At 36.2% G+C, this 57,671-nt stretch carries 57 protein-coding genes and 1 other RNA gene (2 of these 58 only partly in view); 32 read left to right on the top strand and 26 right to left on the bottom strand.

Annotation, left to right across the window (positions count from 1 at the left end; genetic code table 11):
• Together ACZZZK_RS01075 and ACZZZK_RS01070 are read right to left on the bottom strand one after the other, a co-directional pair.
• Positions 1 to 246 carry the start of a hypothetical protein gene (locus ACZZZK_RS01075; RefSeq protein ID WP_463482441.1) on the bottom strand. It extends 519 nt beyond the left edge of the window, so 246 of the gene's 765 nt are visible here — the first part of the coding sequence; its start codon is at positions 244 to 246; its stop codon lies off the left edge, out of view.
• Positions 247 to 262: 16 nt separating this feature from the next.
• Positions 263 to 1,615 (bottom strand): PhoH family protein, encoded by a 1,353-nt coding sequence (locus tag ACZZZK_RS01070; RefSeq protein ID WP_463482440.1) that lies wholly within the window; start codon positions 1,613 to 1,615, stop codon positions 263 to 265.
• 737 nt (positions 1,616 to 2,352) lie between these two features.
• On the opposite strand from ACZZZK_RS01070, the gene ACZZZK_RS01065 reads away from it, so the two are divergent.
• A complete protein-coding gene (locus ACZZZK_RS01065) occupies positions 2,353 to 4,527 on the top strand; it encodes an FUSC family protein (RefSeq protein WP_463482439.1) in 2,175 nt (724 codons plus the stop codon).
• On the opposite strand, the gene ACZZZK_RS01060 is transcribed toward ACZZZK_RS01065, so the two are convergent.
• The 3 genes from ACZZZK_RS01060 to ACZZZK_RS01050 are packed head-to-tail and all read right to left on the bottom strand — an operon-like array spanning position 4,524 to position 8,374.
• Complete coding sequence (locus tag ACZZZK_RS01060) at positions 4,524 to 4,967, bottom strand: hypothetical protein (protein ID WP_463482438.1); 444 nt, start codon at positions 4,965 to 4,967, stop codon at positions 4,524 to 4,526. The genes ACZZZK_RS01065 and ACZZZK_RS01060 overlap by 4 nt on opposite strands.
• Positions 4,968 to 5,963 (bottom strand): PorP/SprF family type IX secretion system membrane protein, encoded by a 996-nt coding sequence (locus ACZZZK_RS01055; RefSeq protein ID WP_463482437.1) that lies wholly within the window; start codon positions 5,961 to 5,963, stop codon positions 4,968 to 4,970. It abuts the gene before it with no gap.
• Positions 5,963 to 8,374: a T9SS type B sorting domain-containing protein gene (locus ACZZZK_RS01050; protein WP_463482436.1), complete on the bottom strand. Its 2,412-nt coding sequence runs from the start codon at positions 8,372 to 8,374 to the stop codon at positions 5,963 to 5,965. Before ACZZZK_RS01050 ends, ACZZZK_RS01055 begins: the two co-directional genes overlap by 1 nt.
• A gap of 382 nt (positions 8,375 to 8,756) precedes the next feature.
• On the opposite strand from ACZZZK_RS01050, the gene ACZZZK_RS01045 reads away from it, so the two are divergent.
• A complete protein-coding gene (locus tag ACZZZK_RS01045; protein ID WP_265798837.1) occupies positions 8,757 to 9,167 on the top strand; it encodes an organic hydroperoxide resistance protein in 411 nt (136 codons plus the stop codon).
• Between the two features lie 63 nt (positions 9,168 to 9,230).
• On the opposite strand, the gene mgtE is transcribed toward ACZZZK_RS01045, so the two are convergent.
• The 3 genes from mgtE to ACZZZK_RS01030 all read right to left on the bottom strand — a co-directional run bounded on the left by mgtE (position 9,231) and on the right by ACZZZK_RS01030 (position 12,383).
• Positions 9,231 to 10,583 (bottom strand): magnesium transporter, encoded by a 1,353-nt coding sequence (mgtE, locus tag ACZZZK_RS01040; RefSeq protein ID WP_265798836.1) that lies wholly within the window; start codon positions 10,581 to 10,583, stop codon positions 9,231 to 9,233.
• A gap of 65 nt (positions 10,584 to 10,648) precedes the next feature.
• On the bottom strand, positions 10,649 to 11,770 hold the full coding sequence (corA, locus tag ACZZZK_RS01035) for a magnesium/cobalt transporter CorA (protein WP_463482435.1): 1,122 nt from the start codon (positions 11,768 to 11,770) through the stop codon (positions 10,649 to 10,651).
• Between the two features lies 1 nt (position 11,771).
• On the bottom strand, positions 11,772 to 12,383 hold the full coding sequence (locus ACZZZK_RS01030; protein ID WP_463482434.1) for a WbqC family protein: 612 nt from the start codon (positions 12,381 to 12,383) through the stop codon (positions 11,772 to 11,774).
• Between the two features lie 38 nt (positions 12,384 to 12,421).
• Here ACZZZK_RS01030 and ACZZZK_RS01025 point away from each other — a divergent pair, with 38 nt between their 5' ends.
• Together ACZZZK_RS01025 and ACZZZK_RS01020 are read left to right on the top strand one after the other, a co-directional pair.
• Positions 12,422 to 13,294, top strand: coding sequence for a lysophospholipid acyltransferase family protein (locus ACZZZK_RS01025; protein WP_463482433.1), 873 nt, complete (start codon positions 12,422 to 12,424; stop codon positions 13,292 to 13,294).
• A 4-nt stretch (positions 13,295 to 13,298) separates the two neighbouring features.
• Positions 13,299 to 14,312 (top strand): glycosyltransferase family 2 protein, encoded by a 1,014-nt coding sequence (locus ACZZZK_RS01020; protein WP_463482432.1) that lies wholly within the window; start codon positions 13,299 to 13,301, stop codon positions 14,310 to 14,312.
• Positions 14,313 to 14,372: 60 nt separating this feature from the next.
• On the opposite strand, the gene aroQ is transcribed toward ACZZZK_RS01020, so the two are convergent.
• Positions 14,373 to 14,792 (bottom strand): type II 3-dehydroquinate dehydratase, encoded by a 420-nt coding sequence (gene aroQ, locus ACZZZK_RS01015; protein ID WP_463482431.1) that lies wholly within the window; start codon positions 14,790 to 14,792, stop codon positions 14,373 to 14,375.
• 60 nt (positions 14,793 to 14,852) lie between these two features.
• Here aroQ and xerD point away from each other — a divergent pair, with 60 nt between their 5' ends.
• Positions 14,853 to 15,752, top strand: coding sequence for a site-specific tyrosine recombinase XerD (gene xerD / locus ACZZZK_RS01010; protein WP_463482430.1), 900 nt, complete (start codon positions 14,853 to 14,855; stop codon positions 15,750 to 15,752).
• 4 nt (positions 15,753 to 15,756) lie between these two features.
• Here xerD and prmC read toward each other — a convergent pair whose 3' ends face one another.
• Positions 15,757 to 16,611 carry a peptide chain release factor N(5)-glutamine methyltransferase gene (gene prmC, locus ACZZZK_RS01005; RefSeq protein WP_463482429.1) on the bottom strand — a complete coding sequence of 285 codons (855 nt, stop codon included), beginning with the start codon at positions 16,609 to 16,611 and terminating at the stop codon, positions 15,757 to 15,759.
• A gap of 80 nt (positions 16,612 to 16,691) precedes the next feature.
• Here prmC and ribD point away from each other — a divergent pair, with 80 nt between their 5' ends.
• From ribD to ACZZZK_RS00985, 4 genes are read left to right on the top strand one after another with little or no spacing between them, the layout of a single operon-like run.
• The gene (gene ribD / locus ACZZZK_RS01000) at positions 16,692 to 17,744 is read left to right on the top strand and encodes a bifunctional diaminohydroxyphosphoribosylaminopyrimidine deaminase/5-amino-6-(5-phosphoribosylamino)uracil reductase RibD (RefSeq protein WP_463482428.1); all 1,053 of its coding nucleotides are present in this window, start codon (positions 16,692 to 16,694) and stop codon (positions 17,742 to 17,744) included.
• Positions 17,745 to 18,611, top strand: coding sequence for an EamA family transporter (locus ACZZZK_RS00995; RefSeq protein ID WP_463482427.1), 867 nt, complete (start codon positions 17,745 to 17,747; stop codon positions 18,609 to 18,611).
• The gene (locus ACZZZK_RS00990) at positions 18,598 to 19,212 is read left to right on the top strand and encodes an IMPACT family protein (protein ID WP_463482426.1); all 615 of its coding nucleotides are present in this window, start codon (positions 18,598 to 18,600) and stop codon (positions 19,210 to 19,212) included. The genes ACZZZK_RS00995 and ACZZZK_RS00990 overlap by 14 nt, the downstream gene beginning before the upstream one ends.
• Positions 19,213 to 19,247: 35 nt before the next feature.
• Entirely contained in the window at positions 19,248 to 20,108 is an 861-nt protein-coding gene (locus ACZZZK_RS00985; RefSeq protein WP_463482425.1) for a nucleoside phosphorylase, read from the top strand.
• Positions 20,109 to 20,184: 76 nt separating this feature from the next.
• On the opposite strand, the gene ACZZZK_RS00980 is transcribed toward ACZZZK_RS00985, so the two are convergent.
• A complete protein-coding gene (locus ACZZZK_RS00980; RefSeq protein ID WP_463482424.1) occupies positions 20,185 to 20,580 on the bottom strand; it encodes a DUF1398 domain-containing protein in 396 nt (131 codons plus the stop codon).
• 3 nt (positions 20,581 to 20,583) lie between these two features.
• Positions 20,584 to 21,630 (bottom strand): aldose epimerase family protein, encoded by a 1,047-nt coding sequence (locus tag ACZZZK_RS00975; RefSeq protein ID WP_463482423.1) that lies wholly within the window; start codon positions 21,628 to 21,630, stop codon positions 20,584 to 20,586.
• A 73-nt stretch (positions 21,631 to 21,703) separates the two neighbouring features.
• On the opposite strand from ACZZZK_RS00975, the gene ACZZZK_RS00970 reads away from it, so the two are divergent.
• The 3 genes from ACZZZK_RS00970 to ACZZZK_RS00960 all read left to right on the top strand — a co-directional run bounded on the left by ACZZZK_RS00970 (position 21,704) and on the right by ACZZZK_RS00960 (position 24,983).
• A complete protein-coding gene (locus ACZZZK_RS00970) occupies positions 21,704 to 22,855 on the top strand; it encodes a galactokinase (protein WP_463482422.1) in 1,152 nt (383 codons plus the stop codon).
• A gap of 62 nt (positions 22,856 to 22,917) precedes the next feature.
• Positions 22,918 to 23,448: an RNA methyltransferase gene (locus ACZZZK_RS00965; RefSeq protein ID WP_463482421.1), complete on the top strand. Its 531-nt coding sequence runs from the start codon at positions 22,918 to 22,920 to the stop codon at positions 23,446 to 23,448.
• Positions 23,449 to 23,702: 254 nt separating this feature from the next.
• Positions 23,703 to 24,983: an OmpA family protein gene (locus tag ACZZZK_RS00960; RefSeq protein ID WP_463482420.1), complete on the top strand. Its 1,281-nt coding sequence runs from the start codon at positions 23,703 to 23,705 to the stop codon at positions 24,981 to 24,983.
• A 134-nt stretch (positions 24,984 to 25,117) separates the two neighbouring features.
• Here ACZZZK_RS00960 and ACZZZK_RS00955 read toward each other — a convergent pair whose 3' ends face one another.
• Positions 25,118 to 26,416 carry a DEAD/DEAH box helicase gene (locus ACZZZK_RS00955; protein ID WP_463482419.1) on the bottom strand — a complete coding sequence of 433 codons (1,299 nt, stop codon included), beginning with the start codon at positions 26,414 to 26,416 and terminating at the stop codon, positions 25,118 to 25,120.
• A 337-nt stretch (positions 26,417 to 26,753) separates the two neighbouring features.
• Here ACZZZK_RS00955 and ACZZZK_RS00950 point away from each other — a divergent pair, with 337 nt between their 5' ends.
• Positions 26,754 to 26,915, top strand: a complete 162-nt coding sequence (locus ACZZZK_RS00950) for a hypothetical protein (protein ID WP_463482418.1) — start codon at positions 26,754 to 26,756, stop codon at positions 26,913 to 26,915.
• Positions 26,916 to 27,161: 246 nt separating this feature from the next.
• On the opposite strand, the gene ACZZZK_RS00945 is transcribed toward ACZZZK_RS00950, so the two are convergent.
• Positions 27,162 to 27,524, bottom strand: a complete 363-nt coding sequence (locus ACZZZK_RS00945) for a dihydroneopterin aldolase (protein WP_463482417.1) — start codon at positions 27,522 to 27,524, stop codon at positions 27,162 to 27,164.
• Between the two features lie 117 nt (positions 27,525 to 27,641).
• Here ACZZZK_RS00945 and ACZZZK_RS00940 point away from each other — a divergent pair, with 117 nt between their 5' ends.
• The 4 genes from ACZZZK_RS00940 to ACZZZK_RS00925 are packed head-to-tail and all read left to right on the top strand — an operon-like array spanning position 27,642 to position 30,351.
• A complete protein-coding gene (locus tag ACZZZK_RS00940) occupies positions 27,642 to 28,832 on the top strand; it encodes an acyl-CoA dehydrogenase family protein (RefSeq protein ID WP_463482416.1) in 1,191 nt (396 codons plus the stop codon).
• 22 nt (positions 28,833 to 28,854) lie between these two features.
• On the top strand, positions 28,855 to 29,235 hold the full coding sequence (locus ACZZZK_RS00935; RefSeq protein WP_463482415.1) for an SRPBCC domain-containing protein: 381 nt from the start codon (positions 28,855 to 28,857) through the stop codon (positions 29,233 to 29,235).
• A 50-nt stretch (positions 29,236 to 29,285) separates the two neighbouring features.
• On the top strand, positions 29,286 to 30,089 hold the full coding sequence (locus tag ACZZZK_RS00930) for a hypothetical protein (RefSeq protein ID WP_463482414.1): 804 nt from the start codon (positions 29,286 to 29,288) through the stop codon (positions 30,087 to 30,089).
• Between the two features lie 49 nt (positions 30,090 to 30,138).
• Complete coding sequence (locus tag ACZZZK_RS00925) at positions 30,139 to 30,351, top strand: hypothetical protein (protein ID WP_056848975.1); 213 nt, start codon at positions 30,139 to 30,141, stop codon at positions 30,349 to 30,351.
• An 82-nt stretch (positions 30,352 to 30,433) separates the two neighbouring features.
• On the opposite strand, the gene lysA is transcribed toward ACZZZK_RS00925, so the two are convergent.
• Positions 30,434 to 31,588, bottom strand: coding sequence for a diaminopimelate decarboxylase (gene lysA, locus ACZZZK_RS00920; protein WP_463482413.1), 1,155 nt, complete (start codon positions 31,586 to 31,588; stop codon positions 30,434 to 30,436).
• A 318-nt stretch (positions 31,589 to 31,906) separates the two neighbouring features.
• The gene (locus ACZZZK_RS00915; protein ID WP_463482412.1) at positions 31,907 to 33,220 is read right to left on the bottom strand and encodes an aspartate kinase; all 1,314 of its coding nucleotides are present in this window, start codon (positions 33,218 to 33,220) and stop codon (positions 31,907 to 31,909) included.
• Positions 33,221 to 33,469: 249 nt separating this feature from the next.
• Here ACZZZK_RS00915 and ACZZZK_RS00910 point away from each other — a divergent pair, with 249 nt between their 5' ends.
• From ACZZZK_RS00910 to ACZZZK_RS00865, 10 genes are all read left to right on the top strand, one after another.
• A complete protein-coding gene (locus tag ACZZZK_RS00910; protein WP_463482411.1) occupies positions 33,470 to 35,206 on the top strand; it encodes a phospho-sugar mutase in 1,737 nt (578 codons plus the stop codon).
• 250 nt (positions 35,207 to 35,456) lie between these two features.
• On the top strand, positions 35,457 to 35,828 hold the full coding sequence (locus ACZZZK_RS00905; protein WP_463482410.1) for a hypothetical protein: 372 nt from the start codon (positions 35,457 to 35,459) through the stop codon (positions 35,826 to 35,828).
• Between the two features lie 198 nt (positions 35,829 to 36,026).
• Positions 36,027 to 36,797, top strand: a complete 771-nt coding sequence (locus ACZZZK_RS00900; RefSeq protein WP_463482409.1) for an MbnP family protein — start codon at positions 36,027 to 36,029, stop codon at positions 36,795 to 36,797.
• A 28-nt stretch (positions 36,798 to 36,825) separates the two neighbouring features.
• Positions 36,826 to 37,836 (top strand): cytochrome-c peroxidase, encoded by a 1,011-nt coding sequence (locus tag ACZZZK_RS00895; RefSeq protein WP_463482408.1) that lies wholly within the window; start codon positions 36,826 to 36,828, stop codon positions 37,834 to 37,836.
• Positions 37,826 to 38,776 (top strand): transporter family protein, encoded by a 951-nt coding sequence (locus ACZZZK_RS00890; RefSeq protein ID WP_463482407.1) that lies wholly within the window; start codon positions 37,826 to 37,828, stop codon positions 38,774 to 38,776. Before ACZZZK_RS00895 ends, ACZZZK_RS00890 begins: the two co-directional genes overlap by 11 nt.
• 9 nt (positions 38,777 to 38,785) lie before the next feature.
• The gene (locus tag ACZZZK_RS00885) at positions 38,786 to 39,241 is read left to right on the top strand and encodes a hypothetical protein (RefSeq protein WP_463482406.1); all 456 of its coding nucleotides are present in this window, start codon (positions 38,786 to 38,788) and stop codon (positions 39,239 to 39,241) included.
• 135 nt (positions 39,242 to 39,376) lie between these two features.
• On the top strand, positions 39,377 to 40,027 hold the full coding sequence (locus ACZZZK_RS00880; RefSeq protein ID WP_463482405.1) for an SCO family protein: 651 nt from the start codon (positions 39,377 to 39,379) through the stop codon (positions 40,025 to 40,027).
• A gap of 93 nt (positions 40,028 to 40,120) precedes the next feature.
• Positions 40,121 to 40,543: a c-type cytochrome gene (locus ACZZZK_RS00875; protein WP_463482404.1), complete on the top strand. Its 423-nt coding sequence runs from the start codon at positions 40,121 to 40,123 to the stop codon at positions 40,541 to 40,543.
• Between the two features lie 47 nt (positions 40,544 to 40,590).
• Positions 40,591 to 40,968, top strand: an RNA gene (rnpB, locus tag ACZZZK_RS00870) — RNase P RNA component class A.
• Between the two features lie 441 nt (positions 40,969 to 41,409).
• Entirely contained in the window at positions 41,410 to 42,813 is a 1,404-nt protein-coding gene (locus ACZZZK_RS00865; RefSeq protein ID WP_265798802.1) for a sigma-54-dependent transcriptional regulator, read from the top strand.
• A 58-nt stretch (positions 42,814 to 42,871) separates the two neighbouring features.
• On the opposite strand, the gene ACZZZK_RS00860 is transcribed toward ACZZZK_RS00865, so the two are convergent.
• The 7 genes from ACZZZK_RS00860 to gatB all read right to left on the bottom strand — a co-directional run bounded on the left by ACZZZK_RS00860 (position 42,872) and on the right by gatB (position 49,575).
• Positions 42,872 to 44,662 carry a chloride channel protein gene (locus ACZZZK_RS00860; RefSeq protein ID WP_463482403.1) on the bottom strand — a complete coding sequence of 597 codons (1,791 nt, stop codon included), beginning with the start codon at positions 44,660 to 44,662 and terminating at the stop codon, positions 42,872 to 42,874.
• Between the two features lie 26 nt (positions 44,663 to 44,688).
• A complete protein-coding gene (locus ACZZZK_RS00855; protein ID WP_056848962.1) occupies positions 44,689 to 45,411 on the bottom strand; it encodes an RluA family pseudouridine synthase in 723 nt (240 codons plus the stop codon).
• A 72-nt stretch (positions 45,412 to 45,483) separates the two neighbouring features.
• Entirely contained in the window at positions 45,484 to 45,852 is a 369-nt protein-coding gene (locus tag ACZZZK_RS00850; protein WP_463482402.1) for a PIN domain-containing protein, read from the bottom strand.
• On the bottom strand, positions 45,846 to 46,076 hold the full coding sequence (locus tag ACZZZK_RS00845; protein WP_463482401.1) for a hypothetical protein: 231 nt from the start codon (positions 46,074 to 46,076) through the stop codon (positions 45,846 to 45,848). The genes ACZZZK_RS00850 and ACZZZK_RS00845 overlap by 7 nt, the downstream gene beginning before the upstream one ends.
• A gap of 136 nt (positions 46,077 to 46,212) precedes the next feature.
• Positions 46,213 to 46,902 carry a response regulator transcription factor gene (locus ACZZZK_RS00840; RefSeq protein WP_029274338.1) on the bottom strand — a complete coding sequence of 230 codons (690 nt, stop codon included), beginning with the start codon at positions 46,900 to 46,902 and terminating at the stop codon, positions 46,213 to 46,215.
• Positions 46,903 to 47,005: 103 nt separating this feature from the next.
• Entirely contained in the window at positions 47,006 to 48,118 is a 1,113-nt protein-coding gene (locus ACZZZK_RS00835) for a redoxin domain-containing protein (RefSeq protein ID WP_463482400.1), read from the bottom strand.
• The gene (gene gatB / locus ACZZZK_RS00830; protein ID WP_463482399.1) at positions 48,118 to 49,575 is read right to left on the bottom strand and encodes an Asp-tRNA(Asn)/Glu-tRNA(Gln) amidotransferase subunit GatB; all 1,458 of its coding nucleotides are present in this window, start codon (positions 49,573 to 49,575) and stop codon (positions 48,118 to 48,120) included. The genes ACZZZK_RS00835 and gatB overlap by 1 nt, the downstream gene beginning before the upstream one ends.
• Before the next feature lie 144 nt (positions 49,576 to 49,719).
• Between gatB and ACZZZK_RS00825 the strand changes: the two genes are divergently transcribed.
• From ACZZZK_RS00825 to ACZZZK_RS00815, 3 genes are all read left to right on the top strand, one after another.
• Positions 49,720 to 50,310, top strand: coding sequence for a hypothetical protein (locus tag ACZZZK_RS00825; RefSeq protein WP_463482398.1), 591 nt, complete (start codon positions 49,720 to 49,722; stop codon positions 50,308 to 50,310).
• Between the two features lie 98 nt (positions 50,311 to 50,408).
• Positions 50,409 to 50,918 (top strand): hypothetical protein, encoded by a 510-nt coding sequence (locus ACZZZK_RS00820; RefSeq protein WP_463482397.1) that lies wholly within the window; start codon positions 50,409 to 50,411, stop codon positions 50,916 to 50,918.
• Between the two features lie 153 nt (positions 50,919 to 51,071).
• Positions 51,072 to 51,536, top strand: coding sequence for a hypothetical protein (locus ACZZZK_RS00815; protein WP_463482396.1), 465 nt, complete (start codon positions 51,072 to 51,074; stop codon positions 51,534 to 51,536).
• Between the two features lie 33 nt (positions 51,537 to 51,569).
• Here the strand turns inward: ACZZZK_RS00815 and ACZZZK_RS00810 are convergent, their stop codons facing one another.
• The 3 genes from ACZZZK_RS00810 to ACZZZK_RS00800 form a co-directional block, all read right to left on the bottom strand.
• A complete protein-coding gene (locus ACZZZK_RS00810) occupies positions 51,570 to 52,169 on the bottom strand; it encodes a hypothetical protein (RefSeq protein ID WP_463482395.1) in 600 nt (199 codons plus the stop codon).
• A gap of 147 nt (positions 52,170 to 52,316) precedes the next feature.
• Complete coding sequence (locus ACZZZK_RS00805) at positions 52,317 to 54,182, bottom strand: M1 family metallopeptidase (RefSeq protein ID WP_463482394.1); 1,866 nt, start codon at positions 54,180 to 54,182, stop codon at positions 52,317 to 52,319.
• 27 nt (positions 54,183 to 54,209) lie between these two features.
• Positions 54,210 to 55,163 (bottom strand): exonuclease domain-containing protein, encoded by a 954-nt coding sequence (locus ACZZZK_RS00800; protein WP_463482393.1) that lies wholly within the window; start codon positions 55,161 to 55,163, stop codon positions 54,210 to 54,212.
• Positions 55,164 to 55,344: 181 nt separating this feature from the next.
• Here ACZZZK_RS00800 and ACZZZK_RS00795 point away from each other — a divergent pair, with 181 nt between their 5' ends.
• A complete protein-coding gene (locus ACZZZK_RS00795) occupies positions 55,345 to 57,318 on the top strand; it encodes a DUF3857 domain-containing protein (RefSeq protein WP_463482392.1) in 1,974 nt (657 codons plus the stop codon).
• Between the two features lies 1 nt (position 57,319).
• On the top strand, positions 57,320 to 57,671 hold the 5' end (the start) of the coding sequence (locus ACZZZK_RS00790; protein ID WP_463482391.1) for a DUF3857 domain-containing protein. Its footprint extends 1,556 nt past the window's final position; the window shows 352 of its 1,908 coding nt (coding positions 1–352); its start codon is at positions 57,320 to 57,322; its stop codon lies beyond the right edge, outside the window.

Genomic DNA, 57,671 nt, shown 5'->3' with positions numbered 1-57,671 from the left:
ACTAACAAACTGGAAAATACCATCTGAGATCAAGATATGCACTTTCTCTTGATCTAAAACAGTTGGGGAGAAAAAGGATATTAGGATTAATAGAATAATCACAGAGTGAAAAAATAGCGGGTAATAGTTCTGAATTGGATTATTTTCTATTCCAGGATTTTCGGGGATAGTTAGTTTATTAGAATCACTATCAAGGTATCTATTTAACCACTGGATACCAAAAAAGAGAACGAAGATGGAGAACATTGTTGTTTTAGTTAAGTTAGAGTAACACGTTTGCTAAGTTTGCCAATTCACTGCGTTCGCCCTTTTGTAGCGTAATATGCGCATAAAGAGGATGGTTTTTTGCATTCTCGATGAGGTAGGATAATCCATTACTTTCTGAGTCCAGGTAAGGCGTGTCTATTTGATAGATATCGCCTGTAAAGACGATTTTTGTATTTTCGCCAGCTCTCGAAATAATGGTTTTAACTTCATGAGGCGTTAAGTTCTGGGCCTCATCAATAATGAAGAAGATTTTGGTTAGCGTTCTCCCTCTAATAAACGCTAGTGGTGCTATGGCAATCTTCTCTGTCGTGATCAGTTCATCAATTTTCGCCGACATTTTATCATCGCCAACAAACTGATCTTTAATAAAGCGTAGGTTGTCCCAAATTGGGGCCATGAACGGGTCTGTTTTCGATTTTGCATCTCCAGGTAAAAAGCCAATATCTTTATTACTAAGAGATACAATGGGTCGGGTAATATAAATTTGTCTAAAATCTCTGCGCTGCTCAAGTGCACTGGCAAGCGCTAAAAGTGTTTTTCCTGTGCCGGCATTCCCCTGGATGCTAACGAGCTTAATATTTTCATCTAATAAAGCGTGAATGGCAAATGCCTGTTCGATGTTTTTGGGCTTTATTTTAAAAATCGGATCTGTAGAAACTAAAGAAATGGTTTGATTATTATGGTTAAAAAAAACGTTGGCGGTTTTTCTTTTATTTTTTAAAACGAAGAAATGATTTCCTTCTTTAGCTGGCAGGCCAATATTTGCTGATCCTAAGATTTTATCTTTTTTTACGGATTCAATTATTGATTCATCGAAGTTAAGAAGCTCTGTTTTACCAGCATAAAGCTCATCTACATTCTTGATTTTACCTGTTTCGTAGTCCTCAGCAAATAAATCAAGAGCTTTTGCTTTTAAACGTAAGCAGATATCTTTCGAAACCAATACTACTTTTTTCTCCGGATTTTCTTCGCGTAAGCTTAAAGCAGCATTCAAGATTTTATGGTCGGTTTTACCTTTTCCAAAAATTTCCTCGGCATTTACTTTTAGCGGCTGTTCGTTTAATATTACTTTGAACTTGCCTGCGTTTTGCGCCTTCAGTGCCACCCAATCGCTAATCAGTTTTTCCTTGGATGTTTGATCGATCAATCGGATAAAACTTCGGGCTTCGAAATTTCTAGTATCGTTACCACTTTTAAAATTATCGAGTTCTTCTAAAACTTGGATAGGAATAGCCACGTCGTGTTCGTGAAAGTTATTGATTGCATCATGATCATATAAAATGACTGATGTATCTAAAACAAAAATCTTTTTCTTGGGGTCAGAAGTTAATTTACCTTTTGTGGCCATTTGGTAAATTTACTGTTTTAGCAAATAATAGCCGAAAGATTGATCATTCTTTTTAAATGATTTTAAAAATGAAGCCAAATAAAAACGGGGTCCTTCTTCTTTCGATTCAGTTCCCCGTTTTAACCTTAAAATCAACCGTAGTTGTGTTTAAAGCATCTAATTCTTGTTACTCTGATTTTTCCGTTTTCGCTAGGTTTTGCAACTTTTACGATTCGTGAAAATTTATTTCCAACTATTCTGTCCGTAAACTTCTTAGTTTTCAATAAGCTCTGTTTGGGCCTGTGCAATTTTCATAATAGCGATCTTTCGATGGAGGCTATTCTATATTCATACTCAGTTTAACCCTTTCTGAAATTAATTGTTTTCCCTGTAAACGTATCCGAAACAATTCCCTTTTCAGTTCCTTATCTCTTTTGGATTGTTTTCTCAGAATTCAAAGTACTTCGTATTTGATATCATCTAATTTAGCAGGAAAACACATTCTTGTCAAGAGAAATCTGAAATAAATTATCAACAAAATTATCAACGTGATATAGCTGTTTATCAACATGTTTAGCTAAATAAATTGGCGATTTTACCTATAATAACGACGATTAGAAGATTTATGAACATTTATAAAAATCTAGTTTATCAACACTAGGCAAATATTTGAGAACCAGCGGGCTAAGTAAATTCTGCTTAATAATTAATTTTTTTGTAAAAACTTAATTTTACAGGCAACAAAAAACCTCTGTATTATGTTATTTTTGTACATGCAGATTAGGCAACCCATCAGAAATATTCAAGACTTTTTATTGAGTACCTATTTTGCTGATGGTTTACGCATTACCATTGGCGTGCTTCTCCCCTCGCTTATTCTGGCACAATTTGGCCTGTTAACTTACGGCATGACGCTTTCCCTTGGCGCTTTGTGCGTAAGCGTAGTCGATAGTCCGGGGCCAATGGTTCACAGGCGAAACGCCATGTTGGTTACTACCGTACTGATATTTCTTTTTTCCATTATTACCGGCTTAACAAACAAAAGCCACTATTTTATCGGCTTTTTACTGGCTATTTCGAGTTTCATATTCTCCATGTTTTATATCTATGGCGTTAGAGCGGCGTCGGTTGGAACTGCGGTTTTATTAATCATGGTGTTGAGTATTGATGATGTTCGCCCATGGCAGGATGTGATTATTCACGCATTAATGGTTTTGGCCGGCAGTTTATGGTACACGGGCTTAAGTTATTTTGTGTACCGCCTTCGCCCCTTCAGGCTTGTACAGCAATCGTTAAGCGATTCAATTTTAGAAGTAGCGGAGTTTTTAAGAGAGAAGGCTAAATTCTATCATCAGAATAATAATTATGATAAAACTTATGCGGATTTACTGCAGCTCCAGGTTTCTGTTCATGAAAAACAAGATGCAGTAAGGGAATTACTTTTCAGAACCAGGGAAATTGTAAGGGACTCTAGTCCGGAGGGGCGTTTCCTTTTACTGGTTTTTGTAGATATGGTTGATTTATTTGAGCAGGTAATGTCTACCTATTACAATTATCAACAGTTGCACGATCAATTTGACAAGGCAGGAATTCTATCAGACTACGAGATGGCCATTAAACGGATTTCTTACGCCCTTGACGATATTGCTTTCGCCTTAAAAAGTGGTGGCAAGCCCGTAATCTCCAAAAGGTTATTAATAGAAATTGAGCGTTTAAAAATTAAAATCAACAATCTGGAAAAAAATAATGTCAATCAGGAATATAGTACTATTGGCATCATCGCTTTGAAGAACATTGAAGTGAATATTGAGAATATTCTGGCAAGAGTGAAAACGATATTTAGTTATTTCAAAGTACGTACCAACAAAGATCTTAGAAGAGCGGAAGTTGATACAGAGAAGTTTATTAAGCGCCAGAAATTTGATTTTGATCTATTTAAAGAAAACTTAACGTACAGTTCTTCTACTTTTAGGCACTCCTTACGGGTTACTGTTGTAATGACGTTAGGATTTATCGTTTCGCAAATACTTGATTTTTCCCATAGCTATTGGATTTTATTAACCATACTGGTGATTTCAAAGCCCGGTTTTAGCTTAACTAAAGAGCGTAACTATCAACGCTTAATCGGAACTACGGTAGGCGCTTTTATAGGGATGGCTGTCGTCAGTTATATTCATGATAAAAACGCCTTATTTACTATTTTGCTCATCTGCATGATTGGCAGTTATAGTTTTCAACGTAAAAATTACGTAGTTAGCGTGCTCTTTATGACTCCTTATATTCTTATCCTTTTCGATTTTCTGGGTATGGGTTCTATTGCATTGGCTCGAGAAAGGATTTATGATACTTTCATTGGATCAGGCATTGCATTGTTGGCTAGCTACTCTTTGTTTCCCACATGGGAACATGAAAAATTAAAAGAAGCCATGACTGATATCATAAAAGCTAACAAAGCCTACTATGAGCAAGTGGTAAAATTGTATTTTGAAAAGGTATATAACAGAACGGATTATAAATTGGCCAGAAAAGAAGTGTATGTAGCCACAGCTAATCTAGCTTCCTTATTTCAAAGAATGTTTTCTGAGCCAAAGAGCAAGCAGCTTTACATAAAAGAAGTGCATCAATTTACTGCATTAAGTCATTTATTGTCTTCGTATGTAGCTACGCTTTCTTTGTATAATAAAGAGCATGAATTTATATTTGAGAATTTCGATGCATTAAAACCAATGGCACAAAACACTAATTATTTGCTCGATACTTCAATAAATAATTTAGTTGAGGGAAATGACGCGATAGGAAACGTTCCGTTAATTAGGTTGGCTGATACCGGCGTAACGATTAACGAAGGTAAAGATCTAGTTCCCGAACAATTTGATTTGATACAAAAAGTGGCTTATGATATTTATAAACTAACTTTAAAAGTCAAAATCTAATTCTTTTTCATAAGCTCGATGATATTACAAGTATTTAAAGGCAATGTATATTGAAGTCCGTTGTCGAGTTTAAAAATGATTTGCGTTTCACAGGATAACTTCATAGCCGCCAGATCATCTCCATTGAAAATAATTGGGAAAAATTTCTGTTCTGGATTATCCGTTTTGACAGTTTCTTCTCTTTCTTTAAATTTTAATTTAAACTCAACCTCTTTTGATTTAATGTAGATTTTATCGACTTTTTTATAAGTAACATTGACAGAAAAATTAATCATCAGTTGACTATTGTTTGAATTATCATTGTTTTTAAATAATTCATAAGCGTAATAACTATTCTCGTTCCGAAAATATTGATAGTCTATTATACGCTTGTTTTGTTGGCTATAGGCCCATTCGCCTATTAAAATAAAAGCAAACATTAAAAAGATTTTTTTCATCATTTAAAATTTTGGACAAGGGACTTTGAAGCCTTTAAAATTATTATGTCGGTAAATGAGCGACAATTCATAAGTGCGTGGCGTTGCACTCATCAATTTGTTTCCGTAAACGGTGTAATTTAAGCCAGCGCTCACATCGCCCATTGTAACGCCCAAGTAAGGATAAAATGAGGCCTCGTTAAACTTGAACCACATTCCGAAGTTTAATTTCAATCGAGTTTCATCATTGGGTTTTAATCCCACGACAGTACCCAAGATAGTGTCTTTATTATTTCGCTGAACATTATAAACGCCAGTTACATTTAAATCGAGATAATTACTAAGCAAATAAAGCATCCCAAAATTTACCGTTTGCCTGGAAGGAACATATTGGTTTGTGTTATTCAGGAGTGTTTCCTGAGGTTTTGAGAGGTGATAATGCGCATATCCCAAAACGAAACTAACATGATCAAAAGTAGCTGAAAAATTACCGCCAATATTTACATCGAAGTATGATGTTTTATCGTTCTTCAAATCCAGGTAATTCGGTAGTGAATTGTCGAACCCTCCATCAGTATATTGCGATGCAAAAGTTAGTTTGTTATAATCTAAAAATCTAGAAACATAAGACACTTGTGGCGCCAAACCGAACTTGAACCGGTGATCCACATCAAGATATTGATAATAAGACATGCTTGCACTGATATACTGCGACTTTAGCGCTTTGTTAAACGATTCATCAAATAAACCGCTTAAACCTAAACTGAATACGCTGTTGGTGAAATTTTCGTCTTCCACAAGCTTAACATCGCCAGAAACACTATAAGTATTGTAAGGATCGCCTAAATTTCCCCATTGCTGGCGTGTGTTTACCGCAAGGCGATACTCGCCATCAAAAAAACCTGTAAAAGCTGGGTTCAGAGACAGAGGAGCCGCAAAGTATTGTGAAAACTTTGGATCCTGTGCAGAACAACATAATGTAACCAAGCACAAAAATGAAAGGAGAAGCGATTTGTACATTATAATATCAATATGGTTTTACCTGTAGTTTGAAATTTTCCGCCAAAGGTGTCAATCCCTTCTGCAAACCATGAAAATGTTTCTAATGGTTGCATTTTGCTTTTAAATTGACCATCCCAACCATTTGCGGCTAAATCAGTCTGAAAAACGAGAATTCCCCATTTATTGAAAACCTTGAAACTTGTCAACTTTTGAATACTTACCAAAAATGGATACAATCGGTTATTTGTATCCTTATTTGGTGTAAACGCTGTTGGAACAACAATTTTAGGCTGAGGTAAAATGTTAAGTTCTATCGATGCCGAAACTGAACATCCCTTGTCATTTTGAAGGGAGATATAATAAATGCCAGCTTTATTAATTCTCGTAGGATCAACAATTGGCCGACTTAATGATGCATCATAAAAATAGCCAACCTTGACGTAATCTTTGCTTCCCTTTATAATTTCTGCCGAAGTAAGATCAATAAAATCGTTATCAAAAATAGGTCTTGGTTTATTGAGAACGATGGTTGGCAATGGATCAACGGTTACTTTTAGTTTACTATAAACGAAGCAACCAGATGGGTTTGTAGCCTTAACAAAGTAAATCCCCGATTTAGATACCGTTTTTGGATTCAACAGTTTCTCAGTCAACCCCTCGTTTGTATAGAACGAATAACTTAATTGCTCAGAACTTCCTTCAAAAAGATTGGGGTTAGTTAAATCAATTTTTTCGGGATAACACACTTCAGATGGGTCTTTAACAACCAAAACCGGCAGATCATTAATCATAACATCAATTTTGTTGTTTACCGAACAACCTTGTGCATTAGTAGCAGTTACGTAGTAAGTTCCGGTTTTAGCTACGTTTTCTGGATTAGTAAGGGGGATTGTTAGCGCTGCATCTTCGAAAAACTTGTACTGGAAGGAATCATCGCTACCAGCAAAAATACTTGGAGATGATATGTTAACCTTATTTGGAAAACATACCGCAGTGGGATTACTAATCTTTAATATAGGTTTTGGACTGATTTCAACTTTAATCGGGAGAATTTTGTTGCAACCGGAATTATTAGAAAAATTAACATAATAAATGCCAGAGGCGTTTACTGCATTAGGATTTGGCAAAACTTTAGTGGCTTTTTCATCTTGAAAGTAAGTTCTAGAAATACCATCTAGCTTTGAATACAGGAGATTGTTTGTAATATCAACGGTTTCGTTATAACAAACTGCCGGAGGATTTTTCACTGTGATATTTGCAATATCGAATACAGCAACCTCAATTGTCGCAAAGCTTTCACAGCCTTTATAATTAGTGGCCTTAATGAAATATTTACTGTTTTGTGTTATCTTAACCAAGCCAGTAACTTGTTGTGTTAAATCCTTATCCTGATAAACCAGATAAGTAAATCCCTCATTTTTATTCAGAATATAATGAGCACTGGTCAAATCAATTTCAGTGTTTTCGCATACTGTGTTTTTTTCTTGGACTAGAACCTGATAATCGACACTATGCACTACAGCTTCTACGGAGCTAGGACATCCAAATCCATCATATGGCATTAAATCCAGGATAATTTTTGATCCTTCAGCGGGTGTGGGTTTTAACGTAATTGATTGGCCTGAACCATATTTCACAGATCTATCTGCATTATACCAATTGTAATTTTTGAAGCCGCTAGGTCCAGATATATTTAGCTCGTCGGCGCTTTTACAATAGGTATTGCCTACAATTAAATCGCCACAAAGATTATTTACATCTACATAAGCGTAGCCAAAATGACCACCTAGGGCACAATCTGCGCTAATGAATTCTATCAATAATTTTTTGCCCTGATAGCCAGATAAGTTAATGGTAACTGGTGTCCATTCTTTATAAATTACGGAGTTGTTGACCTTCGATTTTGTGAAACCTGGCAATGACGATGTTGCTACATACTCAAAGGATGCACAAGGAATATAAGCGTTTGTTTCAAGGTCTTTAACTCTGGCTATAAATCTTGGCTGCTCCTCCAAAGGGTGATTTGGATCTTCCAAGACAACAGCATACTGATAGGTTAAAGTGAATTCCGGCCTGTCTGCAGGCACGTTTAATAAATAAGATATGCCATCTGCTTGGGCTCCTGTACCATTGTTTCCCAACTTTACAGTAAAGTTGCCGCCATTTTTTGGGATCAGCGAAAAGCCTCCATAAAAGTCTTTCTCCGTTTTAGCAGAGATTAGCGTATGTCTGCCAGAAGCCGGATTGTTAACTTCATTGGTATAAATTACATTCTTGTTTTTGTCGATACTTGCAAGTCCGGTAAAAAGCTTCCAGTTCGAAAAATTTCCATTTTCGAAACCGATATTTTCCGGACAGGTTTGAGCACTCAATTTTGATGGAATAGCAATTATCGCTATCAGCAACATCAATAACAATTTATTAATCAACGGGACGATAATTAAAAAGTGATATTGTAAAAATATTATTTTAGTATCTGCTTAACATTTCAGTACCCCTTACAAAGGCTTTTATTACACGAAATATGACGCTCGCTATTCGGAATAGATCTTTATATCCATCGGTATTGATAACAGACTAGATATAACCTATTGATAAATAGAATTTTAAACCTCTGTAACGATTGTTGTACCAGTTGTGGGTACCTTACTCACCTCTATTAAAACCTTGATTTTTTTTGCTTTTTTACACAAAATATCTTTGCCTATCTAGTTTTAGCTAAAAATTGGGTTTAATCTGCGATTATGTTAAGCGTGTAGTGGTTGCAAACAATGCCGGATAGTGTTTGTTTATCTTGTTAAATAAATTATTATGGAAAAGCTATATACAGCTGAAGTTACAGCTACTGGAGGAAGAGATGGACACATTAAATCGAGCGATGGAATTTTAGATTTCGAACTTAGAAAGCCAAAAGAACTTGGTGGGCAAGGCGGAGCTACTAATCCCGAAGAATTATTTGCTGCGGCTTGGGGACCTTGTTATCTAGGGGCTTTAGGTTCGGTTGCAGAGCGTGAAGGCGTTGATGTGAGCGAAGCAAATGTTAAAGTGTTGGTTTCTTTCAATAAGGATGGAAATTCATTTGTATTATCTGCAGATTTAGATGTACATATTCCTGGAATATCTCATGAAGAAGCGCAGGCTATTGCTGATAAAGCACACAGAGCTTGCCCGTATTCGAAAGCTGTTAAAGGCAATATAGAGGTTAGAGTAACGGCAGTTTAAGCAACTGCAATTTTGATTATAAGTCGGCGGATTAAATTCTTCCGACTTTTTTGTTTAATAGTGTTAGAGTAATAATAACTTGCTGGCTAAACCGAGAATGAGGAGGAAACCAAAAACATCGGTAAAAGTGGTTATAATGATGGATGATGCAATAGCTGGATCAATCCCAACACGTTTTAATATCAACGGAATCCCCGCACCTGTTACCCCGGCTATTAAAAGATTTCCTGTCATGGCTAAAAATATGACTAAACCTAACATAGGGTTTCCATCAAAGAAAAAAGCAAAAATAAATACGATTATTCCGTTTACAGCTCCATTAATTAAACCTACCGTAAATTCTTTTAAAACCGTTCTGTAAGCCTGCTTGTCTGTTAAATCGTAAAGTGAGATACGCCTTACGGTTACCGCAAGCGCCTGTGTTGCTGCGTTCCCACCCATCCCGGCAATAATAGTCATGTAAGCGGCCAGCGATGGGATTAATTTAATGGTTGGGTCGAAATACCGTACAACAGAAGAAGCTAGAAATGCCGTGCCGAGGTTAATGATTAACCAAGGCAAACGTGATTTTACTGCCTCTACCCAATTACCGCTTAGTTCTTCATCTTCGGATACCCCGGAAATTTTCAAGATATCTTCAGTGCTCTCTGCTTCCATCACGTCGATCACGTCATCGAATGTAACCCTGCCTAATAATTTTTGGTTGTCATCAATTACCGGAATACTGGTTAAGTTATACTGCGAAATTAGATATGCTACCTCCTCCTGGTCAGTATCCGGATGAACATAAACGGCATCCATTTTAACCAGCTCGGTAATTTGAGCGTTATGTTTCGCTTTAATGATATCTTTTAATGATACAATTCCTTTGAATATTTTTTCGTCGTCTACTACATAAATGGTGTAAAACTCTTCCATTTCTTCACTCTGGCGAATGATTTCCTCAATGGCATCTTTTTTAGTGAGATTAATATTAACACAGATAATTTCTGTGTTCATTAAACCACCTGCAGTTTTTTCGTCGTAGGTTAAAAGATTCCTAATCTCTGTTGCATGTTCATCCTGCAAATCTTCCAGAATTTCTGCCTGCTCGTGATCTTCGAGTTGAGAAATAATATCGGTTGCATCATCATAGTCTAGTTCTTCTACAATTTCTGTACGCTTATCAGGATGAAGTTCAAATAGCAAGTCTTCTGGATGGGATTCTTCATCCATCTCAGAAATAATTTCTGATGCAATTTCTGCAGGAAGGATATTGATGATATGCCTTTGCTCAGATTTGTCTAATCTTTCGAATAAAATAGCAATTTCCGAAGCATGGTATTCCTCTAAAACCTCCTTTAAAGTTTCATCACCAGCTAAAATGGCATTTTTTACCTTTAGTACATCGCTTTTATCTATTTCGAATGACTGCATCGCTCCTTTGACCTAACCAATATGTGTTTGAAGCTACTAAGGTATAAAAAGCAAATAGAATTTACTTACTTAAACCAGCCCTTGCGCCAAAAATAAATCACTTGTATCACAGCAATTATGCCCATTACAATCCAGGTATAGGTGTAACCATGCGGACTATAGAGTTCGGGCATATTGTCTGGCATTACTTTGCCGGTTACGGGATCTTCCCGGCTAAAATTCATTCCATAAATACCTGCAATGAATGTTAAAGGAATGAATATAGACGAGATGATGGTCAGCACTTTCATAATCTCGTTCATCCTATTGCTGATGATTGAGAGATTCATATCAATATTTGCTGATGCAATTTCTTTCAAAGACTCAATAAAATCAATGATTTGGATGCAATGATCGTAGGCATCTTTCATGTATGTTTTGGTCAGATCAGAAATCAGCGGACTATCCGTTCTAATGATGTCGTTCAGCTTATCTCGTTCTGGCCAGGCAATTTTCCTAATGGTGATTAATGATCGTTTAATGGCTTGGGTATCGTACATGATTCTCTTATCAGGACGATCATAAAGTCTATCTTCGATGGCATCAAGCTCCTCTCCCCAAAAGTTCAACAGTGAAAAATAATTGTCGACAATTACATCCATTATCGCATACATCAAATAACTGCTTCCACCGATGCGGATATTCCCTTTGCCAATCTCCAATCGCTTCCTCACTGGCTCAAAGCAATCAGAATAGGTTTCCTGAAAAGTAATTAAGGTTCTTTCTGATAAGATAAAAGAGATTTGATCATTGCATAAAGTGCCGTCTTCACCTAAATAAAGATGTCTGCTTACAGAAAAAATATAATTATCGTTGTCATATTCATCCAGTTTTGGCCTTTGATAAGAACTTGTAATGTCTTCCAAAACCAACCTGCTAATGTCGAATTTCGAATAAAGTGTTTCGAACATATTTGGGTCTGCCAAACCCTTTATATCGAACCAATAATTATAGCTCTTATCCTGAATAAGCTTTTCTATATTATTGATGTTTTTCAGTTCCTCTTTTTTATGAGATTTATCATTGTAAGTATGAAGAACGATCACGGGCTTCAAAGCCTCATCATCAATGGCATAAAGCCCTGGGCTTGTTCCTGGCGCTGGAACTTTATAATGCTTGTGGCGACTGCGAGGTTTGTTTTTTCCCATTTTATAAATACAACTTGGCTTGTGGACCTTGGTTGAACAACAAATCAACTATACTTAAGTTGTTTAAAAATTGATGCCTGTCTTCAAAAACCTGATAATATGGCTTAGCGTTTACAATATCCTCATTTTTTTTAGGATTCATTATCCCTCTAAAGTCTAATTCCGGAGCAATTTGATCCTCATAAGAGGTTGTTGTACCCAAATCTATCTTTAGCTTTAGTTTTTGCAAAAGCCATTCCATCAGCTCCATATTGTAGTCAAAAAGGAATTCAAATCTATTTTGATAAAACTTCGATAGTTCATCCTCATAATATTCGAAATAAGCAGAGCTGCGGTAGCAAGTTTCTAAACTCAACCAATGTAAGCGTTGCCAATTGAAATCATAGCTGATGCGAACATCTTTCATTTTTTTATGCGTTTTTGATCCTTTTACCAATGGAACCGTTAAATCTAATTTCCCATTTGGAGAATAGATACTTGCTCTATTGCGGTACGTTTGCTTTGCTAAATGTTCATGTTTTTCTATTAAAAAATCACTACCAAATTGCTGTATCAAGCTAAAATAACCTACAGGAGGAAGATAAAATAATGGTAGTATAGCTGTATTCTGCATTTGAAAATTTATGTTTGTAGCTGAAACCAATAAAAATAATGATTAAAAGAGTGATGGCGCACATTGGCGTATTTTTTTTATACCTCGTGTCGCTACTACCACTGCCTGTTTTGTTTTTTTTTGCAAGATTACTATATTATCTTCTTTATTATGTAATCGGTTATCGAAAAAAAGTTGTTCGCCAGAATTTAGTGAACTCTTTTCCTGAAAAATCAAGTGATGAAATTATCGCTATAGAGAAAAAGTTTTTTATTTTCTTATCAGAACTGATTTTTGAGATCATCAAAATGACTACTATCTCTGAAAAAGAAACTTTAAAAAGGGTGAAATTTTCGGGCTTGGAACAATTGGAGAAACATTTTAATGCTGGTGAAAGTGTTTTGGCCTGTACCGGGCATTACGGAAATTGGGAATTAGGAACTTTAGCATTAGGTTTAAATATCTCTGCCAAAACAATGGTTATTTATAAACCGCTAACCAATAAAATCTTCGAAGCGTGGTTTAACTGTTTTAGAACAAAATATGGAAATATTTTTATCGCCATGCGCCAAACTTTAAGAGGCTTGGCTGCTTATAAAAACGAACCTACATTGTTTTGTTTTGCAACAGACCAGGCCCCTACCCGTCAGGAAACCAAATATTTTGTTGATTTTTTAAATCAGCCCACTGCAGCTTTGTTAGGCGTAGAAAAAATTGCCAAATCAACAAACAGACCAATTTATTATTTTAAAGTTACAGTAGTGAAGAAAGGTTATTACCATGTTGAGGTTTTGCCTATGTGTTTAAATCCGTCATTAGTGGATGAATACGAAATTACTAACTTGCACTTTAAATTTTTAGAAGATATTATAAAAGAACAGCCACAGTATTGGTTATGGAGCCATAAACGCTGGAAATTTAAACCTGAATAACAACATGAATCCCTCAGTAGCCGTTGTCATATTAAACTGGAATGGAAAGGCTTTTCTACAACAATTTTTACCAGGAATATTACTTACCCAATACGATAATCTGCAAATTATTGTAGGTGATAATGCATCTACAGATGATTCTGTGGCATTTTTAGAAATTAACTTTCCTACAGTTAAAATCATTAAAAACGATTTAAATTATGGTTTTGCTGGTGGTTACAATAAGGTTTTGGAGCGGGTTGAAGCGGAGTATTTTGTGCTCTTAAATTCGGATGTTGAAGTGACATCCAACTGGATTAAGCCCGTTATCGATTTAATGGAAAGCGATGATTCTATCGCGGCCGCCCAGCCAAAAATTAAATCTCAGTTAAAGAAAAGCGATTTTGAATATGCAGGTGCCGCCGGTGGTTATCTGGATATTTATGCCTATCCATTTTGCAGAGGTCGTTTGTTTAATGTTTACGAGTCGGATGAGGGGCAGTACAACGATCAAAAAGAAATATTTTGGGCAAGTGGTGCAGCGTTTTTTATTAAAAGCAGATGCTGGATAGAAACAGGAGGCCTGGATGCCGACTTGTTTGCCCACATGGAAGAAATAGATTTGTGCTGGCGATTGAAAAATTTAAATTATAAAATTATGTACTGCCCTACCTCGGAAGTTTTTCATGTTGGCGGCGGTACATTACAAACTGAAAACCCTTTTAAAACTTATCTAAATTTCAGGAACAACCTGATTATTATGCAGAAAAATTTGCCTGCAAGTGATGCTTTTTTTAGAATAGGCATTAGAATGTGGATAGATTTTGTGGCTTGGTGGCACTTCCTATTATCGGGAAAACCTAAATTTACATTGGCTGTAACAAAAGGACATTGGCATTTTATCAAATCGATTGCCAAAACAAATAAAAAACGAACTTCGGTACAGAAGCCTTATGCTACACACGCTGGCGTATATAACAATAGCGTAGTTTGGGCATTCTTCATCAAGAAAATAAAATATTTTAGTAAACTCTACTAATCTATAGCTTCATCGAGTTATCGGATGCGGTGAAAATGCATCTTGATTAGGATAGGCTACTTATTTCTGTATTAAACTTTCAATAGCTAAACGATAACCTTTCATTCCAAACCCGGTTAACACACCCTGACAATTTTTTCCGGTTAAAGATACATGTCTATATTCTTCACGGGCATAAATGTTCGATACGTGTACCTCAACCACTGGTGCTTTAATTGCTGCAATGGCATCGGCAATCGCTACAGAAGTATGTGTATAACCACCTGCATTTAGCACTACCCCATCATAACTAAAGCCAACTTCATGTAATTTATTAATTAATTCGCCTTCTACATTGCTTTGAAAATACGCTATTTCTATGTTGGGATATAATAATTTAAGCTCCTTCACATAATCTTCAATGCTTACATTGCCATAAATAGAAGGTTCACGAACGCCAAGTAAATTTAAATTTGGGCCGTTAATTATTTGAATTTTCATGATCAATTAATGGTTTTATGTTGTAACGTTGCAATGTTATAAAAAATCTTAAATAAAAGCATGCTTTGGCAATCATATATTAAAGGATTTAGAGCTTACTTAAAATTAGAGAGATCGCTTTCTGATCATTCTGTACAGGCATACCTGAATGATATCACTAAATTGAGCCAGTATTTCGAAGCTGTAAAAGAGGAACCCAAATTAACGGATATAAAGGCCTCTGATATCAAATCATTTATCAGTTGGTTAAATAACCTAGGTATGCTAGCCAGTACGCAAGCCCGGGTAATTTCAGGTATGAAAGCATTTTTCACCTATTTAATGTTGGAAGAAGTCATTCAAATCGATCCGATGGCATTGATCGAAGCGCCAAAACTAAGTCGAAAGTTGCCTGATATGCTGAATATTCACGAAATCAATGGTCTTATTGAGGCTATTGATGCTTCGAAACCAGAAGGAATGCGCAACAAAGCTATTTTAGAAGTGCTTTATGGATGCGGGTTGAGGGTTTCTGAACTAACAGATTTGAAAATTTCGAACTTATATCCACAGATTGAATTTATAAAAGTTATCGGCAAAGGGAACAAAGAGCGATTGGTTCCTATTGGTGGAGTTGCTTTAAAACTACTGGATATATACTTAAATCAAGTTCGCAATCACATGACGATAAAAAAGGGAAATGAAGATTTTATTTTCCTTAATCGCTTTGGCGCAAAACTTTCTCGCATTTCGATTTTTAATTTAGTTAAAAGTCTTGCTTTAGCTACGGGCCTCAAAAAAACAATAAGTCCGCACACTTTGCGCCATTCTTTTGCAACACATTTAATAGAAGGTGGCGCCGATTTAAGAGCAGTACAGGAAATGCTGGGGCATTCCAGTATTACAACAACTGAAATTTACACCCATATCGATAGGGATTACTTGCGGGAAGTAATCACGCAGTTTCATCCGCGATCGTAATTGTCTAAACAAAGCTCGCTTTAATCATTCGGTTTTTACCCTGCATATCTTTTCTCAAATCGATAGTTGTAAATCCTTTAGTAGAGAGCATTTCCATCGTTTCCGATGACAAAAATTCATTAATCTCGAGGTACAAATTACCATTTGGGTTTAAGTTGGTTTTGGCAAACTCTGAAATAGCGTTGTAAAAAATCAATGGATTATCATCCTCAACAAACAATGCCAGCTGTGGCTCGTGATCTAACACATTAGCATGCATGCCTGCTTTTTCTAAGTCTCTGATGTAAGGTGGGTTACTCACAATTACATCATATTTTTCTTCACTTGAATATTTCAGGATATCCGCATGGATGAATGACAGTGGTGTATTCAGCTGAACCGCATTTCGCTGCGCTACTTCAAGTGCATCAGCAGAGACATCTAATGTTGAAACCGATGCTTTCGACAGGTGCTTTTTTAGGGTAATTGGAATGCAGCCCGAGCCTGTTCCAATATCCAATATTGTAATGGTATTTTTTTGATTTTTAATCTTGTAGTCTGAAATAATCCAATCTACCAACTCTTCTGTTTCAGGCCTTGGAATGAGTACATTTTCATTCACGATAAAGACTAAACGATAAAAATGGGCTTCGCCCAATATATATTGAATGGGCTTTCCAATGATCAAATCGTTGAGAATACTTAGCATTTTTTGGAGATGAACGAAGTCCATTACACTATCGCCCATCATGCGCAATCTCCCTGGTGAAAATCTCAAAACATGTTCTGCAGCCAGACTAAACATCGCTCTGGCTTCATCACCATCATATTGTTGACTTAATTCTTCTTTGAAATGCTCTTCTAACTCTCCTAATTTCATCGTTGTAAATTTAATATTTTTGAAACCATATCGATGATGTTTTTAAGGCTAATGGCTCATTTTTTAGTATTTTTGCGCAAATGACCAACGAATTTTACATGAAACGCTGCGTAGAGCTGGCGGCCTTAGCAATTGGAAATGTAAGTCCTAACCCCATGGTTGGCTGCGTAATTGTTCATAATGGGAAGATTATCGGTGAAGGTTATCATCAAGAATTTGGTAAGGCCCATGCAGAACCGAATGCTATAAAATCGGTTTTCGATCAGTACGGTGATGAAGGAAATGAATTATTAAAGCAAGCCATTGCTTATGTAAACTTAGAACCTTGTGCGCATTTTGGTAAAACCCCTCCCTGTGCCGATTTATTTGTAAAACATCAATTGAAAAAAGTTGTAATTGGCAATCGTGATCCGTTTTCGGGGGTAGATGGCAAAGGGATTGAGAAGTTAAGAAATGCGGGTATAGAAGTAATAAGTGGTGTTTTAGAGGAAGAGTGCAAATATTTTAACCGCAGATTTTTCACAAGAATTCTGCAGCAGCGCCCGTATATCATCCTTAAATGGGCAGAAACCGCAAACGGGTATTTTGCAACAAATGATGGTCACCAGAAATGGATCAGTGGCGCTTTAGCCAAAAGGATGGCCCATCAATGGCGGACAGAGGAAGATGCCATTTTAATTGGCAAGCAAACGGCCATCATCGATAATCCTCAACTCACAGCACGAGAGTGGCCAGGAAAAAATCCCACTCGCCTTGTAATTGATAAGAATCTCGATGTTCCAAAAAGCAATCATATTTTTAATGCTGAGGCTAAGACCATCATCTTCAATGAAATTAAAACTGATGTGGTTGGAAACGTTCACTACATTCAAATGGAAGATATGCATTTCTATCTGGCTCAAAAAATAGCCTTTCAACTTTATTTGATGGATACGCAAGCGGTAATTGTTGAAGGTGGTGCGAATATTTTAAAGCAATTTTTGGCGGCTAATATCTGGGATGAAGCCAGGATTTTTAGTTCTCAGGGCAGTTGGAACGACGGCATTCCTTCACCAGTGATTAACGGTCGTTTACAAGAGCAAATGCAGGTTGGTTCTGATCAACTATCCATCTATATTAATCAGCACAACTAAATGATATACATACTATTAAGCATTTGCTGCAGCGTTACAGTTGCCGTATTGCTAAAATTGGCAAAACGCTATCAAATCAATATCATTCAGGCAGTTACAGTAAATTATTTTGCTGCTTTAATCTTATGTTATGTTTTCTTTAAGCCAGATGTTGTTGTTTTAAATTCCAGTGCTCCATGGTCAATTTACTTATCGCTAGCAGTATTATTGCCTTCGGTATTTTTGCTTTTGGCTGCATCAATAAGAAACCTTGGTATTGTAAAAACCGATATCGCCCAGCGATTATCTCTTTTTATCCCAATTTTGGCTGCTTATTTTATATTCCGTGAAGATTTTAATCAACTAAAAATAATTGGTTTATTAGTTGGGTTTCCCGCTATCGTTTTAACTTTCCTTCGAAAAACTGATCAGAAGGAAAACCAGGTAAATTGGATTTATCCATTAATGGTTTTTATAGGTTTTGGTGTTATAGATGTACTCTTCAAACAAATTGCCTTATATAAGTTACTTCCATACACAACCTCGCTCTTCGTTATTTTTTGCCTAGCGTTTATCGTTTCGCTCATCATTGTAATCGTATTAATGATCAGTAGAAAAATCAAGATTCAGCTGGTTAATTTGGCTTGCGGCTTGGTTCTAGGATTATTTAATTTTGGTAACATTTTGTTCTATATGAAAGCCCATAAAGCCTTGTCCAACAATCCATCAACGGTTTTTGCAGCAATGAATATGGGGGTAATCGTAGTAGGAAGTTTAATTGGAATAATCATATTTAAGGAGAAATTAACAAAAATAAATTACCTCGGAATCGTGTTAGCCCTTGCTGCTGTCATCTTTATTACCTTGTCGCAAAATGCTGTTCGATGATTCTTATAAAACGATAGAAAATCCTTCAGAAGGAATTTTTCGTGATAAAGGCAGTAAATTCATCGCTTACGCCTATCCTATCCGCAATGAAGATGAGGTAAAGCCTATTATTGCAAATCTTCGTAATGAACATTCCAAGGCTAGACATTGGTGTTATGCCTATCGTTTAACTCCCGATCGTTCTGTTTTTCGTATTAACGATGATGGCGAACCCTCAGGCACTGCTGGCAGACCAATTTTGAATTGCTTACTTTCTGCCGATCTTACAAACATAGTGATCGTGGTGGTCCGTTATTTTGGTGGCACATTACTTGGTGTTCCTGGTTTAATAAATGCCTATAAAAATGCCAGTTTAGAGGCGATTACCTCTGCAAAAATTGTTACTAGAACAATAAATGATTTGTACGAAGTAAATTTTGATTATCTCCAGATGAATGATGTGATGAAACTGGTTAAAGAGGAAAACCTGATTATTCTACAGCAACACTTTGATGCCAATTGCATTTTAAAACTTGAGGTGAGAAAGGCACAACTGAATCAAGTTTTAAGTAAGTTTGATAAGATAAGTAACGTAAAACTGAAATATCTCCAAACCACTTAAGTGCCTAAACAAAATTTACTTTAAGCTAAGCAATTATGAAAATATCCGAAAGCGACTTAATTATCAATCCAGACGGGAGCATTTATCATTTGAATTTATTGCCAGAAGACGTTGCAGAAACAGTAATTACTGTTGGCGATCCGGATCGGGTGGCTGAAGTAAGTAAGTATTTTGATGAAATAGAATTAAAAAAGGGGAAAAGAGAATTCATCACGCATACCGGTTATGTAGGTAAAAAGCGGGTAACTGTGCTTTCTACCGGTATTGGTACGGATAACATAGATATCGTTTTTAACGAATTAGATGCTTTGGTCAATATAGATTTTGAAACCAGATTAATTAAAAAAAATCTTACTTCATTGAATATTATTCGTGTGGGTACTTCTGGTGCCGTTCAGGCCGATATCCCGATGGGTACTATTTTGGCTTCGAATTACGGGTTGGGTATGGACGCCTTAATGAACTATTATGTTCAGGAAGTTGCTAATGATGATAGAACTTTAAAGGCTGATATAAATAGGCATTTTGAGCATTTAAAAAACGTTAATCCCTATTTAACTGCTGCTAATGATACTTTGCTAAATACAATTGGAAAAGATTTACCACGAGGAATCACCATTACTGCTCCTGGATTTTATGCGCCACAGGGACGGGTAGTGAGAGCTGAGAATGCTGTCCCTAACTTCATAAGTTTAATAAATAGTTTCAATAGCAATCAATATCGCATTACCAATTTGGAAATGGAAACAGCGGGTATTTATGCATTGGCTAAGATATTAGGACATAAAGCTTTATCAATAAATGCAATTTTGGCAAGCCGTGTAAACTTTGAATTTAGTAAAGAACCGAATAAAATTGTAGAGCAGGCTATTAAACTGGTGCTAGAAAGAATTTAGTCACGCTAGCTTATTCTGTTTTCTAGCGTTATCTATTTTCCTCGAAATGCAACTCACACATTTTTATTTCCAGCCTTTAAGCAGTTGGAATTTTTTCCTGTACCAATTCATTGCCCTCACTATCTAGATAAGTACAAGTCATTGCTCCCAAATCAATCACCCATTTTTCTACGCCAGCATCTGCAGCTTGCTTACAGAAGGTCAAATAATCAGTATCTCCTTTTTGATGTATTTTTAAAGCATTACCCAATTTATCTGCAGATGATTCATCGTTAATGATAAGTGCCGGGTACTCCTGCGGACTTGCCTGCTGTGCATTGTCTTCATCATCAAAATAAATGGAAAGTCCGTTAGCCACATAAACATCATTTCTGACTACCCCCATTTCTTTAATTTCCTTAATAAACTGAGGGAAATCAGCACCGGTTTTTATTTTCGCTTCTGCAGTTTTAATATCTTGAAGGCTAAACATAAATTATTTGGCTAGTGATATTTTATAAATGGTAGTTTGTGTGTATAAATCCTCAGGCTGTAAAATAGTACTCGGAAATTCAGGAATATTGATTCCATTTGGGTGGTGCTGGGTTTCAATGCAAAAAGCGCTGTAAGCTTTATAATCTTTTCCGCCTTTGCCATTTTTTACATCAACGTATTTTGCGGTGTATAAATGTGCAACAGGCTCGGTGGTGTAAACACTTAAAGTTAAACCACTCTCTAACTCGCTCGTTTTACTTGCCAGAGATAAATCACCATAAATTTTATCAAGAACAAAGCTCTGATCATAACCTTCTTCAGGGTCCCAATCTTTTCCAATTTCCTTTAAGTGTGTAAAATCGAGCGGTGTTCCAGCTACCGGAATTAATTTTCCAGTTACTGAATAATTATCATCTTGCTCTAAATAATTCGACCCAAAAATTTGAAGTTGATGATTAGCAACATTTCCACCATCAGGAGATAGGTTAAAATAGCCATGGTGGGTTAAATTAATGGGAGTAGCTTTATCTGTTTCAGCTTCGTAGCTTAAAATAAGTTCATTATTCTCAGTCAATTCAAAAGTTAGAGAGATCACTAAATTGCCTGGAAAATTTTCCTCGCCATCTTCACTTTCATATTCTAACGTAACCAAGGTTTGATTTTCATCAACTTCAACAATATCCCAAACTTTTCTATCAAAACCTACCGTGCCGCCATGTAATGTTGCTGCACCAGCATTTTGAACCAATTGGAAGCGCTCTTCGCCAATGCTAAAACGACCATCTTTGATGCGATTGGCATAACGACCAATTACCGCTCCGAAGTAAGGATAGTTCTTCAAATATTCAGGATCAAGATATTGCTCAAAAGTATCGAAGCCTAATACAATATCCTGCATCTCACCTTTGGCATTTTGAACTATAAATTTGTTAATGATAGCACCATAATTAAAAATCTTAACGTAAGTGCCTTTGCTATTGGTTAGTTCAAGTGCGAAAATTTCTTCGTCATCAATAAATTTTCCTGTTGATGTTTGCTGAACGCTCATAAATTGTAACTTAGGATTTTTGTTTCGTAACAAACATAGCATTATTAATGCTTTTATAAATATTTTTAACCAAATGAAAATCGAACTTGAGCAAAATTTTTTAGCAAATTATAATCGTAATTCTGATGCAGTTTACTTCACTCCTGGAAGGATCAACCTGATTGGCGAGCATATAGATTATAATGGTGGACTAGTAATGCCTTGCGCCATCACATTAGGAACCTGGGTTGCTATTGCCTCAAATAACGATGGCAAATTCAGGTTTAAAAGTTTAAATTTTGAAGCTCAGGTTGAGGTAGAGAGCAATAAGATCCATGATAAAAACGGCAGTTTATGGGCCAACTACCCTATCGGAATAATCAATGAGTTTTTAAAGGATGGGAAAGAAATCAATGGATTTGATTTTCTGTTTTTTGGCAACATTCCAATCGGATCCGGCCTATCTTCTTCAGCATCAATTGAAATCGCTACGGCATTTGCATTGAACGATTACTTGAATTTGGGCTATGATAAACTGGAACTAGTCAAAATTGCCAAAAAGGTTGAAAATGATTTTATCGGTTTAAACTCTGGAATTATGGATCAGTTTGCAGTAGCAGTTGGTGAAAAAGATAAAGCCATTGTACTTGATTGCGAAACGCTGAAATACAAAATGGTTGATGTTGCCTTAGGTAAATATTCTTTGGCCATTATCAATACTAATAAGCCCCGAGAATTGGCTGATTCTAAATATAATGAGCGTGTTGCAGAATGTCAGGAAGCTTTAAGATTGTTGAATGAGGAAATTACACTTCACAATTTGTGTGAACTAAATGCAGAGAAGTTTGCACTGCATAGTCATTTGATTCATGATGAAACAATTCTGAATAGAGCTACACACGTTGTAAAAGAAAACGACCGCGTTCATCTTGCGGCTAAAGCACTTAATAACGGCAGCTTAGAAGAATTCGGCCGGTTAATGTATGCATCGCATAAATCATTGAAGGAGCTTTACGAGGTTAGTGGAGATGAGTTGGATGCAGTTGTTGATTTTTGTTTGACTTACGATCATGTAATTGGTGCCCGAATGACTGGCGCTGGATTTGGAGGCTGTGCCATCGCTTTGCTTGAAAAAGGTTATGAGGAAGATTTTGCCAAACATTTAACAGCGTATTATGTGGGGAAAATCGGTTATCCTGCAGCGATTTACATTAGTGAGATTGGAGATGGCCCCACAAGGCTCTGAAATATTTAAGAAAGCCAATAACGATAATCTTCCAGATAAACTGCAAATTTGCGGTTAATACAATGAAAAAATTAAAATTAGACGAACTCAATCGTCCAGATATTGCAGCGTTTAAGGCGCAAGATAAACTTCCAGTCGTCGTGGTTTTAGATAATGTTCGCAGCATGCATAATGTTGGGTCTGTTTTTCGCACAGCAGATGGTTTTGCACTGGAAAAGGTTGTTTTGTGTGGAATTACCGCACAACCTCCACATCGTGAAATCGAAAAAACTGCTTTAGGGGCAACACACTCTGTAGAATGGATTTATTATCCTGACACTTTATCTGCCATAAATGCCTTACGTGTTGAAGATTATGAAATTGTCGCCATTGAGCAGGCAGAAAATAGTACCATGCTAAATAGTTTTCAGCCAGATCCCAACAAAAAATATGCGTTAATTTTTGGTAATGAAGTTGATGGCGTGAGTGATGAAGTGATGGCAACCATTGATGAATGCATCGAAATTCCTCAGTTTGGAACCAAACATTCTTTTAATATTGTGATTTCGGCCGGTATTGTATTTTGGGATTTCTTTGCAAAGTTAAGACTATAAATATTTGCTAGAGCCATTTGCGTGGTGAAGTCAATTTTTAATCGAAATCTAATCTTTGTATAGAATTATAGACAGTTTTTATCCCGATAAGGGCTGTTAGGTAACATTTTTGTGAATTATTTTATCAATTATAATCATCTGATTTAATGATGGTTGGATGGATTTTCTCTTTTTTGGCAAGGTTTTTTCTTAGAGGCAACCAAACAGTATTATAAAAAAACTGTTAAGAGACTATTATTTATAAATTAATAAAAATGAATTCGAGAATTACAAAATCAACAATGTTGGTTGCCTTATTAGGACTATCATCACAATTATTTGCACAGGAAACGCCGACTACAACAAGTAGATTTGGTAAACAATCATTAAGAACCTGGAGCGTTGGTGCTCACGGTGGTATCTTAAGCCAAAACACTTTCTTAGGTGGCTCTAGTGTAAAGGCAGATGAATTTAAAAGTATTGGTTACGGTGCCTTCGTTAAAAAGCAAATTTTACCAGCTTTAGGTTTACAAGCTGACTTTCTTCGTGGAGAAATCAAAACTTTAAATTCGACAAGCACAGTACAACAAAAAAACAGTATCAATTGGTCTGGATCATTAACAGCAGTTTTAAATATTGCAAACTTTAGTTTAAATACTGAAAATGCAGTTTTAATTCCATACGTAAAAGCTGGTGCTGGTTACATGTCATCTGATTCAGAAATCGGAACCGTGCAAAGTTTTACAGATAGAGAAGGTTGGTTTATCCCAACAGGAGTTGGATTTAAATTAGGTGTTGCTAAAGGTATTAACATCGATTTAGGTTATGATATCAATTTTATCAAATCTTCACCAACAGTTAAAAATGCTTATAACGAAAGCAGATTCTCTTACGCTCACGCAGGTTTAGAGTTTGCTTTAGGAAACAGAGAAAATTCTCAATTGCAGAACTATAGCGCTGTTGCCGATTTACGTAAGCAAAGTGCAGAAGAAAGTGCTGAATTAAGAAGAGCATTATCTACAGCAGAACAAAATGCAGCCAGAGACAGAGAGCAATATGCTAAAGATTTAGCTGATGATGATAATGATGGTGTAGCTAACAAATTTGATAAATGCCCAGGAACTCCAACAGGTACTGTAGTTGATGGTTCAGGTTGCCCAATCAAAGTTCAACGCGAAATTATCAGAGAAACTAAAGTAATAACTGAAGAAGATCGTAAAGTTGTTAAAGATGCGATTTCAAACTTAGAGTTTGATTTAGGTAAGTCTACTATCCGTTCTAAATCTTATGCTTCATTAAACAGAGTTGCTGGTTTATTAGTAGAGAAAAACTTTAGCTTAAAATTAGCTGGTCACACAGATAACACTGGTGGTAGAGAGTTAAACTTACGTTTATCTAAAGAAAGAGCAGAATCAGTGAAAGCTTATTTAGTATCTCAAGGTGCTAACGCATCAAGAATTGAAGCTACTGGTTACGGACCTGATCAACCAATTTCGACAAACAAAACTGCAGCGGGTCGTCAAGAAAACCGTCGTGTAGAATTTACATTATACTAGTCAATAGTAAAATGATATAAAAAAGCCCCGATGAAAATCGGGGCTTTTTGCGTTTAAATTTTTCGTTAATGAGAGGCACGAAGCAATCTATACTATCACACAGGCAACTGATCTCTGGCGATGACGATTTACAATTAAGATAAACCTTTTTTATTTTTATAAGTCATTTTGGCTTTCGTACCCGCACTGTAGTTGTAATTCTTTAAATTACTTGCTTTCTTCTCGTGAAATGCGGCACCACGTTCGGTAACATCCTCTTCTTCCTCTTTTTTCTTTTTCTTTGGTTTTGCGGCGGCATCCATTATTTTTAGATCTTCAGGGAGCTCCATAACATCCATCCGCTGACCAATGGCTTGTTCAATCTTCTTAACCTCAACGAGTTCTATATCAGTAGAAAATGTAATCGCAACCACTTCCTCTTCTCCTGTTTTAACAATACGCTGAATTAACGTTTCCTTTTGCTCAGGCAATTCTAAATGAAGAATAAATGGAATTCCCTGAATATCTAGCTCCCCTAGGTTCTCATTAGCGACAATAAGCACTCTCGCATCAGGATTTTCCTTAAAGTCTTCAATGTCATCGTAACCCTTATCATCGAAAAACAAAGAACGGTAAATACTAATTTCGCCTTCTTTTGGATTATTGAAGTTTTTATAAACCGTTTGGGCCGTTAATCTGGTATTTACAAACACAACTACTTTATCAAAAAACTCAGCATCATTTAGCAAAAGTGTTAACAAGTTCAACTTCGTACGGAAGTTTGGAACTTGATATAACATCTGCGGATAAACTTCTGCTTGCTGTTCACCAATTTCATCAACCTCTATGGTTGTTGCAGAATCTTTCATAAAAGGAGAAATCATGTGATTCAATTTCTCATGAATTACTTCTGTAAAAACAACATGTTGAGATTTATAAGCACTGTTTGCCAATTCAACTACAGGAAGCTGTAATCCTTTTTTAACAATCAGTTCGGCATTATCTACAATAAATAATTGAATTTTATTGGTGTTTAGGGCAAGTTTCAAATACAAGGCACGAGCCCTATCGGGCACAGCAACAATAATATCGCAGCCATCGGTAATCTCATTTATTTGTGTTTCAACAGCCCCACGACTGTCAATTCCGAGAATTCTGAACGTATTATTCCGGTTTAATAACTTGAATTGTTCTAATACATGATCAACATGTTCAGCATCTGGAACCAAAATTAAAGCTCTTGGCGCTTCTTCGAAAGCATATTTCAACTTCATTAAGGTAGCTAAAACATAAGTTGTTGTTTTTCCTGCTCCTTCTGGTGCTATCGCAATAACATCTTGTCCACCCAAAATTCTGCTCATGGTTCTGATTTGAATCTCTTTTGGAGTTAAAAATCCTGCATCAGTCATGGCTGCAACAAGTGGCTTACTAAGCTTTAATTTCTCTAATGACACGCTTATCGTTTTAATATTTGAAAATGCAAATATCCTTAAAATAATTAGCTTTTGAGAAATTGAATTCAGGCTTAAATAATGAATGTATTATATCTACAGCTAATTCCGCCTTATAAGCTATGGCTTTAAGATTAAAAATTGAATCTTTCTTTCAGCTTCGCTTTGTGAGAAACCTATCAAAGCACAGAAAGAAATAAAATAATTGCTTCTATATCAAAAAGTTATCAAGTTATCAAATAAATAACTACAAAATCTATAGACATTATATACTTATTTATATATTTGTTGAATATTGAATTGATAACTAAAATATGTTAAACTATTAAAGGCAAAGAATATGTCAATATATTTTCAATATCCAGCAATCAGCGACTATCCAAGTTTTAGCTATTATACCGAAATCACGGCAGTCGATGCTAAGCAAATAAAGGATGAAGATAAAATTAATCGTGAAGAGATTATTGTAATGAAAGATTTTTTATCCTTAAAACCAGTTTAACGAAATTGGCCAGTGACCGATAGGAAGGTTAAGGTTTTATAAACTTTGAAATGTTGGTTCGAATCCAACACTAGGCCGCTAAGTGTATCTCATAGCACTTAAACCTGATTCTGCTCAATCAGGCAAGATTTGGTTATCTTATATTTGTTTTGTTGTTAGCAAAGGCTATCCGCGATGGATAGCCTAACTTTTTTGCAGCTAGATTAATAGACTAGCACCGCAAAATGATTAACCGCGTTACTAAGCTTATGCATTGTAAGTCAGCTTTACAAAAGAATGCCCGATTTGCCCTTCCATTGGTGGATTAAGTTTTTTGATACTCACGTTTATGGTTTCAACAAAAGGATAGACCTCGATTACTTTTAATATGATATTATTTAAAACTGTTTCTAAGAGCTTTTGAGTATTCTTCATCTCATCCAATATAATGGTATTCAAATCTTCGTAATTAACTGTGTTGGCAAGCTCATCATCAATAACCAATGGAGTAAATTCAGTTTCAAGATCGATTATAAAATGACTTCCAATTACTTGTTCTTCGGGATACCAGCCATGCAATGCAAAACAACTAACTTCCTTTAATGCTACGGTTTGTTTGAAATGACTCATATAGGTGTGTTTCTGTATTTAGCAAAATTAATTTTTTATTCAGGAATATAATGCCCCTTGCGGTAAATTGTTACCTTTGAAATGAACGGATTTCTTAACCAAATAATAGAATTTTAAATGAGTATATCGTCGAAGAAAGACCTTTATGAGGCTCCAGATTATTATCTATTGGATGAGTTGCTTACTGATGAGCACAAACTGATTAGAGCATCGGCTAGAGAATGGGTTAAGAAGGAAGTGAGCCCAATTATCGAAGATTACGCTCAAAAGGCAGAATTTCCGAAGCATTTAATAAAAGGATTGGCTGATATTGGAGCTTTCGGGCCAACAATTCCGGTAGAATATGGTGGCGCTGGATTGGATTATACCGCATATGGAATTTTGATGCAGGAGATTGAACGCGGCGATTCCGGAATCCGTTCTACCGCATCTGTTCAAGGATCGCTGGTGATGTATCCTATTTATGCCTACGGAAGTGAAGAGCAACGAAAAAAATATTTACCAAAATTAGCAAGTGGCGAAACGATGGGATGTTTTGGTTTGACAGAGCCTGATCATGGATCAAATCCTGGTGGCATGGTCACCAATATTAAAGATGCGGGATCTCACTACATTTTGAATGGTGCCAAGATGTGGATCAGCAATGCTCCTTTTGCCGATATCGCTGTAGTTTGGGCAAAAGATGAATCTGGTAAAATTCGAGGCATGGTTGTAGAACGTGGAATGGACGGATTTTCTACTCCTGAAACACACAACAAATGGAGCTTGAGAGCCTCAGCTACTGGCGAGTTGGTCTTTGATAATGTCCAAATTCCAAAAGAAAATGTTTTTCCAGAAATAAGTGGCTTGAAAGGCCCGCTAGGTTGTTTGAATCAAGCACGCTATGGTATTGCCTGGGGCGCTTTAGGAGCAGCAATGGATTGTTACGATACTGCTCTTCGTTATTCAAAGGAGCGAATTCAGTTTGGAAAACCAATTGGAGGTTTTCAATTGCAGCAGAAAAAGCTAGCCGAAATGGTTACGGAGATTACTAAAGGGCAGCTTTTGGTTTGGCGTTTAGGTGTGCTTAAAAGTGAAAACAGAGCAACAGCTGAACAAATATCAATGGCAAAAAGAAATAGCGTAGAAATTGCATTAGATATCGCCAGAAACGCTCGCCAAATGCTTGGAGGAATGGGAATCACAGGAGAATATTCTATTATGCGCCACATGATGAATCTGGAATCGGTAGTAACCTATGAAGGAACGCATGATATCCATTTATTAATTACAGGTATGGATGTGACCGGATTGAACGCTTTTAAATAATGCAGATACAATATATAAGTTAATGAGAGATTACAAAAAATACACTTACATCCCCGCTTCACCTGAAGAGGTTTATTTAGCACTTACAAAAGACATTAGCATCAAACTATGGACGGGTGCGGATGTTGAATTCGAAGAAAAGCCCGATACAGAATTTTCATTTTGGGATGGCGACATCGTGGGAAAAAATCTTGAGTTTGAGCCAAACAAAAAAATTGTGCAGCAATGGTACTTTGGTGAAGATGCCGAACCGTCAATCGTAACGATTAAACTTCACGAAGATAAAAAAGGAACGTCGTTGGAATTTAAACAAACAAACATCCCAGAAGAAGATTATAAAGATTTCACAGAAGGAATTGAAGAATATTTTATCGGGGGATTAGTTGATTTTTTTGATGAATAAAACTAAACTTTATAAATTGTAAATACATATCAACCCTTTTCAAACTAATTATGCCGCTCTCTAAACATCCTATAATTCTTATTGCCATACTTTCAACCGTATTATTATCTTCATGTGGCGTTGTTGTAAATAATCTGCCGGTTTTTTATACCCCTCCCGCTAGTTCAAACCACATGTCCTACCTTCCAAAACCGATGATGGAAGATAGTGTTAAAGTAAAAAATTACGTTAGCGCTAGTTTCGCCAACAACAGTCTGCCTTATAATGTTGGAGACATGGCCATGGGTTACATTAACTACAATCGGTCTCACGTAGTTAAGAATTTCAATTTCGCCTATGGCGGGTTCGGATATTTTGGAGGCACTTCCAGAGGTTACGAAAACACTCAAAGAAAGATTATCGAAGCATATCATGATCAAGGATTCTATGGTTTTGGTTTACGCACATCAATTGGAATAGCTGAAAAGTCTGGAAATACAGAATTTCGGATTTTGAATTGGGAAAGTGCTTTTGTTTATGAGGCAGGTAGCTATGCTTCATTCAGAAAAGATGTGCGAAGTAAAAACGATCCATTATCGATAGCTTCTGATAAAACTGCACTTTTTACAACGGGTGGCTCAACAGAAATTATTTGGTCTGGACGTAAAAATACCGATAGACAATATGGTTTCCGCCTATTTGTGGGTAGCACTATTGATTTAAGAAATAACATTAATTATAGTGAGGATAAAATTACTGGCTTAGCAACTGACCTGTCGTTTTTTCTCAAGATTAAAAATGTTTACGGAATTTTAGGTTCAGGAACCAATTTAATGAACAACTCTGGTAAGATTACACTGGGCTATTCATTTTAATAAAACATAATTTCAGGTTTGCTGTTCAGCTATTAAAAATAAAGATATCATGAACAAATCTATAGGACTTATCTTAATTGTAATTGGAGTGATTATGCTCGTTTGGACGGGTTTTTCATATACTCAAAAAGAAAAGATAGTTGATGCCGGACCCATTCAGATATCAGCTGACAAAGAAAAATCGGTAAACTGGCCGCCGTATGTTGGTGGAATAGTTTTAGTTGCAGGTGTAGTTGTACTTGTGGCCTCGAAAAAAAAATAATGTTAAATATCATTGCGAGGTAACGAAGCAATCTATCTTGCTGATTAACATCGCTTCGTACCTCACAATGATGAATTTGGATCTATAGTTCGTTACTGTAGACAGATCTTATCGCATCTCTCAAATTATATTTGGATGCCATTACTTCACCATAAGCACCAGCACTGCGGATGGCGAAAACGTCACCTCTAAATGATTCTGGTTGCTCCACTTCTTTGCCGAAGCAATCGGTGCTTTCGCAAATGGGTCCTACAATATCATACTTGATTTCATTTCCGTTACCCCGAGTTAAATTCTCAATTTTATGGTAGGCCTGGTATAAGGCAGGACGCATCAATTCAGTCATTCCAGCATCTAAAACCACAAAGTTTTTCTTCTTACCTTTTTTGATATATAATGCTTTGGTGATTAAAGCTGCCGATTGGCCAACCAATGCTCTTCCCAATTCAAAATGAACTTCCTGATTAGGTTTTACGTCCAGGAAATCGTTGAATATCTTGAAGTAAGATTTAAAGTCAGGGATTTGGTTATCAGGACTATAATAGTCAATACCTAAACCACCACCGACGTTTAAAATCTCGACAATGAAACCTTTATCTTCAAACCAAGTACAGAATTCGTTTACGCGAACACAAAGGTTTTTATAAACATCGAGGTTGGTAATTTGAGAACCGATATGGAAGTGAATACCAATAAATTTTAGGTTTTTAGATAACTTTAAAGTTTCCGCACATTGGGGTAAATCCCAAGAATTGATTCCAAATTTATTTTCGTCTAAACCTGTGGTAATATTGTGGTGGGTATGGGCATCTACATTAGGGTTGATACGAATAGCTACCTGTGCAGTCTTGCCTTTTGCAGCTGCTAGCTCATTCAGAACTTCCAACTCTTGGATAGATTCTACATTGAAGCAGAAAATATCCAAATCCAAAGCCTCATTTATTTCCTTATCGGATTTACCGACACCAGCGAACACAATTTTTTTGTGATCGAAACCAACTTCAACAGCTCTTCTCACCTCTCCGGCACTTACACAGTCTGCACCAAAGCCAATCTGTTTAATTTGCTCGAGTAAAACAGAATTGAAGTTGGCTTTTAAAGCATAATGGATGTGAAATTTGTAGGGTGCGGCGGCTTCAGCACAAGTGCTTAGCGTTTTTTGCAATAAATCCGTATCGTAATAGTAAAAAGGCGTTTCTATATTGTTAAACTTTGATATATCTTTATCGGCGAACATGTTCAAATTCCTTATAATCGTTTTAATTTTATTTTTTGTACTCATTTACTGGGGCAACTATCTTGATTTGAAGCATGGACGCATCACCCGAAAACAATACAATGGGAAAATTAGATTTTCTCTTGTTCTTATTTTAATTGTATTGTTCTTATTCTTTATTAGAAAATGAAAATAATTGCAGCCCTTTTTGTCATTTTAATTATCTCGTTAGGGTTATTTAATTCTTACAAGAAATACAAAAATCAATTGTTACCAGTAAACTTCTTAGGTTTTCACTTCATTATCGGCCTGCTGGTGATTATGGGTGCATTTTATTTGCTATTCAAATAATCTATTGTGCAGACTTCTTAAAGCTTCTGTTTTGTATTCGCTCAATATGAGTAGCGAAACATTATAGTTGCTTCCTCCATAAGAAATCATACGAATTGGAATATGTTTCAACCCTTCCAAAACCCGACTAGCAAAACCATGCTTCTCTGATCCAAAATCGCCTACAACGCAAACAATACTGTGGTTGGTATCAACTTCAACGGTGCCGAAGCTCTCTAATTCTTCAATTATTTTTGAAAGATTTCCTGTCTCATCGATAGTTAACGATACCGCAACCTCAGAGGTGGTGATCATATCAATCGGTGTTTTGTAACGCTCAAATACTTCAAACACGCGACGTAAAAAGCCGTAAGCTAAAAGCATCCGACTAGATTGAATGCGAATAGCAGTGATGCCATCTTTTGCTGCAATTGATTTGATTTTACCCTTTTCGCTGTTATGCGTGATCAAAGTACCAGCGGCAGAAGGCTCCATGGTATTTAACAAACGAACAGGAATTTTATATTTCTGTGCCGGAAAAACAGATTGCGGATGCAAAATTTTCGCTCCAAAATAAGCCAATTCTGCAGCCTCATCAAAAGATAGTTGTGCAATTGGTTTTGTCCCTTTTACAATTCGAGGATCATTATTGTGCATCCCGTCGATGTCTGTCCAAATTTGAACTTCTTCGGCTAAAATTGCTGCTCCAAGTAAAGAAGCAGTATAATCGCTTCCACCACGACGTAAATTATCCACTTCGCCAAAACTGTTGCGGCAAATAAATCCCTGAGTAATGAACAATTTATTGCCTTTGTTTGCTTCTAATAATGGCGTTAAATGTTTGGTTGTGAATGGAATATCAGGTTCATTGTCTTCATCAGTCTTCATAAAATCTAATGCTGGAAGTAACACTGATTCGACACCGATTGACTTTAAATAAATATGATATAAAGTAGTGGATAATAATTCGCCTTGAGCCAAAACAACTTTCTCTTCAATTGAAGTAAAAATATCGTTGGTTAAAACAGCTAAAAAGCTGAAATGATAATCAATTACCTCATTGCCCATCTCCTGAAAATCGGCATCGGGCAATAACTCGATTACAAAATCCCTATATTTTTGATATAAATTTTCAACACATTCGCTCCCCTTCTTCTTATCCCCAGCTAAAAAATAATTAGAAATTTCTACCAAACTATTTGTAGTACCAGACACTGCTGATAAAACCACAATCTGTTCTTCATTTGGATTAATGATATCCAATAATTTCGTCATGCGCTCGGGACTACCTACAGAAGTACCCCCAAATTTTAATATTTTCATCTATTTATAAATTGGTTAACCGGATGAGCCGCCTGAACTTTACAATTATTGTGAAAAAGTTACAATCGGCCCATTTATAATACTGGATTTTCTTATAATTGTATCGGGGCGTGAAAATAAACAAAAGCAGCTTAAAAGCAACATCCTCAACAAAATAAAATTTGGATTAGTTAAAATTTCGATATTTTAACAAAACTTCATCCAATTAAATTTGTTCAACACCAGATATTAAATTAAAAATAGAGCTCAATGCAATCAATTGATCAATCAACACAAACCACAATAAATCAGTGGTTAAGCGGAAAATACGACGATAAAACAAAGTCTGAAATTCAGGAACTTGTAGATAAAAATGCAACTACAGAACTTACCGATGCTTTTTATAAAAGCCTTGAATTTGGTACAGGTGGCTTGCGGGGCATAATGGGTGCCGGCTCTAACCGAATAAATAAATATACCATCGGTACTGCCACTCAGGGTTTAGCAAATTATTTGAATAATAAATACCCGGGTGAGAAAATCAGCGTAGCCATTGCTCATGATAGCAGAAATAATTCTGATTATTTTGCAGGAATTACGGCTGATGTTTTTTCAGCAAATGGTATTCACGTATACTTTTTTGAGGCATTAAGACCAACTCCCGAGTTATCTTTTGCCGTTCGTCATTTCGGATGTAAAAGTGGAGTAATGCTTACCGCTTCCCATAATCCTAAAGAATATAATGGATACAAAGCTTATGGAGCAGATGGCGGACAATTTACCTCTCCTGATGATAAATTGGTTATCGATGAAGTAAATAAAATTAAGAGCATTGACGAAGTTAAATTTGATCGCGTTGATGCAAATGTTGAGTTAATTGGCGAGGCTGTAGATAAACTTTACTTAGATGGAATTACTGCGCTTTCCATTTCACCCGAAGCGATTAAAAGACAACACGATTTAAAAATAGTGTACTCTCCTATCCATGGTACCGGAATTACTTTGGTACCAAAAGCATTGGAACAATTTGGCTTTACTAACGTAACCATTGTTGAAGAGCAAAGTAAACCTGATGGTAATTTTCCTACCGTCGTTTATCCAAATCCTGAAGAAAAAGATGCCTTGACTTTAGCGATGAACAAAGCTAAAGAGATTGATGCTGATTTGGTTTTGGCAACTGATCCAGATGCAGATCGCGTGGGTATCGCTGTTAAAGATAATGATGGCGAATGGGTATTGTTGAATGGTAATCAAACTGGAAGTTTATTGATCAATTATCTTTTATCTGCCTGGGAAGAAAGCGGTAAATTAGATGGCAATCAGTTCATTGTGAAAACAATTGTGACCTCGAACCTGATTGAAGAAATCGCAAAGAAAAAGGATGTTACTTATTACAATACCTTAACTGGATTTAAATACATTGGTCAGTTAATGACTGAATTAGAAGGTAAAAAGTATTTTATTGGCGGTGGTGAAGAAAGTTATGGCTACCTGATTGGCGATTTAGTTCGTGATAAAGATGCAGTTGTTTCTGCTGCTTTCATTTCAGAAATGACGGCCTACTATAAAGATAAGGGAGCAAGTTTATACAATGCTTTGTTAGATATGTATGTTGAATATGGCTTGTATAAAGAAGATTTGGTTTCATTGACTAAAAAAGGTAAAACAGGTGCTGAAGAAATCAAAGCCATGATGGTTAAATTCCGTGAGAATCCACCTGCAACCCTGGGTGGTTCTAAAGTTTCAGTATTAAAAGATTATGAATTGAGCCAGGAAACTGATTTAACTACCGGAAAAGTAACGAAGTTGGATTATCCAACTTCTGATGTTTTACAGTTTATTACTGAAGATGGAAGTATCGTTTCTGCTCGTCCGAGTGGTACCGAGCCAAAAATTAAATTTTACTGCAGCGTAAATGCACCATTGGCAGATAGATCAGATTTTGCTAAAGTAAATGAAGAGCTGGGTGATAAAATTAAAGCTGTAATGGCCGATTTGCAGGCTTAGGTTTTAGCCACAGAATAAAAAGGATTAACACAGATGAAGAATTTCATCTGTGTTTTTTTATACCCGTCAGTTGAAACTGGTGGTAATAAGTGGCATTTAGTATAATCTTTCTGTTGGTAATTAAAAGATGCTCCACTGGATTACAATTTTATTAGGTATTCATTGCCGTTGATTTCAATCAACGTTTTTTAAAAATGACTTTCTTTTCTTTGCTTCAATCATTTTCTTTAATACTTTTGCAGCAAGTACAATGTTCAAAAAAATCCTGATATACTTTTTAGTGATTTGTTCGGTTTCAAACGGAGCGATGCAACTGGTGGTTTATTCTGGTTACAAAATGAACAAAGAATACATTACAAGTGTGTTTTGTATTAACAAGGAACATCCTGAATTGCATTGCGATGGACAATGTTTTTTAGCTAAAAAGCTGAAAGACTTAGATAGCAAAAACAAACAAGCTCAGGAGAATCTCAAACGAATTGTAGAAGCTGAACCAAAATTTCAGATTACTGTTATCAATCATCAAATTCCATACTTCATTATCAAATCAGAAAGCGGTTATCTCGAAAAACCAGTTAAAGACCTTTCTGTTTCTATTTTTCATCCGCCGAAAATGGTGTAAGTAAATTTCACTTTTCTATGCGGCGGCTTTGCCCATCGCAGGTCTAGTCTATTTGTCATTCTGAACATTGCGAAGAATCTAATTGCTTACAATTATTTCCTTCTGCTGTAATGCTGGTTTTCTGCTAAAACGTTAGAGATTCTTCATTGCATTCAGAATAACAACAATTATTTAATTACTTATCCCAGTTTTCAAACAATGAAATTACATCAATATCTATTGGCATTATTATGCCCAATTATGCTTTTATCCTCTTGCAAAAAAAGCGGCGATGAAATAACAGCAGATACAAAGTCAAGCTTTACAATCGAATTCGAACATCAGGTTGATGGTGCTGCATTGGCGCTCAATACAACGAACTACAAGAATGCTAAGGGCGAAGATTTCAAAATCAACGTATTCAAATATTATGTCAGCAATATCAAGTTAAGCAAAGCTGATGGCACAACTTACCTGATACCAGAAAGTTATTTTCTGATTGATGAATCGAAAAGTGACTCAAAGATGATCACCTTAAATAATGTTCCGACAGGAGATTATACAAGAATTGAATATACCATTGGCGTTGATTATGCCAGGAATTTTGCTGGTGCTCAAACCGGAGCATTAGATCCAATTAACGGCATGTTCTGGACCTGGAACAGCGGTTATATTTTTGTAAAACTGGAAGGAACTTCTCCTCAGTCTACAGCTGCGAACAATGCCATCACCTTCCATATTGGTGGTGTTATCGATCCAAATAATACCATTAGAACTATTTCAGCAGAAATTAACGTAGCAAATCCGTTAAGAATTAGAACTGATGCCAAACCCAATATGCACTTTATTGTAAATGCTGCAGCGCTATTTACAGGCGTTAGTGATGTTAGTTTTGCTACATTGAATTTTACCATGGGCGGGGCCAACTCTGTTGTGGTAGCAAATAATTATGCGAAAGGGTTATTCCGTTTAGATCACATCCATAATTAATATGAGGCGTAAACTAAACGTTTTTGCAATGCTTTTCTTAAGCATTGCATTAATGTATGCCTGCAGCAAAAAAGAAGCAGGGATATCTCCAGAAGAGGAAAAAATAATATTTTCTATTCCTGCTAATTTTCCTGCGCCGGCATACAATTTCGAAGAAAACCAGCTGACTAATGCGGGTTTTGCATTAGGTAAAAAATTATTCTACAACGCCCGTTTATCTGCTGACAAAAGTGTTTCATGTGGTAGTTGCCACCAGCAGTTTGCTGCATTTGCAAATCTTGATCATAAAGTGAGCCATGGTGTAGATAATTGTCAGGGCAAAAGGAACGCTCCTCCTCTTTTCAACCTGGCCTGGCAAAAGGCTTTCTTTTGGGATGGTGGGGTAAAAAACCTCGAAACATCTCCCTTAAATGCTTTTACAGATGCCTGTGAGATGAAGACCGATTTAGAAACAGTTGTATCGTTTTTGCAAAACACGCAACCCTATCCCGAATTATTCAAAAAAGCGTTCGGCGCTGGCGATATCAATTCGCAAAAAGTACTAAAATCGATTACTCAGTTTGTGGGTGTTTTGGTATCAGGAAATTCCAGATATGATAAGATAATGCGAAAAGAAAAAGGCGTCACTTTTACAACAACGGAGTTGGCAGGTTACAATTTATTTAAAGAAAAATGTTCATCCTGCCATGCAGAGCCACTCTTTACCGATTTTTCTTACCGAAGCAATGGTCTGGATTTGGTTAGTCTAGATGAAGGTCGTTCGCATATCACCGGTGCGGCTGCCGACTTTGGAACATTTCGCGTTCCAACGTTACGTAACATTGAATACACGGGACCATATATGCATGATGGCCGATTTTATAATCTGGATGAGGTACTTGAACATTATAATTCTGGAGTGAAGAATTCCCCGAATCTAGATAAAAGTTTGAGAGCCGGAATCAGGTTAAATGATACTGAAAAAGATCAAATCAAATCATTTCTAAAAACATTAACAGACAATGAGTTTATTAAAAATACATTATATAGTGAATCGTAAAATATTAATTCTACTATTTGTTTTGGTTGGTAGCCAAACATTCGCCTGCGACATTTGTGGCTGTTTTATGGGGATTACCCCCTATTTTAACCGCAATAGCATTAGTCTTCTTTATCGCTATCGTTCTTTTAACGGTTATGATGGTCAAAATCATTCTTTGTTTCCTACAGGAGGTAAATTTTTTATCCCCGCAAGGCAACGAAATTCACCGATAACCGGCCACGCCGGAAATCAGGCAGATTATGAGTTATATCGTTCAATGGAAATTAGAGGACGATATTTTATTAGTAGTCGACTGGAAATTAATGCAATTTTACCGTATGTATCCAATAGCGAAAGATACAACGGTTATACCTCATCCATTTCTGGCATAGGTGATGTAAACCTTTACGCAGGGTATCACCTTGTACAACAATTGGAAAATAACTTCAAGCAACAGTTAATTGCCGGTATAGGTGTAAAACTTCCCACAGGGAAAAACGACTTCAAAAATAACGAAGGAATTAGATATTCATCTCTGATGCAGGCTGGAACGGGCAGTACAGATGGATTTGTATACTTAAATTATATTGTTGGTTTAGGGAATTTTGGGGCAAGTTTAAACACCTCCTATAAAGTGAATGGAACCAATAGCCGTGATGAGGGGATTGCAAACAGCACAACCAGTTTTCTAAATATTTTTTATACCGAAAGAGTTGGAAAAGATGTACAGGTAATGCCTTCAGCACAGTTCTTCTATGAATATTCTGGCGGAGAAAAATACCAGGCTATTAAAACCGGCGAACATGTAATGAATAATTTAATGGGTGGCGTAGGTGTAGATGTTTTTTACAACAATATCGCATTAAATGCTGGGTTACAGAAAAACATTTGGGAAGCCAAAACTGATCACCCGATGAGCGCTGGACGTGTTCATTTAGGAATAACTTACAATTTTTAAAAAACGAAAATGAAAAATTTCATAATAATACAATTGGGCCTAACGCTTCTGTTTTTCGCTGCTTGTAAAACCGAACCCGATGCAAATGCGGTAAAGAAAGAAGTACTAAACATTCACGACAAACTGATGATGGATGGGGAGAAAGTAGTGAAAAACAGAATCAAATTAGATTCTATTCTAAAAAGTGGAAAAATCAAATCTGCGGTAGATTCGCTTAAAATGGCTAACCTGATTAATCAATTATACAAAGCCGATGAGCGCATGATGGATTGGATGCATTTCTTTAAAGATGATTTTAAAGGTAAAAATGAGCAAGAAAATATGGCGTACTACAAATCGCAGATGATTAAAGTCAGAGCCATTGAAGACCAGTATATCCAAGTAACAAAGGTATCAGATTCGGTTTTGAGAAATTACAATATCAAATCTGTAGAAACCACAGAAATGAAAAATCATAAGCACTAATTGTTTTCCCGCTGATGGAAAGATTAGCAAAAATTTGATTCAATCAGCGGGAAACGATTTGAACTGGCAACAAAAGAACAATTAATCCCATCCTTTATACTAGAGGTTGTATATTTACATTTTAATAAAATCATCATGAATAAATTGATTTCTTCGATAGCCGTTTGTATGCTATCAATCACCTTATTTTCATCTTGTCAGCAAGAAAAGAAACTTCCGTTTTATGGCGAACGACATGCGGAAACCGTTAGAGATGCTGCAGGTGTTGAAAAGATAGACACGGTTTATCAAACCATTCCAAATTGGTCTTTCCTTAATCAAGATAGTGTGATTACGACAAATAAAGTTACTGACGGAAAAGTTTATGTAGCCGATTTTTTCTTTACCTCTTGTACCACCATCTGCCCCACCATGCATCGTAATTTGATGACGGTTTACAACGAATTTAAAACCAACCCTGATGTGATGTTTGTATCACACACCATCGACTTTAAATACGATAAACCTTCGGCACTTAAAAAATATGCAAAGAAACTCGGTGTTGATGGACCGAAATGGCAATTTCTTTATGGAAGTAAAGACAGTGTGTACACGCTTGCTGAGAAAAACTACCTGGTAGCGGTTGGCGAAGATAGCACAGCAAAAGATGGTTATATTCACCAGGGATATTTAGTCCTGGTTGATAAAGACCGAAGGATTCGCGGCGCTTATGACGGCACCAAGGAAGACCAGGTTGAACAGTTGAAAAAAGATATTCCGGTTTTATTAGCAGAGTATAAAAAATAAATTTTAACCGCAGATGAAAAGGATAAGCACAGATAACAACACAAAATCTGTGTTCATCTTTCCTTATCTGTGGTTGATATTAAATAAAAATCCATGCGCAAATACATCATTAATTCCATTTTTTTACTTTCGATTGTTGCCATCATTGTTTCTTGCCAAAATCAGGAAACGATCGACTTGCAGAACTACATGTCTAATGGAAAAGATATTTACAAAGCAAAATGCCAGAACTGCCATGGTGAAAATGGCGAAGGTTTAGGTCAGCTCGCTCCTCCACTTACCGATTCAGTATTTTTGAAAGCCAATAAAACACGTCTGGCTTGCATTATTAGAAATGGAACGGATGAAAAAATGACCATTCACGGTAAAGAATACCAGGAAAAAATGCCGGGCTTCCCTGAATTGGCAGATATCGATGTGGCTCAGGTAATGGTTTTTGTTACCAATTCGTTCGGGAATAATCAAGGTTTTGTTCCCTACTCACAGGTTTCTACACAATTGCAAAATTGTAAATAATCAAACTTCTTCAAATAATTTGACTTAAAAAGCCCATCTTTGCGCAAAATGCAGGTTGTTCTATCGCTGTTCCGATTCATCGGGAGAGAGGAAAGTCCGGGCAACGCAGGGCATCTCGCTTTCTAACGGAAAGGAGTTCAGGATTGAAAACCTGAATTACGGATCAGTGCAACAGAAAATATACCGCCCCGAGCAATCGAGGTAAGGGTGAAAACGTGCGGTAAGAGCGTACGAGCATTGCGGGCGACTGCAATGGTTTGTAAACCCCGAGAGTTGAAAGACCAAATAGGCTAACGCATGTAGGGCTGCCCGTCCGATGTTAGTGGGTAGGTCGTTAGAGATAAACGGCAACGTTTATAGTGGATTAATGATAGAAATCCTGAGCAATCAGGAAACAGAACCCGGCTTATAGACCTGCATTTTTTTCGTTTTCGAAAGCAAAAACTAGAATTTTTTTGTTTTTCCAACTATCTACTATGATTTCGTTTTAGGTGATGATCCAAAACTCTAAATTTTCTTATCATCAATCTCTATCGGTTGCCACGGAGACACGGAATTCACGGAAAATATATTATTGATAATACAAAAGTCTATTTAATGCAGTGTGAAAGGTTATTGAGTTAACATTCGATGTTTAATAGAGCATTGAGTTAATAACCTAACGGAACTGACAATATTCATATTTATCTTCCCCTAAAAAGGTAACTTGCTTGAATTATCCAAACAAATTTCTATCTACTATTTTCCGATAAAAAACTTAAAACCTTTTTAATGATTTCTCGTTTATAGGCTAAATTGATTGTATAATAAACTATACATAAATTTAAAATTATATATTAGCACTTCAATTAGAATAAGAATACCAAATGGCCAAACTATTAATTATTGATGATGAGCGGGCAATTCGTAGCACCCTACGCGAAATCTTAGAATACGAAAATTACGATGTTGAAGATATCGATAATGGTATCGACGGCCTTGAAATGATCAAGAAAACCAATTTCGACTTGGTTCTTTGCGATATCAAGATGAATAAAATGGACGGTATGGAAGTGCTCGAACAGGCACAAATCATCAAACCAGACCTACCTTTCATCATGATTTCTGGTCACGGAACTGTAGAAACAGCCATTGAGGCCAGTAAAAAAGGTGCCTTCGATTTCATTTCAAAACCACCAGATTTAAATCGTTTACTGATCACCGTTCGCAATGGTTTAGATCGTGGAAATTTAGTTACTGAAACAAAAGTTTTAAAGCGTAAAGCAAGTAAAACCCGTGAAATTCTAGGTGAATCTGAGAGTATCTCGAAAATTAAAGAAACGATTGAACGAGTTGCCCCTACTGAAGCACGAGTTTTAATTACAGGTGCAAATGGTAGTGGTAAAGAACTGGTTGCCCGTTGGCTACACGAAAAATCAAATCGTGCTGATAGCCCGCTAATTGAGGTGAACTGCGCTGCAATTCCATCAGAATTAATTGAAAGTGAGTTGTTTGGTCACGAAAAAGGTTCATTTACTTCGGCTGTTAAACAACGTATTGGTAAATTCGAACTGGCAAATGGCGGAACATTATTCTTAGATGAAATTGGCGACATGAGCCTTTCTGCACAAGCTAAAGTGCTTCGTGCTTTACAGGAACATAAGATTTCTCGTGTTGGTGGCGAAAAGGAAATCGAAGTTAATGTTCGTGTTTTAGCAGCAACCAATAAAGATTTATTAAAAGAGATTGAAGATGGCAATTTCCGTATGGATTTGTACCACCGTTTAAATGTAATCAACATTCACGTGCCTCACTTAACAGAACGTACTGATGATATTCCAGTGATTGCACAGAATTTTCTGGAAAGTATTTGCAATGACTATGGCATGCCTGTTAAAAAAATTAACGAAGGTGGTATGGCTGCATTACAAGCTTTACCCTGGACAGGTAACGTTCGTGAGTTGCACAATATGATTGAGCGTTTAATTATTTTGAGTGATAAAGTGATTACCGAAAATGATGTACGTGCTTTTGCCAATCCAGGCGGCGGAACGAACATTGGTGCGGCAACAAGTACACAAATTGCTAGTTCTGCGAATGGTTCAGGGATGTCTTCTTCTTTCGATAGCTTTAACAATTTCCAAGATTATAAAGATCATGCGGAGAAGGAATTTATCAAATTTAAACTGGAAAAAAACAATTGGAACGTTTCAAAAACTGCGGACGAAATCGATATTCAAAGAAGTCATTTATATAGCAAGATTGAAAAATTCGGCTTGAAGAGAGAATAATTTAAAAAGTTATAGGTTGTAAGTGATGAGCTTTAGGGCTTAAAACTTACAACTTAAATTAACCCATATAATCATTCTGTCTCATCAATAAAGCCCTGTATTTATTGAAAATAGCTGTTTTAGAAACGAAACCTTGATATTGGTTTTCGTTATTGATCACCGGCAAAATCCATGCATTTTCCTGTTCCATTTTCTTCAGAACCGTTTTTAAATCATCAGCAATATTAATGGTGAGTGGAGCTTGCTGAAGCAGATGGGAAACAGTCAGTCTTTCCTTTTGCTCCTCTTTAATCATCTCTCCGAAAATTTCTTCCACGTAGATAATCCCTTTGAAATCTCCTAACTCATCAATAACTGCACAAATATTTTTATGCGACTGAACAATTTCATTCATCTTCATGGAAATTAAATCATTAAGATAGAGAGCAGGATAATTTTTCTCTATTAGATATTTTAACTTCATCTGATTCAAAACTGTTGTGTCTTTATCTTCGTGTGATAATAGTTCGCCTTTATCCGCTAGTACCTTGGTATAGATAGAATGCTTCTGTGCACTACGGTTAATAGCATAAGAAATCGCAGTAGTAATCATTAGCGGAACCATTAATATATAACCTCCGGTAATTTCGGCAATCAGAAAAATACCTGTTAATGGTGCATGCATGATCGCTCCCAAAGCAGCTGCCATACCTGCAACTATGAAATTCGAAACGTTCAAATGGGCAATTCCCGATAAGTTGACCATGTAAGCGAAAATAAAACCAATTAATCCCCCCATAATTAAACTCGGCGCAAAAGTACCCCCGTTGCCTCCTGCACCCAAAGTAACCAGGGTAGCAATTGATTTCATAAAAATGGTTACAATTGTGAAAAGTATAACCACTGCCGGAATGCTGCTGTAATCGGAAAAGATACTGTTGTTAATTACCGTTAAATAGTCGCCTTTCAAAAGGCCTTTAATGGTAATATAGCCTTCACCATAAAGCGTTGGGAAAAGAAAAACTAGCGCTCCTAACATCAAACCACCAATAATAACTTTGGTGTAAGGATGTTTAATTTTATAAAAGAGGCCTTTAACAGCATAGTTTGCCTTAGTAAAATAAATTGAAAACAAACCAATTAATCCAGCCAGAAGTACGTAGTAAAATAAGGCGTTAATTTGCCATCCTTCTGTTACCAAAAAAAATAACTGTTGGGTGTAAAATATACGAGCAACAACTGCGGCAGTTGCAGCCGACAACAAAAGTGGGATAAAGGCCGGTATTGTAAACTCGGGAAGTAATATTTCGATTGCGAATACGATTCCGGCAACGGGACTATTAAAAGCGCCGGCAATACCGGCAGCCGCTCCACAAGCCACAAGCATGGTAATTTCGCGATAGGATAAACCTAAAATACGTGCTAAGTTGGATCCAATTGCCGAGCCACTAGTAACTATTGGGGCCTCTAAACCGGTTGATCCACCGAAACCTACCGTTACTGCAGCAGTGATGATTTGAGAATAAATATTATGTGCCTCTACCCTGCTCGATTTTTTGGAGATAGCGTAGAGCAAGGGAGTTAAGCCAGTTTCGAACTTACTTTTTCTGATGAAATATTTGATGTACAGAACCGTCAACAGGATTCCAATCATCGGAAAAATGAAATATAAATAGTACTTATATTTCCAATGCCAGTCTGATTGAAGAAACTCTTCGATATGGTGTGTTAAACTCTTTAACGCGGCGGCCGCCAGGCCAGCGAGAATACCAACAATAACAGCAAGTATGATTAGGAAATTACGGTTTGATATTTTTGACTTTCTATATTGGTTAATCTTATCAAGGTAATTTACAAATCGGATATACATGTTATTCTATTTTCTGGTTATTGATTTTAAGCGTCAAATTTATCCAGCTGTTTAATTAATGTAGCAAAATCTTTTGGATATGGCGCATCGATTACAATGTCTTTATCATCTAAGCCTTTGAAAATTAAATGTCGGGCATGAAGCGCAAAACGTTTCATAATCGGTTGCTCCTCCTCTCCTTTAGATAATCTATATCCTCTTTTAATTGATGATAAAAATACTGGTTTTCCTTTGTACATGTCATCACCCACGATAGCAGCACGTTGTGTAGCCAGGTGGATACGGATTTGGTGCATACGGCCGGTAATCGGTTTACATTCTACTAATGTGTAATGTTTATAATATTTCAATGAATCGAACACAGTCTCCGCTCTTTTTCCTTCCGCTCTATCAATAGTTACGTTTTTATTTCCATCATTTAGAATGGGTAAATCAACCAATAACTTGTCGAATATTACATGGCCATCAACTACTGCATGGTAGGTTTTATCCACTTTCCGGCGTTCGAACTGCATGGATGCATGGCGATAAGCTTCAGGATTTTTAGCAATAATTAAAGCACCAGAAGTTTCCTTATCTAAACGGTGACAAACCTGTGCATCATCGCTATATTGTTTAGCCAGACGCAACACATTAGTTTCCCCAGAACCACCTCTTTCATCGAGAGAGGCCAAGAATGGTGGTTTATTGATTACAATAAAATCGTTGTCTTCAAAAAGAATAAGGTCTTTAAAATTCGGGTACTTCAAACTGTGTGCTATTAATGAGCCGCAAAAATACGGATTTTATTTTATTGGTTCAGAATTTAACCACAGATTGCATTACAATAGAATCAAATCGGGTATATATTGAAAGTGCTTTTTATTGTGTGTTAAAACGGGAAGATTATAATACAATGCTGTTGAAGCAATTAAAGTATCGGCAATAGCTAATCTATGACTTAATGCAAATTGTTCGAATAGACTCAAAAACAAATCACAGATATCAGAATTAATGGGGATTACAGTGTATTTTTTGATCTGCTTTTTTATTCTGAATAGTTCTTCTTTATCTCTTGCACCTACTAAAAACTCGGCAACGGTTATGCTACTAACATAAAAAATATCTGATTTTATTTCTTCAATTATTTCTTTTGTTTCTGTGTTACCACGATAAAGTTCAATTAGAACTGTTGTATCAAAAATCACCATTTAGATGGCCATGAGTCTTTTCTGATTTCCTCAACTGATGGGAAATTTAATCCCTGGCCAAAAGTTTCGAATAATTCGGCTTTTGAAATCTTTTTGCCTGCTGGTGGCAAAGGATTTTGGTTTGATAATTCAATTACAATAACTTCTACTTTTTTACCGAAGAATTTCTTTGGCATTTCAATAGTGTGATTATTTTTATCTGGAATTAAAACTTGCCTATACATTTTGTTATTGCTTTTATCAAAAATACTAATAAAAAAATGATTCCTCATAAAAAGAAGCACGGATTAATCATTACAAAAAGCCGCAGGCTTCCTGAATAATCAGCGAATCTACGGCTCTAATATTTTTAATCAATCTTTAAGAAAGCTCGAACTTATAACCAACGCCTTTTACCGTTGAAACATAAGTTTCGCCTAATTTTTCCCGAAGTTTACGGATGTGAACATCAATAGTTCTATTGGTAACCACTACAGAATCTTCCCAAATATTTTTAAGGATTGATTCACGGGTGTAAACCTTACCAGGTTTAGAGGCTAAGAGATATAATAACTCAAATTCTTTTTTGGCAAGAACAACTTTATTTCCGCCTTGAAAAACTAAATAAGCTTCACGGTCGATCACTAAATCGCCAATTTCTAATTTGTTTTCTGACACTTCTTCAGTTCCAGTGTTCCTTCTTAAAATTGCGTTAATGCGACTTACTAAAGCCCGAGGTTTAATTGGTTTCGCAATATAATCATCGGCACCTACATTGAAACCTGCAATTTCTGAATATTCCTCACTTCTGGCAGTTAAGAAAACCATAAAAGTGTTTTTGAATTCAGGAATTGCCCTCATTAATCTGCAAGCCTCAATTCCATCCATTTTAGGCATCATAATATCTAAAATGATTAAATCTGGATGAACTTTCTTAGCAACCGTAATTCCTTCCTGACCATTGGTAGCAGTAAAAACCTGGTAACCTTCTTTTTTTAGGTTGTATTCAATCAGTTCCAGAATATCTGGTTCATCATCAACAATTAATATTTTCTGACCTGCGTTGTTCATAGTTAAATATTTGTTACGAAAGTACTGTCTCTGATGTAATTTCTAGTTAAGCCTAAGTTAAGAAATTGTTAACGACTTAAATTAGTTTAACATTGAGTTTCTTTTAACGTAACGTTTTAGCTAGAAACGCTTCCAGCTCCTCTCCACGGAGGTTTTTAGCAGCAATCTTTCCCGTCGGATCAATAATATAAGAAGTAGGAATTGCCTGAACCTGATATTTTTTGACTGTTTCTCCATTGAAATCTTTTAATTCAGATACCTGATTCCACGCTAAATCATCTGCCTTAACAGCACCTAACCACGCAGCTTTATCAGTATCTAAGGATATTCCTAAGATGTCGAAGTTTTTAACTTTGAATTTATTGTAAGCTTTCACCACATTCGGATTCTCCTGACGACATGGTTGACACCAGGAAGCCCAAAAATCCAAAAGGACGTATTTACCTTTATAATCTGCTAAACTAACTGCTTTCCCGTCGGCCGTATTCATAGTAAAATCTGGAGCCACTTGTCCAACCTGAACAGCCTTTAAAAGCGCCATCTGCTTCACAAAAGTATCTACTGTAGCATTACCTTTAATTTCATTTTTAACTTCATCTGCAAATTGTACAAGCTCCGCCTCATATTCTTGCGGACTAAGCGTATTCATCGCGTAAAAGCTGGCAAGCGTACCTTTATTGTCTTTAGCAAATTTAATGATCTGCGTGTTCAATTGATTTATATACGACTGATACTGAGGCTTCATTTCCTCTAATATTGCTGCTCTGTTTTGTGGTTGAGTAGCCACTTTAGCCTCAAAATCCGCCTGCAATTTTTCAGCTTGTTTCGAGAAATTATTTCGAATGGTATTTAACTCTGATAGTTTTTCAACCTCAGTGGCTCCAGATATTTTGTAAGCCATTGTTTTATCAGTTAAATCAGCTTCTAATTTAATTTGATCACCATTTTTGGCAATTAGCATAAATTCATGATTGCCTATTGAAACACGGAAAAAATCTACAGATGGCGTTTTACGAATAAATTTAAATTCGCCTTTTTCGGATAAATTAGTCGAATCGATGGCGACCATTTGACTGCTTTGCATCCCGTATAGGAAAACTTTCTTCTCTGTTCCAGTGTTCTGGAATGTTCCGTCAATTGTAAAACTATCTTTCGGTTTACATGCTGTAAAAGCAATCGCAATTAATACGATCAGACTTAAATTTTTTAATCTCATTATTTTAATTTTTCTAGTATTAATTCATTCAATTTCTTAGCATCTGCTTTACCTTTTGCCAACTTCATTACATCGCCAACAAACAAGCCTAAAACGCCTTTTTTACCTTTTTTATAAGCCTCAACTTGTTGTGGATATTTGGCTAACACTTCATCAATAAATGCACCTAATTCATCGCTGTTTTCTGAAATCAGTAAATTTAATGATTGTGCAAGTGTATCCACATTAGCATTTTGTTGCGTTTCAATTGCTGGTAATAACTGCTGAATCGCGATTTGTTGTGTAAGCTTTTTATCATCAACCAAATTAATTGCAGCAGCTAATTGCTCTGGTTTAACATTATAATCATTAATAATTATACCCTTTTCGCTTAATACGGCCCTAACCGGGCCAATTAACCAGTTAATAAGTGTTTTTTTAGTATTAACAATTGGTAAAGCTTCATTAAAATAATTTAACAGATCCAAATCCTCTGCAAATAAAGCTGCGTCTGCTTTTGTAATACCAAATTCGGCAACCATTTGCTTCGAAATTTCATTTGGTAAAGCGGGCATGGCCGATTTGATTTCTGCCAACCAATCGTCTGAAATAAAAATAGGCTGCAAATCCGGATCAGCGAAATAGCGGTAATCGTTTGCCTCCTCTTTTGTTCTCATTGGCGATGTTGTGCCTTTATCAGCATCAAAATTTAATGTACTTTGGATGATTTTGCCGCCATTCTCAATAACCTCCACTTGTCTTCCAAATTCAAAATCCATTGCTCTACGTACGTTACGCATAGAATTTAGGTTTTTTACTTCGCAACGGGTACCAAATGCTGTGGAGCCATTCGGTCGGATAGAAATATTTGCATCGCAACGCAAACTCCCCTCCTCCATGTTTCCATCACTCACATTTAAATGGCGGACCAACTTTCTAATTTCAGTAAGCAGTGCTGATGCTTCTTCGGCGCTACGAATATCAGGCTCCGTTACAATTTCTATCAAAGGAACTCCAGCACGATTTAAATCAACTAAAGAATAGTTATCATCCTGATCGTGAATACTTTTTCCTGCATCTTCTTCTAAATGAATTCTGTTGATTCCTATTTTCTTCAATGAGCCATCAGCTAATTCAACTTCAAGGAAACCGTTTACACAGATTGGCTGATTATCCTGCGTTATTTGATAGCCTTTTGGTAAGTCGGCATAGAAGTAATTTTTTCTATCAAAGTGATTGGTTTGATTGATTGTACAATTTAAGGCCAGGCCAATCCTAACCGCTTTGGCTACCACCTCTTTATTTAGCTTAGGCAAAGCACCCGGTAACGCCAATGAAACAGTTGAAATATTATGATTAGGCGAAGCCCCGAAACATGCACTATCGGCAGAGAATATTTTGGTATTGGTGTTTAATTGAACGTGAATTTCCAGTCCTGAAACTAGTTCGTAATTGTTTTCGGTTGTCCCTAAACCCATAGATAAATGATGCCTTTAAATGTATTGAGCTGGCAAATATAGTTAAAGAATGTTAAAACGAATTGCCTCAATTAAACTACGCGAAAATGCTTTTGTCTATTTCAATAATTAACACACACAAGGAACCTTTAATTAAAAAACATTATGAAAAAGTTAGTTTTATTTGCTGCAGTTTTGATGGTTTCATTATTCAGCATAGATGATGCAAAAGCTCAAATTAATTTAAGCATTAATATTAGCCAACAACCAGTTTGGGGCCCTACAGGTTATGATCATGTAGATTACTCTTACCTGCCGGATATCAATGCGTATTACAATGTCCCATCCAAACAATATATCTATTCGAATCAAGGCAATTGGGTTTGGACAAACAGTTTGCCAGGTCAATTCAGAAATTTTGACTTATACCGAGCATACAAAGTTGTTGTAAACGAACCCAAACCATATTTAAGAAATAACGTCGATGTAGCTAAATACAGTAAATTAAAAAACTATAATGGCCGCCAATTGGTAATTAGAGATAGTCGTGATAGGAAATATGATGTGGTGAAAAACCACCCCAACTATAAAGCTGTTGCGGTGAATAATAATAGCAATCGCCAAAATCGTACACAAAAAACTGTTGTAAAAATAAATCAAAACTCAAGGACAGCTCGAAATTCCAATCGTGGCAACGATAGAAGAATAGAAAATGATCGTCCAGATAGAAATAAAGCAAATGGTAGAAGTAAATAGCGTGATTTAGTTGTGATTAGGGAGTTTCGAAAGAAGCTCCCTTTTTTTGTGGCACGCCTTTTGGAAATATGGGTCTATCAACACAAATTAAATCGATTATGAAAAGATTATTTTTAGTTGCTGTAGTAATGATGATTTCATTCCTCAGCATGCCGGCAAAGGCTCAAGTAAATTTGAATGTAAATATTGGTTCACAGCCGCTTTGGGGACCCACTGGTTATGATCACGTTGATTACTATTATCTTCCAGATGTGGAAAGTTACTACTATGTTCCGAAAAAGCAATTTGTATATTTAAATGGAAACGACTGGGTTTTTGCGAACAATCTACCATCGAGATACGGAAATTACGATTTATACAATGGGTATAAAGTGGTAATTAACTCTCCAAAACCTTATCTAAATTTTAAAAATGATAAGGTTAAATACGGAAAATTCAAAGGTAACAAAGGTCAGTTGGTAATAAGAGATAGCCGCGACAGCAAATACTACGTAGTAAAAGGTCATCCACATGGAATGCCACCGGGACAAGCTAAAAAAATATTCGGTAAAGCGAATAAGGGAAATGGTAACCATGGCAATGGAAACGGAAAGGGAAAACACAAATAATTGTTAAGTGATTAAGAAAGGGCTTCGAAAGAAGCTCTTTTTTTATATCTCTGTTACAATAGATTTTTTGGCATAGCGTTTGAATTTGTATTAAACACACAAATAGAACCGATTATGAAAAAGTTATTTATCATCTCCGCGATTGTAGGTATCGTGGCTTTAACATCAAATCAATCTAACGCCCAGGTAAGTATTAACGTTAACATTGGCGCACAACCGGCTTGGGTTCCTGTTGGTTATCAAAACGTAAATTACTATTACTTACCTGAAGTACAGTCTTATTATTATGTTCCGCAACGCCAGTTTGTTTATTTAAATGGAAATCGCTGGACTCGATCTAGATATTTACCGGCTAGATATAGAGGCTATGATTTACACCGAGGAAGAAAGGTAGTTGTATATGGAAACAGCCCATATCGCAGTTACAATACGCATAGAGTTAGATATTCTAACCATAAGAATGTGTTTCGTTCATCATATGGCGGCGGAAACAGGGGTCGTTATAACGCACCGCGAAACCATTACAGGCCACAACGCGTAGATTATAGACGTCACGATCAAAGAGTTAATGCTAGTTTATTTTCTAGAGGACATAGAGAAAAACATGGTAGACGTTAAATAAAAAAAGAGGCTTTAGGCCTCTTTTTTTATTTAAAATCGCTTACCAATTGTTAAACCAAATCTTGGGTAAGCTTCTAAGGATTGATTTTTACTTCCAAATACCCTACCTACACCTAGGTACGCTTCACCTAAAAAACCATTTCGAGTTAAAAATTTTGCTCCGGCAGCGGCGCCTAAGCCAACGTCCGTGTAGTTTCTTTCTGGTAAAGTAAAGTCATAACCAGCAGGATAGCTGGTGTAAGCCAAAGATGTATAATCAAATTCTTTGTGCGATATAATCCCAGCATTTCCTTCAATAAAGAAACCGTTCGCTTTTTTGTTACCAAAATATATGCGATAGTGCGGGGTAATGACATAATTTATTCTGCTGCCAAAAACATTTTCATTAGTTGCACCGATAGCAACCGATAATCCAACACCCATGTTGTCTTCAATGATTCTTTCGTAGGTAATTTCAGGAAGTGCTAAAATGGAATAAAACAAATTAATCTTAATCTCATTATTCCCGCCATGGCCGATGGCTTCAGATTTAAGTTTGATAGACTGGGAAAGACTATCTATGTTTTTGTCTTGTGCCCTTAAATAATTTGTTGAGCTTAATAGCGCTAAGAATAAGAGTATTTTTTTCATCTAGATATTTTTAAACGAAACTAATAAAATAGTTTGAGTACAAAATATTTTGCAACTTTTTTAAGACGCCGTATCTTGAGCATATTCAATCGATAAAACATGGTAGACGTTAATAAAAAAAGAGGCTTTAGGCCTCTTTTTTTATGATTAGTTTACATTATAAGTATTATCACTTTTCACTTTGTCTGGAACATGACTATTGCCCATTGTTACTTTATTCAGTTTTTTCGAAGTTTTAATTTCGATTTGCACTTCCTTTGCGCCATCCTGCCATACAGCGATCGTACTATGATTGGTTTCTTTTGATCCATCTGCATAGTTTAACACCAAATCAATCGGTAACGCTTTAATCCCTTTATTTTCAATTTTTATTGAATAACCAGTGTCTATTTTATCCACCGATTTAATTGCCATATCCAAAACGCCGCCCTCGAAAAACCATGACTTCCAAAACCAGTTTAAATTTTTTCCACTTCCTTCATTCATACTGTTAAAGAAATCGTAAGGCATTGGGTGTTTCCCGTTCCAGTTGTTGATGTAGTTGTGAAGCGCTTTAGTAAACAACTCCTCGCCAAGATAATCCTTAACATACAAATACGCTAAACCAGGTTTCGGATAAGAATTGGTAAAACTTCCAGATCCTTTTAAGTCAGGTGTCAATGTCATAATGGGAGAATCATCTTTATTTCCTGATGAAGCTGCCGTGGGTTGAATACCATATTCATCTACGATGGTGGAATCGATCATTGGTGAAATTAGCCACTCACCTATCGTGGCCCAGCCTTCATCCATCCAACCATATTTAGTCTCATTTATACCCATATAAAACGGAAACATGGTGTGGAAAATTTCGTGATCTGTTAAAGTAATCGCATCTTCCCTATTATCAACTGGGTTATCATTAACCATCATCGGATATTCCATTTGGTCTAAACCATCGAAAATAGTTTCATGATTATATGGAAATGGCCATTTCGGAAATTTGTAACTCATTGATTCAACAGTTTTACGGGCAAAATCAATTACTTCATAATAGTCTTTGTGCTTAGCGTTAAAAACAGCATCAACCCTGGTTCTACGTTTCGTCTTTGGATCAACCATTAAGCTGGTTGATTTCCATAAATAATGATCACTTAAAGCAAAAACAAAATCAGTAACATTTTTGGCTTCGAATTTGAAGGTGTTAAAAGTATTAAGCTTAGTTACCTGTTTCATTGCCAAATCTTTTTCTGTAATCACATCTACAATCCCATCATTTTTTTCCGCTGAAGCGATTCTAGCGGCAATCTCTTTATGGAATACTTCATTAGCATTTTTTAAATCGCCTGTACCCCAAACGGCAAACCCACCAGGAACTTTAATTTCTGCATTAAACTGATCAAAATCGTTGTAAAATTCTTCTGCTCCTGTATAAGGATATTTGTTCCAGCCATCCACATCATCGTAAACGGCAATTCGAGGAAAGAAATAAGCTATAAAATGCGAGCCATCATCTACTTGCCCGGTACGAATGTGTGAGCCCTTGTTTAGGATATAATTGTAGTCGAAGTTGAACTTGATGGTTTTGCCAGGTAAAAGCGATTGAATCATGATATGCATATTCGTACCGTCAATCTGTAAACTCCCTAACGCTAACTGACTATTGTTTAGGGCTGCGGCTGTAATTTGTACGCCCTCACCCAAATCAGAATCTGCTATTTTTGATTTTCTGATCGAACCCTTTTTATACAAATTTGGATATAGCTTGAACCAAATTTCTTTTAAGGTATCCGGACTGTTGTTGGTATAAACCACATCTACCTTACCCTTTAACAACCGTGTTGATGGATTAAAATCAACCTTTAAATCGTATTTTGAAGAGTTTTGCCAATAGTTTTTCCCTGGTTTTCCACTAACACTACGGGTCTCTTTGTTGTATGTATTCTGAAAAACCGGTTCAATAGGCAATTGAACCTGAGCGTTTGCATATACTGCAGAAAAAAGTATAATGCTAAATATTTTAATCACTTTCATTTTAAATCAAACCTTAATACCGTCAGCTTATTTACCAAATTTCATCTTTAGCTGCTCAAGCATGTCGTTATTAATAGGTTGTGCAGGCTTATCTGGTTTTTGCTGAGGCTTTTGTTGATATTGTGGCTTTTGCGCAGCAGCCGTTGGTTGTGGTTTTGGCGTGCGGTTTTCGTTTTTCTTGGCATTAAATTTTGCCCATTCTTCATCCAGTTTTTTCTTCGTGTATAAAGGAAAATCACCTTGCTTCATCCAGGCATAATAACTTGGTTCAACAGCAAAAACTTGTTCGGTCGTTTTTCCTTTGTGTTTTCCGAAGTTAAAACAAACCTCATTTTTATCATTATAAACCATTCTGCCAGCAAAATCTACAGGCTTATGTATGTTAGTAAATATGTGTAAAGCATCTACATCATTCACAACAGGAATGCTTTTGTTGCCCTGTTTATCTTCAAATTCTTTTTCCTTGTACATCTCCAGCTGACCAAGCAAAACTTTATAAGTTGCTATTACATCTGCCTCTGCAGCATGAGCGTTTATTAAATCTTCCTGGCAATAAAATTTATAAGCTGCTTTTAATGTACGTTGCTCCATCTGGTGGAAAATATTCTGAACATCAACGAATTTGCGTTGGTTCATATCAAAATCTACATCAGCTCTTAAAAATTCTTCCAACAACATCGGAATATCAAACTTATTTGAGTTGTAGCCAGCCAAATCGCTTTCTCCGATAAATTCGGCAATTTCTTTTGCTAACATTTTAAAGGTTGGCTCGTTTGCAATGTCTTCATCGTAAATGCCGTGAATTAAAGAAGTTTGCAAAGGAATCGGCATTTCTGGATTTACACGCCAGGTTTTAACCTCTTCTTTACCATCTGGATATGCTTTTAAAATCGCAATTTCTACTATTCTATCAGCACCTACATTTATACCAGTAGCTTCTAAATCGAAAAATGCTAATGGACGTTTTAAATTTAATTTCATTTTATTGAATAAGAGAAAGAATACAGCGTCTTACTGCATCGAAAATTATGTTTATCCAAAAGTGCTAAAAAGGTTTGATTTGTTTGTAAAACACCGTATTAAATTCGAAATATAATTTTCAAATTATTTCTGAATATTAAATGCTAGCTTTAAATTGCTGCAAAATTTAAAGACGCACTCTATGAAAAAACTAATACTTTTTCTCTTACTATTTTCCGCATACATACCGGTTTTTGCTCAAAACTTTAATTTTGGAGCCATTACCTATGATGACTACGAATTTGACCGAAACAAGCTTGATAGTAACGCAAATGCAATAGTGCTCAAAGAATTTGGTACAGCAAGGATAGATCTCGATGATGCTACAGGAAGGCTTGAACTTATTTTCGATTATCATGTAAAAATCAAGATTTATAACAAAGAGGGATTCGAAAACGCAAATGTTGTAGTGCCTTTATATAAGGATGATTCTCGGGAAGAAACCATTAACGATTTAACTGCATCAACCTTTAACTATACTGACGGCAAGTTTGTTGCAACACCTATGGATAAAAAAGCTATATTTTTCGAGAACCGATCAAAGTATACGAAGCTTTTAAAATTTACGCTACCGAATTTGAAGGAAGGATCAATAATAGAATATAGCTACAGGTTAAAATCTCCAAACCTATTTAATTTTAAAACATGGGAGTTTCAGTGGAAAATACCAAAGGTCACCAGTGAGTATCTGGTTTACATTCCTGGTATTTACAATTACAATGTTTCCCTTAGGGGTTATCAAAAGCTAAGCGATCAAAAGGTCGAGTTAGCTAAAGAATGTTTGCGCATTAATGGGGCAAATATAGATTGCTCCAAAATTTCTTACCTGATGAAAGATATACCCGCATTCATTGAAGAAGATAATATGACCGCTCCAAGTAATTTTAAATCGGCTATTTATTTCGAACTTTCTGATGTTACCAATCCGTCCGGGGGCAAAACATCCTACACAAAAACATGGAAAGATATTGATTACGAACTATCCAGTGATAAATCGTTTGGATCACAAATGAAGCGCAAGGATATGTATAAAGATCTTATCCCTTCTATAATTAAAGATGCGCCAGACGATTTGACGAAAGCGAAAGCGATTTTAAACTACATCAAAAAACAAATTAAGTGGGATAACTATTACGGAATTTATTGTGCGGAAAACATCAAGAAATCCTTCGATAACAGATCGGGAAACGTCGCTGATTTGAATTTAAATCTTATTGCTGCACTTTCTGCTGCAAACCTTGATGCTGAAGCCGTTATCTTATCTACCCGAGAGAACGGCACGATAAATAAACTCTATCCCGTAATCAGCGATTTTAATTATGTGGTTGCCAAATTAAACATTGGTGACAAAAGTTATCTTCTTGATGCTACGGAACCGCTTTTGCCTTTCGGTTTGTTGCCTTTGCGCTGTATGAACGATCAAGGCCGGGTTATTAACTTGAAAAAACCCTCTTATTGGATCGATTTAAAAGCGAGCCAGAAAACGGTGACCAATTACATTTTAAATGGAAAACTGACTAACGAGGGTAAAATAGCGGGTACACTTACGACCATTTATCAGGGTTACGCCGCTTTTGCCAAAAGGAAAGAAATTAAAAGATACACCTCCACTGATGAATTTGTAGAAAAACTAGACGAACGGTTGGTTAAAATAAAGATTTCCGACCCTGTAATTAGTAATTTAGATAGCGTAGAAAATCCACTCACAGAAAAGTACGAAATAGAGTTTACCATGAACGATGGAATAAATAAAAATGAATTTTATTTAAGTCCGTTTTTTATTAATGCGATTTCTAAAAACCCTTTTAATTTAAATATCAGAACTTATCCTGTTGATTTGGGTGCAGCATCTGATGAAAGGATTATCATCAATATCGAACTGCCAGCAAAGTATAATTTAGTAGAAAAACCAAAAAATCTGGCTATTGGCTTACCCAACGGTGGTGGTAAGTATCTGCTGCAAACTCAATTGGATAATAACACCCTGTCATTGAGCCAGATTTTGCAATTCAACAATGCTGTTTATCAACCTGATGAGTATCCCTTTCTAAAGGAATTTTATAGTAAAATAATCCAAAATCAAAAGGTAGAGTATTTATTAAGAAAAGGCGAATAATATGAGATACAAACTTATAATAATATGCCTTTTTACTTTGATTAACACCGCTTTTTCGCAGGATAATTACGATGTTGATTTAATTCCCGGAACACTCAAAAACAGAGCTAACTCTTGTATCAGAAATGAGGAAATATTAGTTGATATGCGTTCGCCAGAAAACGTATTGTTAACCGTAAAGAAAGCGATTACTGTATTTAACGAAAATGGAGAAGATGAAGCAAGGCTGGTATTAAACTATGATAAAAATACCGCTATAAAAACAATAAAGGGTGAAGTTTACAATGCTGTTGGTAAAGCAATAAGCAAGTTTACGCAAAATGACTTTAGTGATGTAAGTGCAGCAGATGGGT

The sequence above is a fragment of the Pedobacter sp. AC163 genome (assembly GCF_979258665.1).
Note: the sequence above shows the minus strand (reverse complement) of the source record. Positions and strands in the feature narration are given on the sequence as shown.

Coding starts and splice junctions, on each gene's coding strand:
- ACZZZK_RS01070 (WP_463482440.1), bottom strand. CDS start 1,615: ATGGCCACAAAAGGTAAATTAACTTCTGACCCCAAGAAAAAGATTTTT.
- ACZZZK_RS01065 (WP_463482439.1), top strand. CDS start 2,353: ATGTTATTTTTGTACATGCAGATTAGGCAACCCATCAGAAATATTCAA.
- ACZZZK_RS01060 (WP_463482438.1), bottom strand. CDS start 4,967: ATGATGAAAAAAATCTTTTTAATGTTTGCTTTTATTTTAATAGGCGAA.
- ACZZZK_RS01055 (WP_463482437.1), bottom strand. CDS start 5,963: ATGTACAAATCGCTTCTCCTTTCATTTTTGTGCTTGGTTACATTATGT.
- ACZZZK_RS01045 (WP_265798837.1), top strand. CDS start 8,757: ATGGAAAAGCTATATACAGCTGAAGTTACAGCTACTGGAGGAAGAGAT.
- mgtE (WP_265798836.1), bottom strand. CDS start 10,583: ATGCAGTCATTCGAAATAGATAAAAGCGATGTACTAAAGGTAAAAAAT.
- corA (WP_463482435.1), bottom strand. CDS start 11,770: ATGGGAAAAAACAAACCTCGCAGTCGCCACAAGCATTATAAAGTTCCA.
- ACZZZK_RS01030 (WP_463482434.1), bottom strand. CDS start 12,383: ATGCAGAATACAGCTATACTACCATTATTTTATCTTCCTCCTGTAGGT.
- ACZZZK_RS01025 (WP_463482433.1), top strand. CDS start 12,422: ATGATTAAAAGAGTGATGGCGCACATTGGCGTATTTTTTTTATACCTC.
- ACZZZK_RS01020 (WP_463482432.1), top strand. CDS start 13,299: ATGAATCCCTCAGTAGCCGTTGTCATATTAAACTGGAATGGAAAGGCT.
- aroQ (WP_463482431.1), bottom strand. CDS start 14,792: ATGAAAATTCAAATAATTAACGGCCCAAATTTAAATTTACTTGGCGTT.
- xerD (WP_463482430.1), top strand. CDS start 14,853: ATGCTTTGGCAATCATATATTAAAGGATTTAGAGCTTACTTAAAATTA.
- prmC (WP_463482429.1), bottom strand. CDS start 16,611: ATGAAATTAGGAGAGTTAGAAGAGCATTTCAAAGAAGAATTAAGTCAA.
- ribD (WP_463482428.1), top strand. CDS start 16,692: ATGACCAACGAATTTTACATGAAACGCTGCGTAGAGCTGGCGGCCTTA.
- ACZZZK_RS00995 (WP_463482427.1), top strand. CDS start 17,745: ATGATATACATACTATTAAGCATTTGCTGCAGCGTTACAGTTGCCGTA.
- ACZZZK_RS00990 (WP_463482426.1), top strand. CDS start 18,598: ATGCTGTTCGATGATTCTTATAAAACGATAGAAAATCCTTCAGAAGGA.
- ACZZZK_RS00985 (WP_463482425.1), top strand. CDS start 19,248: ATGAAAATATCCGAAAGCGACTTAATTATCAATCCAGACGGGAGCATT.
- ACZZZK_RS00980 (WP_463482424.1), bottom strand. CDS start 20,580: ATGTTTAGCCTTCAAGATATTAAAACTGCAGAAGCGAAAATAAAAACC.
- ACZZZK_RS00975 (WP_463482423.1), bottom strand. CDS start 21,630: ATGAGCGTTCAGCAAACATCAACAGGAAAATTTATTGATGACGAAGAA.
- ACZZZK_RS00970 (WP_463482422.1), top strand. CDS start 21,704: ATGAAAATCGAACTTGAGCAAAATTTTTTAGCAAATTATAATCGTAAT.
- ACZZZK_RS00965 (WP_463482421.1), top strand. CDS start 22,918: ATGAAAAAATTAAAATTAGACGAACTCAATCGTCCAGATATTGCAGCG.
- ACZZZK_RS00960 (WP_463482420.1), top strand. CDS start 23,703: ATGAATTCGAGAATTACAAAATCAACAATGTTGGTTGCCTTATTAGGA.
- ACZZZK_RS00950 (WP_463482418.1), top strand. CDS start 26,754: ATGTCAATATATTTTCAATATCCAGCAATCAGCGACTATCCAAGTTTT.
- ACZZZK_RS00945 (WP_463482417.1), bottom strand. CDS start 27,524: ATGAGTCATTTCAAACAAACCGTAGCATTAAAGGAAGTTAGTTGTTTT.
- ACZZZK_RS00940 (WP_463482416.1), top strand. CDS start 27,642: ATGAGTATATCGTCGAAGAAAGACCTTTATGAGGCTCCAGATTATTAT.
- ACZZZK_RS00935 (WP_463482415.1), top strand. CDS start 28,855: ATGAGAGATTACAAAAAATACACTTACATCCCCGCTTCACCTGAAGAG.
- ACZZZK_RS00930 (WP_463482414.1), top strand. CDS start 29,286: ATGCCGCTCTCTAAACATCCTATAATTCTTATTGCCATACTTTCAACC.
- ACZZZK_RS00925 (WP_056848975.1), top strand. CDS start 30,139: ATGAACAAATCTATAGGACTTATCTTAATTGTAATTGGAGTGATTATG.
- lysA (WP_463482413.1), bottom strand. CDS start 31,588: ATGTTCGCCGATAAAGATATATCAAAGTTTAACAATATAGAAACGCCT.
- ACZZZK_RS00915 (WP_463482412.1), bottom strand. CDS start 33,220: ATGAAAATATTAAAATTTGGGGGTACTTCTGTAGGTAGTCCCGAGCGC.
- ACZZZK_RS00910 (WP_463482411.1), top strand. CDS start 33,470: ATGCAATCAATTGATCAATCAACACAAACCACAATAAATCAGTGGTTA.
- ACZZZK_RS00905 (WP_463482410.1), top strand. CDS start 35,457: ATGTTCAAAAAAATCCTGATATACTTTTTAGTGATTTGTTCGGTTTCA.
- ACZZZK_RS00900 (WP_463482409.1), top strand. CDS start 36,027: ATGAAATTACATCAATATCTATTGGCATTATTATGCCCAATTATGCTT.
- ACZZZK_RS00895 (WP_463482408.1), top strand. CDS start 36,826: ATGCTTTTCTTAAGCATTGCATTAATGTATGCCTGCAGCAAAAAAGAA.
- ACZZZK_RS00885 (WP_463482406.1), top strand. CDS start 38,786: ATGAAAAATTTCATAATAATACAATTGGGCCTAACGCTTCTGTTTTTC.
- ACZZZK_RS00880 (WP_463482405.1), top strand. CDS start 39,377: ATGAATAAATTGATTTCTTCGATAGCCGTTTGTATGCTATCAATCACC.
- ACZZZK_RS00875 (WP_463482404.1), top strand. CDS start 40,121: ATGCGCAAATACATCATTAATTCCATTTTTTTACTTTCGATTGTTGCC.
- ACZZZK_RS00865 (WP_265798802.1), top strand. CDS start 41,410: ATGGCCAAACTATTAATTATTGATGATGAGCGGGCAATTCGTAGCACC.
- ACZZZK_RS00860 (WP_463482403.1), bottom strand. CDS start 44,662: ATGTATATCCGATTTGTAAATTACCTTGATAAGATTAACCAATATAGA.
- ACZZZK_RS00850 (WP_463482402.1), bottom strand. CDS start 45,852: ATGGTGATTTTTGATACAACAGTTCTAATTGAACTTTATCGTGGTAAC.
- ACZZZK_RS00845 (WP_463482401.1), bottom strand. CDS start 46,076: ATGTATAGGCAAGTTTTAATTCCAGATAAAAATAATCACACTATTGAA.
- ACZZZK_RS00840 (WP_029274338.1), bottom strand. CDS start 46,902: ATGAACAACGCAGGTCAGAAAATATTAATTGTTGATGATGAACCAGAT.
- ACZZZK_RS00835 (WP_463482400.1), bottom strand. CDS start 48,118: ATGAGATTAAAAAATTTAAGTCTGATCGTATTAATTGCGATTGCTTTT.
- gatB (WP_463482399.1), bottom strand. CDS start 49,575: ATGGGTTTAGGGACAACCGAAAACAATTACGAACTAGTTTCAGGACTG.
- ACZZZK_RS00825 (WP_463482398.1), top strand. CDS start 49,720: ATGAAAAAGTTAGTTTTATTTGCTGCAGTTTTGATGGTTTCATTATTC.
- ACZZZK_RS00820 (WP_463482397.1), top strand. CDS start 50,409: ATGAAAAGATTATTTTTAGTTGCTGTAGTAATGATGATTTCATTCCTC.
- ACZZZK_RS00810 (WP_463482395.1), bottom strand. CDS start 52,169: ATGAAAAAAATACTCTTATTCTTAGCGCTATTAAGCTCAACAAATTAT.
- ACZZZK_RS00805 (WP_463482394.1), bottom strand. CDS start 54,182: ATGAAAGTGATTAAAATATTTAGCATTATACTTTTTTCTGCAGTATAT.
- ACZZZK_RS00800 (WP_463482393.1), bottom strand. CDS start 55,163: ATGAAATTAAATTTAAAACGTCCATTAGCATTTTTCGATTTAGAAGCT.
- ACZZZK_RS00795 (WP_463482392.1), top strand. CDS start 55,345: ATGAAAAAACTAATACTTTTTCTCTTACTATTTTCCGCATACATACCG.